At 73.7% G+C, this 57,671-nt stretch carries 27 protein-coding genes (1 of these 27 running past the window's edge); 17 read left to right on the top strand and 10 right to left on the bottom strand.

Features of this window, described 5'->3' with window-relative positions:
- Positions 1-435, bottom strand: partial view of a dimethylargininase gene (ddaH, locus tag ACFXOZ_RS22985; protein WP_375890456.1) — the 5' portion only. Its footprint begins 426 nt before the window's first position; 435 of the gene's 861 nt are visible here — the first part of the coding sequence; the start codon lies at positions 433-435; the stop codon falls past the left edge of the window.
- A 463-nt stretch (positions 436-898) separates the two neighbouring features.
- Here ddaH and ACFXOZ_RS22980 point away from each other — a divergent pair, with 463 nt between their 5' ends.
- Positions 899-4,156 carry an amino acid adenylation domain-containing protein gene (locus ACFXOZ_RS22980; protein ID WP_380528427.1) on the top strand — a complete coding sequence of 1,086 codons (3,258 nt, stop codon included), beginning with the start codon at positions 899-901 and terminating at the stop codon, positions 4,154-4,156.
- Positions 4,157-4,246: 90 nt separating this feature from the next.
- Positions 4,247-9,379 (top strand): amino acid adenylation domain-containing protein, encoded by a 5,133-nt coding sequence (locus ACFXOZ_RS22975; RefSeq protein ID WP_380528428.1) that lies wholly within the window; start codon positions 4,247-4,249, stop codon positions 9,377-9,379.
- A 122-nt stretch (positions 9,380-9,501) separates the two neighbouring features.
- Here ACFXOZ_RS22975 and ACFXOZ_RS22970 read toward each other — a convergent pair whose 3' ends face one another.
- The 5 genes from ACFXOZ_RS22970 to ACFXOZ_RS22950 form a co-directional block, all read right to left on the bottom strand.
- Complete coding sequence (locus ACFXOZ_RS22970) at positions 9,502-10,614, bottom strand: DUF6421 family protein (RefSeq protein WP_375890462.1); 1,113 nt, start codon at positions 10,612-10,614, stop codon at positions 9,502-9,504.
- A gap of 27 nt (positions 10,615-10,641) precedes the next feature.
- Positions 10,642-11,904 (bottom strand): class I SAM-dependent methyltransferase, encoded by a 1,263-nt coding sequence (locus tag ACFXOZ_RS22965; protein ID WP_375890464.1) that lies wholly within the window; start codon positions 11,902-11,904, stop codon positions 10,642-10,644.
- A gap of 33 nt (positions 11,905-11,937) precedes the next feature.
- On the bottom strand, positions 11,938-13,095 hold the full coding sequence (locus ACFXOZ_RS22960; protein ID WP_380592348.1) for an acyl-CoA dehydrogenase family protein: 1,158 nt from the start codon (positions 13,093-13,095) through the stop codon (positions 11,938-11,940).
- Positions 13,095-13,373 carry a phosphopantetheine-binding protein gene (locus ACFXOZ_RS22955; protein ID WP_375890467.1) on the bottom strand — a complete coding sequence of 93 codons (279 nt, stop codon included), beginning with the start codon at positions 13,371-13,373 and terminating at the stop codon, positions 13,095-13,097. Before ACFXOZ_RS22955 ends, ACFXOZ_RS22960 begins: the two co-directional genes overlap by 1 nt.
- Positions 13,374-13,480: 107 nt before the next feature.
- Positions 13,481-13,699 carry an MbtH family protein gene (locus tag ACFXOZ_RS22950; protein WP_375890468.1) on the bottom strand — a complete coding sequence of 73 codons (219 nt, stop codon included), beginning with the start codon at positions 13,697-13,699 and terminating at the stop codon, positions 13,481-13,483.
- A 461-nt stretch (positions 13,700-14,160) separates the two neighbouring features.
- Between ACFXOZ_RS22950 and ACFXOZ_RS22945 the strand changes: the two genes are divergently transcribed.
- Genes ACFXOZ_RS22945 through ACFXOZ_RS22905 form a run of 9 tightly spaced genes read left to right on the top strand, consistent with a single transcriptional unit; the run spans position 14,161 to position 29,140 of the window.
- Positions 14,161-19,983 carry an amino acid adenylation domain-containing protein gene (locus ACFXOZ_RS22945; RefSeq protein ID WP_380592346.1) on the top strand — a complete coding sequence of 1,941 codons (5,823 nt, stop codon included), beginning with the start codon at positions 14,161-14,163 and terminating at the stop codon, positions 19,981-19,983.
- The gene (locus tag ACFXOZ_RS22940; protein ID WP_380528436.1) at positions 19,980-20,771 is read left to right on the top strand and encodes a hypothetical protein; all 792 of its coding nucleotides are present in this window, start codon (positions 19,980-19,982) and stop codon (positions 20,769-20,771) included. The genes ACFXOZ_RS22945 and ACFXOZ_RS22940 overlap by 4 nt, the downstream gene beginning before the upstream one ends.
- A gap of 43 nt (positions 20,772-20,814) precedes the next feature.
- A complete protein-coding gene (locus ACFXOZ_RS22935; protein WP_380528438.1) occupies positions 20,815-22,629 on the top strand; it encodes a non-ribosomal peptide synthetase in 1,815 nt (604 codons plus the stop codon).
- Positions 22,626-23,855 carry a cytochrome P450 gene (locus ACFXOZ_RS22930; RefSeq protein WP_380528440.1) on the top strand — a complete coding sequence of 410 codons (1,230 nt, stop codon included), beginning with the start codon at positions 22,626-22,628 and terminating at the stop codon, positions 23,853-23,855. The genes ACFXOZ_RS22935 and ACFXOZ_RS22930 overlap by 4 nt, the downstream gene beginning before the upstream one ends.
- 32 nt (positions 23,856-23,887) lie before the next feature.
- Positions 23,888-24,631 (top strand): thioesterase II family protein, encoded by a 744-nt coding sequence (locus ACFXOZ_RS22925; RefSeq protein WP_380592344.1) that lies wholly within the window; start codon positions 23,888-23,890, stop codon positions 24,629-24,631.
- Entirely contained in the window at positions 24,628-25,953 is a 1,326-nt protein-coding gene (locus ACFXOZ_RS22920) for an MFS transporter (protein ID WP_375890480.1), read from the top strand. Before ACFXOZ_RS22925 ends, ACFXOZ_RS22920 begins: the two co-directional genes overlap by 4 nt.
- Positions 25,946-26,995 carry a kinase gene (locus ACFXOZ_RS22915; RefSeq protein ID WP_380528444.1) on the top strand — a complete coding sequence of 350 codons (1,050 nt, stop codon included), beginning with the start codon at positions 25,946-25,948 and terminating at the stop codon, positions 26,993-26,995. Before ACFXOZ_RS22920 ends, ACFXOZ_RS22915 begins: the two co-directional genes overlap by 8 nt.
- Positions 26,985-28,580, top strand: a complete 1,596-nt coding sequence (locus ACFXOZ_RS22910; protein WP_380528445.1) for an amino acid adenylation domain-containing protein — start codon at positions 26,985-26,987, stop codon at positions 28,578-28,580. The genes ACFXOZ_RS22915 and ACFXOZ_RS22910 overlap by 11 nt, the downstream gene beginning before the upstream one ends.
- A gap of 59 nt (positions 28,581-28,639) precedes the next feature.
- Positions 28,640-29,140 (top strand): FBP domain-containing protein, encoded by a 501-nt coding sequence (locus ACFXOZ_RS22905; RefSeq protein WP_375890486.1) that lies wholly within the window; start codon positions 28,640-28,642, stop codon positions 29,138-29,140.
- 91 nt (positions 29,141-29,231) lie between these two features.
- On the opposite strand, the gene ACFXOZ_RS22900 is transcribed toward ACFXOZ_RS22905, so the two are convergent.
- On the bottom strand, positions 29,232-31,100 hold the full coding sequence (locus ACFXOZ_RS22900; protein WP_380592342.1) for an amino acid adenylation domain-containing protein: 1,869 nt from the start codon (positions 31,098-31,100) through the stop codon (positions 29,232-29,234).
- 304 nt (positions 31,101-31,404) lie between these two features.
- On the opposite strand from ACFXOZ_RS22900, the gene ACFXOZ_RS22895 reads away from it, so the two are divergent.
- The 4 genes from ACFXOZ_RS22895 (at position 31,405) to ACFXOZ_RS22880 (ending at position 50,858) form a co-directional block, all read left to right on the top strand.
- Positions 31,405-34,770 carry an amino acid adenylation domain-containing protein gene (locus ACFXOZ_RS22895; protein ID WP_380592340.1) on the top strand — a complete coding sequence of 1,122 codons (3,366 nt, stop codon included), beginning with the start codon at positions 31,405-31,407 and terminating at the stop codon, positions 34,768-34,770.
- Between the two features lie 59 nt (positions 34,771-34,829).
- Complete coding sequence (locus tag ACFXOZ_RS22890; protein WP_375890492.1) at positions 34,830-35,648, top strand: phytanoyl-CoA dioxygenase family protein; 819 nt, start codon at positions 34,830-34,832, stop codon at positions 35,646-35,648.
- Between the two features lie 175 nt (positions 35,649-35,823).
- A complete protein-coding gene (locus ACFXOZ_RS22885; protein ID WP_380592338.1) occupies positions 35,824-46,890 on the top strand; it encodes an amino acid adenylation domain-containing protein in 11,067 nt (3,688 codons plus the stop codon).
- The gene (locus tag ACFXOZ_RS22880) at positions 46,890-50,858 is read left to right on the top strand and encodes an amino acid adenylation domain-containing protein (RefSeq protein WP_380592336.1); all 3,969 of its coding nucleotides are present in this window, start codon (positions 46,890-46,892) and stop codon (positions 50,856-50,858) included. The genes ACFXOZ_RS22885 and ACFXOZ_RS22880 overlap by 1 nt, the downstream gene beginning before the upstream one ends.
- Positions 50,859-50,952: 94 nt before the next feature.
- Here ACFXOZ_RS22880 and ACFXOZ_RS22875 read toward each other — a convergent pair whose 3' ends face one another.
- Genes ACFXOZ_RS22875 through ACFXOZ_RS22865 form a run of 3 tightly spaced genes read right to left on the bottom strand, consistent with a single transcriptional unit; the run spans position 50,953 to position 55,164 of the window.
- Entirely contained in the window at positions 50,953-51,993 is a 1,041-nt protein-coding gene (locus tag ACFXOZ_RS22875) for a GntG family PLP-dependent aldolase (protein WP_380592352.1), read from the bottom strand.
- 49 nt (positions 51,994-52,042) lie between these two features.
- On the bottom strand, positions 52,043-53,326 hold the full coding sequence (locus ACFXOZ_RS22870; protein ID WP_375890498.1) for a cytochrome P450: 1,284 nt from the start codon (positions 53,324-53,326) through the stop codon (positions 52,043-52,045).
- Positions 53,323-55,164, bottom strand: coding sequence for an amino acid adenylation domain-containing protein (locus ACFXOZ_RS22865; RefSeq protein ID WP_380530049.1), 1,842 nt, complete (start codon positions 55,162-55,164; stop codon positions 53,323-53,325). Before ACFXOZ_RS22865 ends, ACFXOZ_RS22870 begins: the two co-directional genes overlap by 4 nt.
- Before the next feature lie 416 nt (positions 55,165-55,580).
- Here ACFXOZ_RS22865 and ACFXOZ_RS22860 point away from each other — a divergent pair, with 416 nt between their 5' ends.
- Both ACFXOZ_RS22860 and ACFXOZ_RS22855 read left to right on the top strand, forming a co-directional pair.
- On the top strand, positions 55,581-56,858 hold the full coding sequence (locus ACFXOZ_RS22860) for a lysine N(6)-hydroxylase/L-ornithine N(5)-oxygenase family protein (protein ID WP_380530048.1): 1,278 nt from the start codon (positions 55,581-55,583) through the stop codon (positions 56,856-56,858).
- A gap of 104 nt (positions 56,859-56,962) precedes the next feature.
- Entirely contained in the window at positions 56,963-57,616 is a 654-nt protein-coding gene (locus ACFXOZ_RS22855) for an FMN-binding negative transcriptional regulator (RefSeq protein WP_380530046.1), read from the top strand.
- Positions 57,617-57,671 lie beyond the last annotated feature (55 nt).

Below are 57,671 nucleotides of genomic sequence, written 5' to 3'. Positions count from 1 at the left end.
GATCCGCCGCCCGACCGGCAGGTAGTCGCCCTCGCCCTCGTTGACGAACTCGGGCCACAGCACCTCGCGGTAGCCCTGCTGGACGAACCAGGCCAGGTAGGCCGGCCCCTCGGCGGTCCGTTCGACGTGCCGGAACCGGGCCCCGAGGACCTTGCCGTCCACCACCGTCGCGCCGTTGGCGGCGAAGACCATGTCCGGCAGGCCGGGCACCGGCTCGATCACCTCGACGGTATGGCCCAGCGACAGGTACACCTCGCGCAGCCGCTCCCACTGGAGCAGCGCCGACTCGCGGTCCACCGGCTTCTCGGGGTGCATCCACGGGTTGATGGAGTACGTCACGTCGAAGTGCTGCGGACGACACATCAGGAGTCGGCGCGGGGTGGCCCTCCGGGCTGTCGGCCGTATCGGCTCGGGCTGAGTACCGCCACTGGACACAGGGATCTCCTCTGCGATGGTGGTTTCAGGAGAGGGAAAAGGTGCCGGGTCGCCGTGCGGACCGCGGCGCCGGTGGGGTTCACGAGGGCCAGGTCACGAAACGCCGCCACCGCAACGATCCTGACATGTCATCGGCAAGCCCACAATCACCCGACCCTAGCAGTCGACCTGCCCATTGTCCCGGGTGTTCATGCCAGGAACGGCCGACCGGACTCCGCCGCTCCGCCCCTCCGGCGGACGGCCCGCACCCCGCGACCCCGGCGACATACCGGGCACAACCGCTCCGTTACCCCTCCAACCGCCGCAGGGGGGATCAATGATCCGGGGCCTTGACTTTCCCGGGCGTCAGTCAATAGCTTGCGCCGGAGTGCCCAGATGCCCCGAACCGCGCAATCACGACCCGGCATCGCCGAACTCCACCGGAATTCCGGCGATCCGCGGGAAGGAAAGGTCGGACCGCCGGATGACGAACCAGGACACCGGGACCGGAATTCCGGCCGAGGAACAGCACCCCGCCCTCCGGGAGATCCCGCTCGCCCACCCCCAGGAACGCCTCTGGTTCCTGCACCAGCTCCACCCGGACGTGCCGGTGTACAACGAGCCGGCCGCCTACGGAATCACCGGTGAACTCGACGTCCCGGCACTCACCGAGGCGATCCGCGCGCTGGTCGGACGGCACGAGCCGCTCCGCACCGGATTCGCCGTCCGGGGGGACCGGCCGGTCCAACTGATAGCCGACGAACTGCCCTTCGCACTCCCGGTGGAAAACCTCGGAACGGATGCCGGAGCGGTCCTGCGCCGGCTTTCCGAAGCCGCCTCGCAACCCTTCGACCTGAGCCGCCCCGGGCTTTTCGACATCCGGCTGGCGAAGCTGTCCGAGAACCACCACATCCTGTACCTCAACCTCCACCACCTCATCACGGACGGCCAGTCCGGCCGACTTCTGATCGACGAGATCGGCCGCTCCTACCGGAACGTGAAAACCGGTCTCCCGCCGGTTTCCGAGCCGCTCGCGGTGAGTTATCCACGGTATTCGGTGCAACAGCGCGAGCGCCTCGCCGGCCCCGCGGCCGAAGCCGACCTGGCGTCCTGGGAGTCGGCGCTGACCGGCGTTCCCGGCCTGCTCCGGCTGCCCGCCGACCGCCCGCGCGGGGCCACCCAGGACTTCGCCGGAGGGGACGTCCGCTTCAAACTCTCCGGTTCGTCCACGCAACGCCTCACCGAAGTCGCCAAACAGCACAACGCCTCGCACTACATGGTCCTGCTCGCGGCGTTCACCCTCCTGCTGCACCGGTACTCGGGACAGCGGTCCCTCGTGGTCGGCACCCCGGTCGCGAACCGGCCGGGCGATGGCCTGGAACAGACCCTCGGCTTCTTCGTCAACACCCTCCCGATCCGCAGCGACCACACCCCCGGGCAGACCTTCGCCGACTACCTGGGCGCGCTGCGCGAGACCTGCCTGGACGCCTTCGCCCACCAGGAGACCCCGTTCGACCACATCGTCCAACGGCTCGGGCTGCAGGGCGGACTGAGCCACGCCCCGCTGGTGCAGACGGTCTTCGCGTACAACCACACCCAGCACCGCCCGCACCTGGACGGCCTGGAGGTCCGCCCGCTCGACGTGCGCACCGCGACCGCCCGGTACGAGCTCGGCCTCTACCTGGACCGCTCGCCGCAGGGCGGCCTGGACGGCCGGTTCGAGTTCGCCACCGCGCTCTTCGACCGCACCACGGTCGCCCGGCTCGCCGAGAACTACCGGACGCTGCTGGACGGGCTGTTGGCCGACCCCGACCGGCCGCTGGAGGCGTACGAGCTCTGCTCGCCCGCCGAACGGGCCCTGATCGCCCGCGGGAACCGCACCGGGGCGCAGTTCCCGGAAGAGCGCTGCGTGCACGAGTTGTTCGAGGCGCAGGCCGCCCGCACCCCGGACGCCGTCGCGGTGAGCGCGGCGGACGGCGAGCTGACCTACCGTGAACTGGACCGCCACGCCTCGGCCCTGGCCGAGCACCTGCGCGGGCGCGGGGTCGGCGCGGACCAGTGCGTCGGCGTGTTCGTCGAGCGCTCGGTGGCCCTGGTGGTGGCCCTGCTCGGCATCCTCAAGGCCGGCGGCGCCTACCTGCCGCTCGACCTGGCGGCGCCCCGCGCCCGGCTGGAGCAGATCCTGCGGGACGCCCGCGCCCGGGTGGTGCTGACCGGCGGCGTGCCGCTGGAGCCGTTCGACGGCATCGAGCCGATCGGCCCGCTGCCGGACCGGGACCCGGCGGACGGCCCCGACCACCCCGAGCACCCCGACCAAGCCGCCCAGGCGGCCCATCCGGAGCACCTGGTCTCGGTGTACTACACCTCCGGCTCCACCGGGGCCCCCAAGGGCGTGGCCAACCGACACCGCGGCTGGGTCAACCGGCTGACCTGGATGCAGCGCCGGCACGCCCTGCGACCGGGCGAGACGGTGCTGCACAAGACCACCCTCACCTTCGACGACTCCGCCCTGGAGATCTTCTGGCCGCTGTCCGTCGGCGGCCGGGTGGCGGTGCTGCCGCCCGACCTGCACCGCGACCCGCAGGCCATCGTCGAGGCCCTGGCCCGGCACCGCTCGGTGTACCTCCAGGTCGTCCCCAGCATGCTCAACTCCGTGCTGGACGTGGTGGAGCAGCGCGGCGCCGCCGGACTGGAGGCGCTGCGCGGCACCACCTCCAGCGGCGAGGCGCTGTCCCCCGGCACCGTGCGGCGGTTCCGCGCGCTGATGCCCGGCGAGCTGCACAACACCTGGGGCGCCACCGAGGTCTCCATCGACTCCACCCACCACACCTGCACGGCCGAGGACCTCGCCGGCGCCGGGCCGGTCAGCCTGGGCCGGCCGTTCGACAACAACACCGTCCACGTGCTGGACGCCTCGCTCCGGCCGGTCCCGATCGGCGTCGTCGGCGACCTGTACATCGGCGGCGTCGGACTGGCCCGCGGCTACGCCGGCGACCCGGCCCGCACCGCCGCCGCCTTCCTCCCGCACCCCTCGGTGGCCGGTGAGCGGCTCTACCGCACCGGCGACAAGGGCCTGTTGCGGTCGGACGGGCGGCTGGAGTTCGTCGGCCGCACCGACCACCAGGTCAAGATCCGCGGCATGCGGGTGGAACTGGGCGAGATCGAGGCGGTGCTGGAGGACCACCCCGGGGTGAAGGAGGCGGTCGTCCTGGTCCACGAGGGCGAGAACGGGCTGCGCCGCCTGGTCGCCTACGTGACCGCGCTGCGGCCCGACCGGCGGCCCTCGCCCGAGGAGGTGCGCGCCCACGTCGGACAGCGGCTGCCGGAGTACATGGTGCCCTCCTTCGTCACCGTCCAGGACCGCTTCGAGGTGACCGCCAACGGCAAGATCGACCGCGGCGCGCTGGCGCCCCCGGAGCGCCTGCTGGACGACGCCGGGGCACCGGGCGAGCCCTGCGAGGGGCCGGTCGAGGCCTTCGTCGCCGACATCTGGCGCGACCTGCTCGGCCTGGCCCGGATCGGGGCGCTGGACGGCTTCTTCGCCCTGGGCGGCAACTCCCTGGTCGCCACCCGGTTCGTCTCCCGGGTGCGCCAGCGGGCCGGCATCGACCTGCCGCTGATGTCGGTCTTCACCAAGCCGACGCTGCGCGAACTGAGCGCGGAGGTCGAGCAGCTGCTGGTGCGACGGCTGGAGGAGATGACCGAGGCCGAGGCCGGGGAGCTGCTGCGGCAGCTGTCCTGACCGTGGGCCACCCGACCGCCGGCCCACCGGGCGAGCAGGCCGGCGGTCCGACCACTTCTCGACCGTTTCTCGACCATGGGGGAGAGCGACATGCCTGACGAGCCATCCGGCACGGGACTGACCGGACTCAAGCGCGACCTGCTGCGCCGGATCCTCTCCGGCGACGGCGGGCCCGATCCCGCCGGAGGACTGCGCCGCCGGCCCCGGGAGGGCCGGATCCCGGCCTCCGCGGCGCAGCGGAGGCTCTGGTTCATCGACCACCTGAACGAGTCCAGCACCTCCTACAACGTGCCGTTCGCGCTGCGGATCTCCGGCCCGCTGCGGGAGGACGCCCTGTGGTGGGCCTTCGACGCGCTCCTCGCCCGGCACGAGGCGCTGCGGACCACCTTCGGCTTCACCGGTGAGGAACTGTTCCAGGAGATCGCGCCGTCCGTGCGGGTGGCCCGGAACCACCACGACCTGCGCGGGCTGCCGGAGGCGGAACGCGGGCGGGCGGCCGAGGAACTGATCGCCGAGGCGGCCCGGCGGCCGTTCCGGCTGGACGGCGAACCGCTGCTGCGCGTGGTGCTGATCCGGGTGCGGGACGAGCTCTGCCACGCCGTGGTCAACCTCCACCACATCGTCACCGACGGCTGGTCCGAGGGCATCCTCTTCCAGGAGCTGGGCGTCCTCTACTCGGCCCGGGTGCGGGGCGAGGAGCCCGAACTGCCGCCGCCCGGGCTCCAGTACGCGGACTACACCGGCTGGGAGGCCGAACCCGAGGCCCGGGACCTGTACGAGCAGCAGCTCGGCTACTGGCGCGAGCGGCTCAAGGACGTCCCCGCCGGGCCCGCCCTGCCGACGGACCGGCCGCGCCCGGTCGAGCCGAGCATGCGCGGGGCCTCGGTGCCGGTCGCGGTGCCGGCGGACCTCCAGGCGGCCCTGCGGCGCTGGGAGGGCGGCGACCGGGCCTCGCTGTTCACCGGCGCGGTCGCGGTGCTCGCCCAACTGCTGCACCGCTACGGCGGCGAGGACACCGTGGTGATCGGCGTGCCGGTGGCCAACCGGGCCCGCCGCGAGCTGGAGCCGGTGGTCGGGTTCTTCTCCAACACCGTCGCCCTGCGGGTCGACCTCGCCGACGGGCCCACCCAGGCCGAGCTGCTGGACCGGGTCCGGACCGTCTCGGTGGAGGCGCTGTCCCACCAGAACGTCCCGTTCAACCAGGTCGTGGAGGCGCTCGGGATCCAGCGCGCCCCGGGCGGCAATCCGGTCTTCCAGGTCATGTGCTCGGTCAACCAGGCCACCGCGCCGCCGGCCCTGGCGGACTGCGGGGTCGAGCTGGTGGACCTCGACAACGACACCGCCAAGTTCGACCTGGAGCTGGTCGTCACCTACGACCGGGACCGGGTCGACTGCCGCTTCGAGTACGCCACCGACCTGTTCGACCGCGCGACCGTGGAACAGCTGGCCGGGCACTTCCGGCTGCTGCTGGCCGCCTTCCTGGAGCGGCCGCGGTCCCGCGCCGGGGACCTCGCCCCGGGCGGTGACGAGCCCGGCGCGGTGCCGGAGGACGGGGTGGTGCTCACCGACCGGTACGGCCGGCCCTGCCCGGTCGGCGTGTTCGGCGCCGTGACGGTGGCGGGCGTGCCGGACGGCCGCACCGCCCGGCGGCTGCGCGACGGCACCCTGGAGTACCGGGACGAGCCCTCCGCCGCCGCCCCGGCGTCGGCGCCGGCCCCCGCGACGGAGGCCCCGCGGACCGGCACCGAGCGGCGGCTGGCCGCGATCTGGGGCCAGGTGCTCGACGGCGGCACGCCCGGCCGGGAGCAGGACTTCTTCCGTACCGGCGGCGACTCCCTGCTGGCCACCAAGGTGGTCGCCCGGGTGCGCCGGGCCTGGGGCGTCAAGCTGTCGGTCCGCCAGATGCTGCGCTCCCCCACCCTGGGCGCGCTGGCCGCCGAGATCGACCGGCTGGTCGCCGAACGGGGCGCGGAGCCGGCCCCCCAGCCGTCCGGGCCGGCCCCGGTGGCGCGTCCGGCGACGCTGCCGCTGTCGCTCGCCCAGCGCGGCATCTGGTTCAACAACCAGGTCGAGGGCCAGAGTTCCTACTACCACATGCCGTTGGCGCTGCGGCTGACCGGTCCGCTGGACCGGGCGGCGCTGCACGCGGCGCTCGGTGACGTGATCGCCCGGCACGAGAGCCTGCGCACGGTGTTCCCGGTCCGCGACGGCGAGCCGTGCCAGCTGGTGCGGGATCCGTTCGAGCCCGCGCTTCCGGTGCTCCCGGTCGCGGCCGGGGACCTCGACGCGGCGCTGCGCGCGGCCGCGGCCCGGCCCTTCGACCTGAGCGGCGAACCGCCGGTGCGGGCCTGCCTGTTCGAGGTCGGCGCCGAGGACCACCTGCTGCTGATCGTGATCCACCACATCGCCTGCGACGGCCTCTCCTGGCAGCCGCTGTGCGAGGACCTGTCGACGGCCTACGCCGCCCGCAGGGCCGGGGCCGCGCCGCGCTGGGAGCCGCTGCCGCTGCAGTACCCGGACCACGCCCTGTGGCAGCACGACGCGCTGGGCTCCGCGACGGACCGCGACAGCGGGCTGGCGCGGCAGCTCGCGCACTGGACCGGGCGCCTGGCCGGGCTGCCCGAGGAGCTGCCGCTGCCGGCCGACCGGGTGCGCCAGGCCACCGCCGACTACCGGGGCGACACCGTCCCGCTCGCCGTCCCGGCCACGCTGCACCGGGCGGTCGGCGAGCTGGCCGGCTCCGCCGGGGCCAGCGTCCACATGGTGGTGCAGGCGGCGCTGGCCGCCCTGTTGACCCGGATGGGCGCGGGCGGGGACATCCCGCTGGGCACGGCGGTGGCGGGCCGCTCGGAGGTGTCGCTGGAGCGGCTGGTCGGCTGCTTCATCAACACCGTCGTGCTGCGCACCGACACCTCGGGCGACCCGAGCTTCGCGGCGCTGCTGGAGCGGGTGCGGGAGACCGACCTGGCCGCCTACGCGAACCAGGACGTCCCCTTCGACCTGCTGGTGTCCGCCCTGAACCCGGCCCGCCAGCCGGGCCGCAACCCGCTGTTCCAGGTCCTGCTGTCGGTCGCGGGCCGGCCCGAGGCCAGCCCGGAGCTGGCCGGGCTCCGGGTGGAGCCGGTGCTGTTCGAGCTGCCGGTCTCCCCCTTCGACCTGGACTTCTCGCTGACCGAACAGCAGGACGCGGACGGCGGCCCGGCCGGTCTGCTGGGGCACGTCACCTACAACACGGCGCTGTTCGACCGGCGGACCGTCGCCGCGCTGGCCGAGCGGTTCACCACCCTGCTCGCGTCCGCCGTCGCCGAACCGGCCCGGCCGCTGTCCGAGCTGGAGCTGCTCCCGGCGGCCGAGCGCCGACGGATCCTGGAGGACTGGAACAGCACCGGCGCCGGCATCCCCGCGGTGACGCTGGCGGCGCTCTTCGAGGCCGCCGCCGCCCGGGCCCCGCAGGCGCCGGCCCTGGAGTTCGGCGACACCCGGCTGACGTACCGGGAGCTCGGCGCGCGGGCCAACCGGCTGGCCCGGCTGCTGATCGGGCGCGGGATCGGCCCGGAGCAGTTCGTCGCCGTGGCGCTGCCGCGCGGGGTCGAGCTGGTGGTGGCGGTGCTCGCGGTGGCCAAGGCCGGGGCGGCGTTCATCCCGGTCGACCCGGGCTACCCGGCCGAGCGGATCGCGTTCATGCTCGCGGACGCCGGTCCGGCCCTGGTGGTCACCACCGCGGACTCCGGGCTGCCGGACACCGGGCTGCCGGACACCGGAACGGCCCGGCTGGTGCTGGACGAGCCCGCCACCGCGCAGCTGCTGGCCCGGCAGCCGGACGGCGATCCCACCGACGCCGACCGGACGGCCCCGCTCGACCCGCTCAGCCCCGCGTACGCGATCTACACCTCGGGCTCGACGGGTGTCCCCAAGGGCGCCGTGATGCCGCACACCGGTCTGCTCGCGCTGAGCGACCAGATGGCCGCGCGGCTGCGGATCGACCACGGCTCCCGGGTGCTCCAGGTGTCCACGCCGAGCTTCGACGCCTGGGTGCTGGAGCTGCTGATGGCCTTCCCGGTCGGGGCGGCCCTGGTGGTGGCTCCGCCGGGCCCGCTGGCCGGCGAGGAGCTGGCGGACTTCCTGCGCGAGCGGCGGGTCACCCACGCCTTCCTCGCCCCGACCCGGCTGGCCACGGTGCCCCCGGTCGAGCTGCCCGCGCTGGTCGGCCTGGCCAGCGGCAGTGAGGTGCTGCCCGGCGACCTGGTCGGCCGCTGGTCGCCCGGGCGCCGGATGATCAACATCTACGGGGCCACCGAGTCCACCGTCATCTCCACCACCACCGGCCCGCTCTCCGGCGACGGCGTGCCCACCCTGGGCGGGCCGAACCTGGACGCCCGGGTGTACGTGCTGGACGAGGCGCTGCGGCCGGTGCCGCCGGGCGTCCCCGGGCAGGCCTACCTGGCCGGCACCGGGCTGGCCCGCGGCTACCTGCACCGCCCCGTCCTGACCGCCGACCGCTTCGTGCCCTGCCCGTTCGGGGCTCCGGGCGAGCGGATGTACCGGACCGGGGACGTGGTGCGCTGGACACCGGACGGCGAGCTGATGTTCGTCGGCCGGGCCGACGACCAGGTGAAGCTGCGCGGCCTGCGGATCGAGCTGGGCGAGGTCGAGTCGGCGGTCTGCTCGCACCCCGCGGTGGCGCACGCCGTCGCCGTGGTGAGCGGCTCCGCGACGGGCGACCGGCTGGTCGCGTACGCCGTGCCGATGGCCGGGACGGCGGTGGACGGCGCCGCGCTGCGCGAGCACGCCGCCCGCACCCTGCCCGACTTCATGGTGCCCTCGGCCGTGGTGGTGCTGGACGCCTTCCCGCTGCTGCCCAACGGCAAGGTGGACCGCGGTGCGCTGCCGGCCGCGCCGGAGCCGGAGGAGGAGTACACGGCGCCGCGCACGCCCGTCGAGGAGACGCTCGCCGGGATCTGGCAGTCCGTCCTCGGGGTCGAACGGATCGGCGTGCACACCGACTTCTTCCGGCTCGGCGGGCACTCCCTGATGGCCACCCAGATCCTGAGCCGGATCCGGTCCTCGCTGGGGGCCACGGTCCCGCTGGTGCGGTTCTTCGAGCACGCGACGATCGCCGAACTGGCTGCCGAGGTGGACCGGACCGGGCAGTCGGGCGGGGCGGAGCCGGTGGTGGTCCGACGCCGTCGGACCGTGCTGACCGACACCGCCCGGCCGGAGTGACCGGACGGACCCCGGGAACGACCGGACCGGCCCGCGGCGGGAGCTGCGGGCCGGTCCGTCGGTGTCCCGTCCGGGCGGGCGACGTGCGGGACGTGCGGGCGGTGCGCGGGCCGTACGGGGGCTCAGAGGCCCAGGCGCTGCTTGACCTCGGCGAAGAACGGGATGTGCCGGTAGTCCTTGGCCTGCGGGTCGTAGTCGGTGTAGCGGTTGGTGAACTCCAGCAGCCCGGCGCGCACCCGCTCCAGCGGCTCGGTGCGGATCCGCCGCTCGATCGCCTGGATCTCGCCCAGGAAGGCGGCCAGCACCGCCGGCAGCTCCGGGGCCAGCTCGATCAGGCCGTCGCGCAGCCGGATGCCCCGGTGCTCCGTCAGGTAGCTGAACAGCAGCTGGGAGGCGACGGCGTCGTAGTTGGGGCGCGGGATGCCCTCCACCGCGTAGCGCAGCAGCCGCTCGGCGAGGATGTACTCGTAGGCGGCCCGGGCCTGTTGCTCGGGCAGCTGCGCGTCGTCGAGGCAGACCAGCATGGCCGAGACGTCCACCCGGAGCTCCTCCAGCCCGGCCAGCGGCTTGAGCTTCTTGGCGTCCAGGAACTCCGGGATCGGCAGGTCGCCCTGCCGGTGGTGGTACTCGTGCAGCCGGACCCACCAGGAGGAGGCGGCCTCGACGACGTGGTCGGGGGCGCCCTGGATCCGCGGGAAGCTGCCCGGTGCCATCACGGCGTCGATCATCTTCCGGGTGATCCGGTTGTGGCGCTCGACGAACTTGTCGATGAAGTAGAAGATCAGGTCGTCCGGGTCCTGCCGGCCGTCGAGGTGGTTCTCCGGGAACAGGGCGACGACCACCCGGGACTCGAACCCCTCCGACTTGGCGAGCAGGTTGACCGGCCGGGTGTTGCTGGCGTACCGGACGGCCAGGTGCGGGTCGGTCGGCAGGGTCCGGTACGCCAGGTAGTCGAGCGAGAGCTTCGGGAAGTACGAGGCGTCGAAGAACGAGAAGACGTGGTTGTCGCGCTCCTCGTTGATGTGCGCCTTGGTCGCGCGGAGCCGGGAGCCGTCCGGGCTGTCCCGCAGGTCGGCCAGGAAGGCCCGGACGATCGGCTGGCGGCTCAGCTCGGCGCTGTCCGCCAGCTCCTTCGCCAGCCGCTCCAGGAACACCGGGTCCCTCGGGTCCGCGACCGGCTGCAACCGGCGGCGCAGGGCGTTCACTTCGGCGATCACCGGCGCTACGGGGTCCACGACTGGTTCTCCTCTCCGCGCGGCCGGTCAGCCGGCCGGTGTGACGGTCAGGTGCGGGAACTCCGAGGTGGTGAGCATGACCCGGGCGCGCTGGACGGCGTTGAAGCCGGTGCCGTACCCCAGCCCGGTGAGGATCTCCCGGCCGGTGCGGCGGCCGTCCGCGGCCTCCTGGATCGCCTTGACCTCGGGCCAGGCGGGCCAGGAGGCCACCTCGGAGGCGTTCGGGTCGGGGTGGTACGCGCCGTCCCGGTCCAGGACGTGGCGGTGGCGCACGGCCGTCGGGCGGTCCAGCACGCCGTCCAGGAACATCCGGTTGCGGTCGGCGTCCGAGACCCTGGTGCCCGTGCCGGCGCGGTCGGGGCGCAGGTAGAACCAGAGCATCGGCGAGTTGTCCAGGTGCAGCAGGTTGACCAGCTGCCAGCGCGCCAGGTCGTCCAACCGCTCGTACGGGGCCAGCAGTTCGGGGTCGGTGAGCTCCGTGGTCCAGAGGAACCGCCGGCGCATCTTGTCGAAGCCGTTGACCTTCGGGGCCTCCAGCAGCAGGCCGCACTCCCTGGCCAGCCCGGCCAGCGAGTCGACGTCGTAGGAGGTCTCGCAGGGGTTCATCCAGCGGTCCGCCCAGGCGGGTTCGGGGCTGCGCCGGGTGTCCTCCAGGTGCTTCGTCATGGTGCTCTCGACCTGGAGCGAGCCGGCCAGGCTCCGGGCGAGGGCGTACCGCTCGCGGTGGCCGTGCTCGGACTCGGGGGCCAGGATCCGCAGCGCCGCCTGGAAGGACTCGGCCTCCCGGCGGTGGAAGCGGTTGTAGACCATGAGTTCGAGCACGCCGTCGTCCCGCACCGCCGCGGACAGCCGCTCCAGGCAGCGCCGCGGCTCCGGGTTGTGGTGGATCACCCCGGTGCAGACGACCAGGTCGAACTCCCGGTCGTACCCGGCCTGGGTGATGCCCTGCTGCACCAGCCGCAGGTTGGTCACCCCGAGCTGCTCGGCGTTCTGTCGGCAGATGGCGAGCGACTCCGCGGAGACGTCGGTGCCGAGCACCTCGGCCGCGGGGAACTGGAGCGCCGTGATCAGCGCCTGGTTGGTCCCGCAGCCGGCCACCCAGATCCGGCGGATCGGCCCGAGGCCGGCCCGGCCGGTCTCCTGGCGGATCAGGGCGGCGTGGAAGTCGGGGTCGCTCATCCGGTCGAAGTAGACCGGCTTCCACGGGTAGGGGAACGTCCCGTAGAACTCGGAGACGGTGTTCTCGTGCCCGATCAGCCCGTGCGGCGTCGACACTTGTGCTACTCCCATTCGCTCAGGGTTGCGGTGCGGATCGGCGGCCGATCAGATCAGGGTCACCGAGCGGTCGAGCAGGGACAGCGCTCCGATGCCCACCCGCAGGCCGTCGTTGGCATGGGTCAGGCTGGCCGACCGCAGGTCGCGGAAGTGCCGCTCCAGGGGGATCGGGGCGTCCTGGAGGTAGCCCAGCCGCAGTCCGCCCAGCTGCACCATGTTGTCGACCGCCCGGAAGGCCAGGTCGGAGGTGGCCACCTTGAGGGCGTTGAGCTGGAGTTGGGTCCGCGGGTGGGCCAGCGAGCGGCCCTCGGCGCGGGCCAGGTCGACCTCCTCGCGGACCCGGGTGAGGTAGGCGCTGGCGAGTTCGAGGTCCACCCGGATCCGGGCGAGCCGCTCGTGGAAGAGGTCGGAGGCGCCCTCGGCCCGGCCGGACTTCCAGAGGAAGCGCACCAGTTCGCTCAGCGCGCCGCGGGCGGCGCCCAGCCAGCAGGCGGCCCAGGCGAGGTGCGAGACCGGGATCATGCTCTCCCGCGCCACGTCGGCGAAGCGGCCGGAGCCGCCGATGACGTTCCGGGCCGGGGCGCTGCCCTTGATGACCATCCCGACGCTCTCGGTGGCCCGCATGCCGAGCGCGTTCCACTCCCCGGTGGTCGCCAGTTCCAGGTCCGCGCGGTCGGCGTAGACCAGCGAGACCTCGTGCTCCGAGGCCTCCGCGCCGGCCCGCATGCTGATCAGGTAGCCGTCGGCGTGCGCGCCGCCGGTCACCACCGGGGCGATCCGGTCGATGCCGACCCGGTCGCCGTCGGGGACCAGCGGGCTGTGGGCGGTGAACAGGCTGGCGCCCCGGCCCTGTTCGCTGGTGACGGAGGCGATGAAGAGCTCCTCCGTACCGATCCGGGTGAGCAGGTCGGCCTTGAGCTCCGCGCTGCCGTACCGGACCACCGCGTCGACGTGCGACACGTGCATCGCCCAGATCTGGGCGGTGGACAGGCAGGCGCCGGCCAGTTCCTGCGCGACCTCGGTCCACAGCCGGGTGGAGGCGCCGGAGCCGCCGTACTCCTGCGGGACGGTCAGGCTGAGCAGCCGGTGCTCACGCAGGGTCTCCAGCGACGCGGCCGGAAAGGCCGCGCGCCGGTCGGACTCGGCGGCCTGTTCGCGCAGGACCGGCAGGATCCCGGCCACGAGCTCGGCCGCGGCCGCCGTCATCAGCCGTCCTTCCGAACCGCGTGGCCCGCCTGCGCGAGGGTTTCGGAAACCTCGGCCCACAGCGTGGCGGGCGTCGCGAAGATCTGGAAGTTGAGCAACTCGAAGGCGAACTCGACGTCGTACTCACGCTCCAGCTGCATCATCAGCTGGACGATTCCGATGGAGGTGAGACCGGCTCCCGAGAGATCCAGATCAGGAACCAGTTCGGCGCCACCGGAAATCCCGGGGACGACCTTCAGGAGTACTTTCTCGAAACGGTCGTCCCATGGCCTGCTCACGGTGTTGCCCCTCCCGCTGTACGGAAAACCATCGCTGCTTCTGGTGAATGCGACTGAATTCGGCCGCGCGATTCAGGACGCGTCGGCCGGCGACCCCGACGTGGATTTCAGGAGGTCTCGCCGGCCATTGCCCGGCGCAGACTCAGCGGACGCATGTCGGTCCACACCTCGGCGATACGGTCGAGGCATTCCTGCTTGGTCCCGGTGAACCCGGGCGCGGTCCAGCCGGCCGGCGGGGTGCTCTCCGCAGGCCAAACCGAGTACTGCTCCTCGTGGTTGACGACGACCTGGTAGGACCGGAGGTCCTCGTCGCTCTGCTCGCTCACGTGTCCCTCTTTCCGATCAAGGCCTGCCCCCGCACACCCGTCGACACGTATTTCCGCCCGGGTTCCTCATCGGCCGATCGAACGGCCGGGCAATCCGGCAACGGCGGGGCCGAACGCCTCGCGGCGGCCATAAGTCCGGTTCCGGGCAGGGGCTTCGATGCCAATGATCCTCTCCGCGTCCCACCCCGCTGTCAATGGTCGGAAGAGAAGTAGGGACGCCCGGACCGGGGCCCGTCCGGGCCGATATCCATATCCATCCCAACCGGGACAGAACCGCACTATTCCGGCCCGCCGCCCCAACTCCCGCGGCACACCCGGAAAACGGCTGTTGACAGGAGCATCGCCAACGCTAAGATCGACTTGGATCGACTTAGTGACTGCCGTCTGCGCACCGGAAGACCATATCGACGCCGCCCCCCACCTCGCGGCCGATAAATGGGATGAAGAAAGGTCACGGCGCTTTGAGCAGCAATGAAAGCCCCAGCCCGGAGACGTTCGAGCCGGACGTCTTTCCGGCGGCCAAGGCGCAGGAGCAGCTGTACTTCGTGCAGCAGGTCATCGGCGACTCCCCCGCCTACCACGTCCCGGTCGTCTTCGCCCTGACCGGCCGGCTCGACCCGGCGGCCCTGGAGCGCGCGGTGCGCCGGGTGGCCCTGCGGCACGAGGCGCTGCGGACGCACTTCACCCTCGGCGACGACGGGCTCCAGCAGGTGGTCACCGATCGCCCCGCCGACTGGCGGATCGTCGACTGCGCGTCCGAGGACGAACTGGGCTCCCGGCTGCGGTCGGAGACCGACCGGCCGTTCGACCTGGAGTCGCCCCCGCTGTTCCGCGCCGCCCTGCTGCGGCGCGACGAGCGGACCGCCCTCCTGGTGTTGACGATGCATCACATCGTCTGCGACGGATGGTCCCTGGGCATCGTGGTCGACGAACTGTTCCGCCACTACGACGCGTTCGCGGCCGGTCGGGACCTCGTCCTGCCGGAACCCGAGTTCCAGTACGGCGACTACGCCGACTGGCAGCGCGCCTGGCTGGGCAGCCCCGCCGCCGAGAAGCACCTCGACTTCTGGTCCCGGACCCTCGGCGGGGAGCTGCCGGTCCTGGAACTGCCCGGGGACCGGCCGGCCGGCACCCCGGCCCCCGGCCACGGCGGCGGCGGCGGCCTGCTGAGCTTCCCGCTGGAACCCGAACTGCTGGACGGCCTGCACGCGTTGGCCACCGCGGCCCGCAGCACGCTGTTCACCGTCATGCTCGCCGCGTACCAGGTGCTGCTCGGCCGGTACACCGGGGTCGAGGACGTCATCGTCGGCAGCCCGGTGGCCAACCGCAGCCGGATCGAGTTCGAGCGGACGGTCGGCTTCTTCGTCAACATGGTGGCGATCCGCACCGACCTCGGCCCGGCCGAGTCAGGGGCGGGAGAACCGGGGACGGGAGAACCGGGGGCGGGAGAACCGGGGCCCACCGGACCGAGCTTCCGCGAACTGCTGACCCGGGTGCGCACCGCCGCGTTACAGGCCCAGGACCACCACGAGCTCCCCTTCGAGTCCGTCGTCCAACTGGTCAACCCGCGCCGCGACCCCGGCCACGACCCGGTCTTCCAGGCCCTGTTCATGCTGGACGACACCACGACCGAGCCGCCCGCGGCGGAGGGACTGGAGATCGTCCCGGTGCCGGTCCACTCCGACACCGCCAAGTTCCAGCTCTCCCTCCAGGTGAACGAGCACGACGACCGGCCGGGCTTCGAACTCGAGTACCGCACCGACCGGTTCACGCCCGAGTGGGCGCAGCGCTTCGCCGGGCACTACGCCCGGCTGCTGCGGCTGGTGGTCGAGCAGCCCGACCGCCCGCTCGACGCGCTGTTCGAGCTCCCGGCGGCGGAGCGCGCCCCGGACCGCGCCCCGGACGGCGTCGCGGGCCGTGCCGCGGAGGACGGTCGGGACGACGGCTGGGACGACGAGGACGACACCCCGTACGTGGCACCGCGCGACGAGGACGAGCGGATCCTGGCCGAGGTCTGGCAGGAGGCCCTCGGCCGCGGCGACATCGGCATCGACCACAACTACTTCGAGGTCGGCGGCGACTCGATCCTCAGCATCCAGATCCTCTCCCGGGCCCGCCGGCACGGCCTGCGGTTCGAACTGCGGGACCTCCTGGTCGCCCAGACGATCCGCGAGCTGACCCCGCTGGTGACCCGCACCGCCCCCGAGGCCGAAGCGGCCCTGGAGCCCTTCGACCTGCTGACGGCCGCCGACCGGGCCCGGCTGCCGGACGGCCTGGCGGACGCCTATCCGCTCACCTCGCTCCAGGCCGGCATGCTCTACCACAGCGAGCTGGACGCCGTGCACCGCGCCTACCACGACGTCGCCGGCTACCACCTGCGCGGCCCGTACTCGCCGCCGGCCTGGCGCTCCGCCGTCGCCGCCCTGCTGGAGCGGCACGAGCTGCTGCGCACCTCCTTCGCCCTGCGCGACCTCGGCGAGCCGGTCCAGCTGGTGCACCACCAGGTCGCCGAACCGCCGGTCACCTTCGAGGACCTCAGCGCGGTGCCCGCCGACGAGCAGCCGGAGGCGCTGCGCCGCCACTACGCGTGGGAGCGCGAGCACCCCTTCGACTGGGAGCGCCCGCCGCTCATCCGCTTCCACGTGCAGCGCCGCTCGGCCGACACCTTCCAGCTCTGGGTGGTCGAGCACCACGCGATCCTGGACGGCTGGAGCGGCCGGCAGCTGCTGACCGAACTCCTGGAGCTCTACCTCCAGGCCCTCGGGCGCAGCACCCGGGAGCTCGCCCCGCCGCCGCTCGCCCGGTTCCGCTCGCTGGTCGCCCTGGAGCGCGAAGCCGTCGCCGATCCCGGCCAACGCGCCTTCTGGCGCGAGCGGTTGGACGGCATGACGGCGCTGCGGCTGCCGCGCACCGCCCCCGCCGCGGGGGTGCCGGACCTGGTGATGACCGAGTACGAGCTGCCCGGGCAGCTCTCCGCCGACCTGCTGCGGACGGCCGCCGAACTCGGCGTCCCGGTCCGGATCGCGCTGCTGGCCGCGCACCTGCGGGTGCTGGCGCTGCTCGGCGGCACCGACGACGTGGTCTCGGGCGCGGTCTACAACGGCCGCATCGCCGAGGAGGACGGGGAGCGGGTCGTCGGCCTGTTCCTGAACACCCTGCCGGTGCGCGCCCGGATCGACGACGGCACCACCTGGGCCTCGCTGGTCGCCGACGTCGCCGCGACCGATCTCGCGCTCCAGCCGCACCGCCGGCTCCCGCTCGCCACCATCCAGCAGGACGCCGGCGGCGGGCCGCTGTTCGAGAGCTTCTTCAACTACACCCACTTCCACGCGCCCGACGAGGGCACCGCCGGGGAGCTGGAGATCCTCGACGAGTTCGGCGTGGTGCCGACCAGCTTCCCGTTCGGCGTGGAGTTCATGCGCGACGCCCGGACCGGGCGGATCGGCCTGGGACTGCGGTACGACGCGGCGCAGTTCGCCGCCGAGGAGATCGACCGCTGGGCCGGCTACCACCTGACCGCGCTGCGCTCGCTGGCCGCGGAACCCGCCGCGGGCATCGGCCGGACCGAACTGCCGGCCCCCGCCGAGCTGGCGCAGCTCGACCGCTGGAACGACACCGCGACCACGTACCACCGGCCGCACCTGCTGCACGTCCTGGTCGAGGAGCAGGCCCGGCTGACCCCGGACCGGATCGCGGTGGCCTTCGAGGGCGGCACGCTCTCCTACCGGGAGCTGGACCGCCGGGCGGACGCCCTCGCCCGCCGGCTGGTGGAGCGCGGGGTGGAGCCCGGCGACCGGGTCGGGGTGTGCCTGGAGCGCTCGACCGAGCTGGTGGTCTCGCTGCTGGCGGTCCTCAAGGCGGGCGGCGCCTACGTGCCGATCGACCCGGAGCACCCGGTCGCCCGGATCGCCACGATGGTGACGGAGGCGGCGCCGGCCCTGGTGCTGACCACGACCGCGCTCGCCGAGCGGGTGGAGCCGTCCGGTGCGGCCGTCGAGGCGGTGGACACCGGGAACGCCGGCACCGGGGCCCCCGGCACCGGGCTCCCCGACGCCGGGCTCCCCGTCGGCGGCCCCCGGGTGGCGGTGGACCCGGACGCCCCGGCCTACCTGATCTTCACCTCCGGCTCCACCGGCGTCCCCAAGGGCGTCGTGGTCTCGCACCGGGCGATCTGCAACCGACTGCTGTGGATGCAGGAGGAGTTCGGCCTCACCGAGGCGGACCGGGTGCTGCAGAAGACCCCGTACACCTTCGACGTCTCCGTCTGGGAGTTCTTCTGGCCGCTGGTCCAGGGCGCCCGGCTGGTCGTCGCCGCTCCCGGCGCCCACCGGGAGCCGGAGGAGCTGGCGCAGCTGATCCGCGAACACTCGGTGACCACGGTCCACTTCGTGCCCTCGATGCTCCGGGTCTTCCTGGACCACGCGGACCCGGCGGACTGCGCGAGCCTGCGCCTGGTGGTGTGCAGCGGCGAGGCCCTGCCGGCCGACCTGCGGGACGCCCACCACGAGCGCCTCGACGCGGAGCTGGTCAACCTCTACGGCCCGACCGAGGCCGCCGTCGACGTCACCTGCTGGCGCTGCCGCCCCGGTGACGGCGCGACGGTGCCGATCGGGCACCCGATCGCGAACATCCGGATCCACCTGCTGGACGCCCGGATGAACCGGGTGCCGGTCGGCGTGACCGGCGAGCTGCACATCGGCGGCGTCGGCCTGGCCGACGGCTACCACGGCCGCCCGGACCTCACCGCCGAGCGCTTCGTCGAGCACACCTGGCCGGACGGCACCGCCGAACGCCTCTACCGCACCGGGGACCTCGCCCGGCGCCGCCCGGACGGCGCGATCGACTACCTGGGCCGGGCCGACCAGCAGGTGAAGGTCCGCGGCATGCGGATCGAACTGGGCGAGATCGAGGCCGCGCTGACCCGCCACCCGGACGTCCGCGAGGCGGCCGTGGTCCTGCGCGGGCACCGGCTGGCGGCGTACGTGGCGGCCCCGGAGTCCGTCACCGGCGACGCCCTGGCCGCGTACCTCGGCGACACCCTGCCCGAGTACATGCTGCCGAGCGTCTGGACGCGGCTGGAACGGCTGCCGCTGGCCTCCAACGGCAAGGTGGACCGCAAGCTCCTCCCGGAGCCCGGGCCGGCCGCCCTGGCCGGGGAGCGGACCCCCGCGCCGCCGGTCACCGACGTCCAGCGCCGGCTCGTCCGGGTCTGGGAGGAGACCCTCGGGGTCAGCCCGATCGGCATCCACGACAGCTTCTTCGCGCTCGGCGGGCACTCCCTGGTGGCGCTCAACCTGGCCATGCGGATCCGGCGCGAGTTCGGCCGCAAGCTCCCCGTCGCGGAGCTCCTGGCGCACAACACCGTGGCCCGGCTGGCCCCGCTGGTGACGGCCCGGGAGTCCGGCGACGAGGACCCGGCCCGGCTGCTGCCGATCCGCCGGGCCGGGGAGGGCGAACCGCTCACCCTGGTCCACCCGGTCGGCGGCGGCGTGTTCTGCTACCTCCCGCTCGCCTCCCAGCTGCGACCGGGCCGACCGGTGTACGGGATCGTCTCGGAGGGCCTGGTCTCCGGCAGCGTGGCCAACCTGTCGGTGGAGCGGATCGCCGAGAGCTACGTCGACCTGCTGGTGGCCAAGCAGCCGAAGGGCCCGTACCACCTGGCCGGCTGGTCCTTCGGCGCGGTGCTGGTCTTCGAGATGGCCTGCCGGCTCCACCGCCGGGGTGCCGAGGTCGGCTCGCTGAGCATGATCGACGCGGCCTACCCGGGCCAGTTCGACGAGAGCCTGCGCGACGAGGACCTCGCGCTGCTGGTCTTCGTCGACGTGCTGCGGGCCGCCGGGATGGCCGTCCCGGAGCACGACGACGCGGAGTGGGCGGCGGCCCTCGCCGAGTTCCCGACGATCCACGAGAAGCTCCGCTGGCTGGTCGGCCGGCTGCCCACCGCGGAGGACGGCAAGGCCACCGAACTGGAGCAGTGGGAGGCCTACTTCAAGGTCTTCACCACCAACCTCACCGCGCACAACGACTACCGGCCGGGCCGGTACCCGGGCGACGTGGTCTACATCGAGGGCCTGGACGGCGGCGCCATCGGCAGTGCCGGCGCCTGGCGGGCCGCGGTGGACGGCCGGTTCAGCGCGCACACCATCGAGGCCAGCCACTACGACATCCTCCGGCAGCCGCACGTCCGGCAGATGGCCCGGCTGGTGGACCGGGCCCTGGACGGCGCCGCGGTCGGGGCACCGGACGGGGCACCCGGCACCGCCCCGGACGGGACGCCCCGGTGAACGGCGCCGTGGAGCACGCGCGCACCGCCGCCGAACTGGTGATCCCCGCGCGCTACAACGGACCGGACGGCTCGGCCCACGGCGGCTACGCCTGCGCCCGGATCGTCGCCCTGGCCGACGGCCGGCACGGCCCCGACCCGGCGGTGACCCTGCTGGCCCCGCTGCCGCTGGACGCCCCGCTGGAGTTCCGGGCCGGCGAGCGCCGGTCCGGGCTGTGGCACGGCGCCGAGCTGGTGGCCACCGTCACCCGGGCCCGGGACGGACTGCCGCTGCCGCCGCCGGTCGGGCTCCCGGCGGCGCGCGCCGCCGCCGCCGGCTACCTGGGCCGCACCGGCCACCCGTTCCCCACCTGCTGGGCGTGCGGGCCGGAGCGGGCCGAGGACGGCCTGCGGCTGTCCCCCGGTCCGGTGGCCCCGGGCACGGTGGCCTGCACCTGGACCCCGCGCGGCGCCCCCGGCGCGGCCGTACCCGCCGAACAGGTCTGGGGCGCACTCGACTGCCCCGGCGGCTGGGTGACCGACCCGCGCGCCCGCCCGATGGTGCTGAGCCGGATGACCGCCGCGCTCACCGGGCCGGTGCGGGCCGGCCGGGAGTACGAGGTGGTGGCCGCCCGGCACGCGACCCACGGGCGGACGGTGGTCAACCTCACCGCCCTGTACGACGCGGACGGGCGGCCGCTCGCGCGGGCCACCGCGCTGTGGACGGAGGTCCGACCTCCCGACGACCCCGCCGCCCGACCACCCCACCGCCCGACGACACGCCAGTCGCCCACGAAACCGGGCCCGTGACCGGCACGGTCCGGACCGCCCCGAAGGGACAGTTGATCAGCCCATGGCCACGGTAGACACCGCAGTGGTCCCCACCGGGGGCCTGACGTCCGTGTGCGACCGCTTCGCGTCCGTCGCGCGCGACCGGGCCGGCGCCACCGCCGTCCGGTCCGGCGCCACCCGCCTGTCCTACCGGGAGCTGGACGCCCGGGCGGAGGCCCTCGCGGCCCGGCTCCGGGCCGTCGGCGTGCGGCGCGGCGACCGGGTCGGGGTGCGCGTCGACCGCTCGGCGGAGCAGGTGACCGCCCTGCTCGGCGTGCTCAAGGCCGGGGCCGCGTACGTCGCGGTCGACCCCCAGGACCCGCCGGCCCGCGCCACCGCCCTGCTGGCCGACGCCGGCGCCCGGGCGGTGCTGGCCGGTCCGGACCTCACCCTCACCGTGCTCACCGGGGCCGACGCGAGCGGGGCCGCCCTGAGCGGGCCCGACACGCCCCCCGGCCCCGAGGACACCGCCTACGTCGCGTACACCTCCGGCTCCACCGGCCGCCCCAAGGGCGTCAGCGTCCCGCACCGGGCCGTGCACCGCCTGGTGGTCGGCGGCGACCCGCTGGCCTTCCGCCCCGAGGACGTCTTCCTGGCCCACGCCCCGATCGCCTTCGACGCCTCCACCCTGGAGGTCTGGGGCGCCCTGCTGAACGGCGCCTGCCTGGTCGTCGCACCGCCCGGGCCGCTCGGGCCGGGCGAGTTGACCGAGCTGGTCCGCGAGGCCGGGGTCACCGTGCTGTGGCTGACCGCCGGCCTGTTCCACCAGGTGGTCGACGCCGGGCTCCCCCCGCTGCCGGCGCTGCGCTACCTGGTGGCCGGCGGCGACGTCCTCTCCCCCGCCCACGTCGACCGCGCGGCCGCCGCGCTGCCGAACGGCGTCGTGGTCAACGGCTACGGGCCGACCGAGAACACCACCTTCACCTGCTGCCACCCGGTGCGCGAACCCCTGGACGGGCGCCCGGTGCCGATCGGCCGTCCGATCGGCGGCACCCGGGTGCACGTGCTGGACGAGCGGCTGCGGCCGGTGCCCGTGGGCGGGACCGGCACGCTCTTCGCCGCCGGCCCGGGGCTGGCCCACGGCTACCTCGGCCGCCCCGACCTGACCGCCGAACGCTTCCTCCCCGACCCCTTCGCCGCCGAGCCCGGCGCCCGGATGTACGACACCGGCGACCGGGTCCGGCAGGCCCCGGACGGCACCCTCGCCTTCCTCGGCCGGACCGACACCCAGGTGAAGCTCCGCGGCTTCCGGGTCGAACTCGGCGAGGTCGAGGCCGCCGTGAGCGCCCACCCCGACGTCCGCTCCGCCGTGGTGGTGCTCCAGCAGCGGGCCGACGGCGACCGCCGGCTCGCCGCCTTCTACCAGGGCGAGGTCGAACTGCTCTCCGCCGAACTGCGCGCCGGCCTCGCCGCCGAACTGCCGCGCCACCTCGTCCCGAGCACCTTCACCTGGCTGGAGGCCCTGCCGCTGACCCCCAACGGCAAGGTCGACCGCACCGCCCTGGCGCAGCGCCGCGGCCGCGAGCGCGAGGACGTCGGCAGCGAGCACCGGCCCCCGCACGGCGCCGCCGAGGAGTGGCTGACCCGGTTGTGGGAGGAGGTCATGGAGATCGACGGGATCGGCGCCGACGACGACTTCTTCGAACTGGGCGGCCACTCGCTGATGGCCACCCGGATCACCGGTGAGATCTCCGCCGAGACGGACCTGCTGATCACCGCCCGGACCTTCTACGAGAACCCGACCGTGGCCGAGCTGGCCCTGCGGGTCGTCGAGGCCGCGGCCGAGGAGGGCGCCGATCCCGAGGTGCTGCGCGAGCACGACGGAGCCGGCCGATGAGGATCACCGCGCAGCCCCGCCCGGAGCGGATCGACCCGGACTCGGTGGACCTCGGCGACCCGGCCTTCTACGCCGAGGGCGATCCGCACCCGGTCTGGACGGTCATGCGCCGGGAGGCACCGGTGCACCGCCGGACCCTCCCGGACGGCCGGTCCTTCCTCTCGGTGACCCGGCACGCCGACGTCAGCGCCGTCCTGCGCGACCACACCCGCTTCACCTCCCGCCGGGGCACCATGCTGTCGATCCTCGGCGAACGCGACCCGGCGGGCGACAAGATGATGGCCGCCTGCGACCCGCCGGTGCACGGCGCCCTGCGCGAGCCGATGGCCCGGGTGCTCTCCTTCGCCCGGCTGCGCCCCCACCAGGAGGCGATCCGCCGCCTGGTGCGCACCCTGCTCCAACCGCTCGCCGACGGCGGCCCGCTGGACCTCGCGGCGGCCGCCACCGGCTTCCCGATGGCCTTCACCGGCGCCCTGATGGGCCTGCCGGAGCAGGACTGGGAGTACCTGGCCCGGCTCACCACCATGGCCGTCGCCCCGGAGGACGCCGCCTTCCACCAGGTCGGCGGGGGCGCCAAGCTGGTCCGCGCGCACCACGAGCTGTTCGCGTACTTCGCCGAGCAGGCCCGCTCCCGCGGACCCCGGGACGACCTGGTCGGCTTCCTGCGGAGCATGCCGGTCGGGGACCGCACCATGCGCCGCGAGGAGCTCGTCTACAACTGCTACAGCCTGCTGCTGGGCGCCAACGTCACCACGCCGCACGCGATGGCCGCGACCGTCCTGGCCTTCACCGAGCACCCGGAGCAGTACCGCCGGCTCGGGGACGGCACCGCCACCGTCGAGGACGCCGTGGAGGAGGGCCTGCGCTGGTCCTCCCCCGCCAACCACTTCATGCGCTACAGCGTGGTCGACACCGAGCTGAGCGGCGTCCCGGTCCGGGCCGGGGAGGCGGTGGTGGCCTGGCTCGGCTCCGCCAACCGGGACGAGCGGGTCTTCGCCGACCCCTTCGCCTTCGACGTGTCCCGCTCCCCCAACCGCCACCTGGCCTTCGGCTTCGGCCCCCACTACTGCATCGGCGCCCCGCTGGCCAGGATCGCGCTACGGCTCTTCTTCGCCGAAGTGGTGCGGCTCGTCGGGGAGTTCGAGCTCGCCGGCCCGGTCGAGCACCTGCGGTCGAACTTCGTCGCCGGGATCAAGAGCCTGCCGGTGACCGCCAAGCTGCGCTGAGCGCACGAGAGACTCCAGAGGTGAGGTGCTGTATGACGACGGTCAGCAAGCCCGGGAGGTGGCTGCTGCGCCGGCCGTCGCCGGACGCGGCGGCCCGGCTGTTCTGCTTCCCGTACTCCGGGTGCGGCGCGTCCATGTACAACGGGTGGCCGCGGCGGACCGGAGGCGTCGAGCTCTGCGCGGTGCAGCTGCCCGCGCGGGAGAACCGGATGCGGGAGCCGCACCACGGCTCGTACGAGTCGCTGGCCGAGCAGGCCGCCGAGGCGCTCGCGCCCTACCTGGACCGTCCGTTCGGCGTGTTCGGGCACTGCGGCGGGGCGCTGGCCGCGTTCGCCACCGCGCTGCACCTGCAACGGACCGGCCGGCCGGCGCCCACCGCGGTGTTCGTCTCCTCCCAGGTCGCGCCGCACCAGGGGCCGTACGGGCGCTTCCTCGGCCTGGTCCGGGACGAACTGCGCGAGGAACTGGCGCGGTTGACGGTGTCGATGGGCGGCCGGGTCCAGCCGTCGGCCCTCGACCTCGCGCTGGACGTCCTGGAGCAGGACGTGGCGGGCAACCGGAACTACCGGCTGGACGCCCCGGTCGTCCTGGAGGCGGCGGTGCACGCGATCGGCTGGAGCGGGGACGTGGAGATCCGGCCCGACCAGATGGACGGCTGGCGGGAGTACGCGGCCCCCGGCCGCTACCACCCGGTGGTGCTGGCCGGCGAGCACCACGCCTTCCTCAAGGCCCCGGCGGAACTGATGGCACGATTCACCGAGGGACTGGCACTGTGACGTCCGGCAAGCAGATCGGCGTGCTGCGCCGCAACACCGACTTCCGCAACCTGTGGCTCGGCCAGTCCGCGTCGATGCTCGGCTCCAACATGACGGCCGTGGCCGTCCCGCTGATCGCCTCGGTCACGCTCTCGGCCTCGATCTCCGAGCTGGGCGTGCTCAGCGCCGCGAGCTACCTGCCCTACCTGCTGGTGAGCCTGTTCGTCGGAGTCTGGGTGGACCGCAAGCCCAAGCGCCCCATCATCATCGGGGCCGACCTCCTGCGCGGGGCCACGATGATGCTGGTCCCGTGCGCCTGGTGGCTGGACGCCCTGACGGTGCCGCTGCTGGTCGGCGTCGTCCTGCTGGTCGGCCTGTGCAGCGTGGTGGCGGACATCGGCAACGCCTCCCTGCTGCCGGCCCTGGTCGAGCGCGACGACCTGATCGAGGGCAACAGCAAGCTGGAGCTGAGCAGTTCGGTCTCCAACATCGGCGGCCACTCGCTCGGCGGGGTGATCGTCCAGGCCCTGACCGGCCCGGTCGCGATGGCCCTCAACGCCGCCACCTTCGTGGTCTCCGCCCTGTTCACCTCGCGGATCCGGCGGCGCGAGCCTGCCCCGGAGAGCACCGGCGGGCCCGGCTCGGTCTGGAAGGACGCGGCCGAGGGCGCCCGCTTCGTCCTGGGCAACCCGCTGCTGCGGGTCCTGGTGCTCGCCACCCTGGTCGCCAACTTCTTCGCGCTGGCCTGCGAACCGCTCTTCCTCGCCTTCGTGACCCGCAACCTGGACCTCGCCCCGACCTTCGTCGGCGTCATCCTGGCCTCCTCGGGCGCGGGCGCCCTGATCGGGGCGGTACTGGCGGGGCCGATGAGCCGACGGATGCCGCTGGGCCGGCTGCTGGTGTTCACCTCGACCGCGATCGGCCTGGCCTCGCTGCTGACCCCGCTGGCCACCGTGGTGCCGGAGGCGGCGGCGATCGTGCTGCTGCTGGTGATGCACGTGGTGAACTCCGCGATGGTGATCGTCTGCAACATCAACCTGCGCGCCTACCGCACCTCCATCACCCCGGACGAACTCCAGGGCCGGATGACCGCCGTGGTGCGGATGGTCGTCATGGGCGGCGCCCCGCTGGGAGCCGTCTTCGGCGGCTTCCTCGGCGACCGGATCGGCGTCTCCCCGGCCCTGGTGTTCGCCTCGGTGGGCCTCCTGGTGGCCGCCGTGATCATCGCCCTGTCACCGGTCCGGCGGGTGACCGAGATCCCCGGGGCGGCCGCCGACCCGGCGCCGACCGCGGACCACGGGTCGGCCCAGGCCGACCCCGTCGAGGGGGTCCCGGTTGACTAGCCCCACCGAGCTGCCCGCCGCCACCGCGCTGCGGGAGGGCCCCGGCCGCGGCACGGGCACCGGCCGCAGCGCGGGCACCGGCCGGGCCTTCGGCACCTTCGGCGAACTGCTGCAGGGCGCACTGCCCGACGACGGCCCGGAGTTCCTGGTCACCCTCCCGATCGCCGGATGGAGCACCGCGACCTTCCGCTACGACCCGCAGGAGCCCGCGGTCTCCGTCCGGCCCGCCCACAAGGCCAAGTCCCGGCGGCTGGCCGGGCTGCTGCTGGAGCTGACCGGGCGGCCCGGCGGCGGCGAACTGGACCTGACCGGTGAACTGCCCGAGGGCAAGGGGCTGGCCAGCTCCTCCGCCGACCTGGTGGCCACCGCCCGGGCCGTCGCGGCGGCGCTGCGCACACCCCTGCCGCCGACCGCGGTCGAGGCCCTGCTGCGGCGGATCGAACCGACCGACGGCGTGATGTACGACGGCATCGTCTCCTTCCTGCACCGGGACGTCCGGCTGCGCGAGCGGCTCGGCTACCTGCCGTCGATGACCGTCCTCGCCCACGACGAGGGCGGCCGGGTCGACACCGTCGGCTTCAACCGGATCCCCAAGGACTACACCGACGAGGAACGCCGGGAGTACGGCCGGCTGCTGACCGCGCTGGGCACGGCGGTGCGCACCGGGGACCTCGCCGAGGTCGGCCGGATCGCCACCCGCAGCACCGAACTGAGCCTGCGGCGGCGGCCGCACCGCGGCTCCGGGGAGCTGCGCGCGCTCTGCGCGGAGCTCGACGGCCTCGGGCTGGTCCGCGCGCACAGCGGCACCAACCTGGGCGTCCTGCTGCCCGCCGGCGACCCGGAGCTGGCCGCGAAGGTCGAGCACGCCCGGGCCGCCTGCCGGTCCGTCGGCGGCACCGTGTCGGTGCACCGCACGCTCGGGCCCGAGGAGTTCGCCGCCGCACCGGAGCCCACCGCCGTACCGGAGTTCACCGCCGTACCGGAGTTCACCGCCGTACCGGCCGCACCCGGCGCCGGGGAAGGACAGCCGCATGCGCGCTGACGCCACACCGGACGGCTCGGCCCCGGACGGGACCGACGGGTCCACCCTCACCGGGCTGCTGGCCCGCCGGATGGCGCGCTGCCCGGACGCGACGGCCGTGCTGTGCGGCGCCGAACGGCTGAGCCACCGGGAACTGGACGAGCGCGCCAACCGGCTGGCCCGCGAGCTGATCGCGCGCGGGATCGGCCCGGAGCACCTGGTGGCGGTGGCCCTGGAACGGTCGGTCACGCTGCTGGTGGCCCTCCTCGGGGTGCTCAAGGCCGGCGCCGCCTACGTCCCGGTGGACCCGGGGTACCCGGCGGAACGCCTCGACCAGGTGCTCCGGGACGCCGAACCGGCGCTGCTGCTCACGGTCGCCCCGACCACCGGGGCGCTGCCCCGCACCCCAGCCCCGGTGCTGCTACTGGATTCCGCCGCGACCGGTCTCGCCCTGGCCGGCCGCAGCGCCGCCCCGGTGCGGGACGCCGAACGCCTGCGGCGGCTGCGGCCCCAGCACCCGGCGTACGTCATCTACACCTCCGGCTCCACCGGCCGGCCCAAGGGCGTCGTGCTGTGCCACGCCTCGGTGGTCAACTACCTGACCTGGGCGGCGCGTTCCTACCCCAGCACGGGCGGGGTGGCGCTGGTCCAGTCCTCGGTCGCCTTCGACCTGACCGTGACCGGCCTGTTCGCCCCCCTGCTGGCGGGCGGCGCGGTGCACCTGGCGGGCGGCCGCGGCGGCGGCCGGGCCGCACTGCGCGAGCACCCGTGCACCTTCCTCAAGGCGACCCCGGGGCACCTGCCGCTCCTCGACCTGCTCCCGGCGGAGTTCTCCCCCCGCCGTGAACTGGTCCTCGGCGGTGAGCAGTTGCTCGGTGCCGCGCTCGCCGGCTGGCGGGCCCGGCACCCGGAGGCCACCGTGGTCAACGAGTACGGGCCGACCGAGGCCACCGTCGGCTGCACGGAGTACCGGATCGAACCGGGCGCGGAGCTGCCGCCCGGTCCCGTCCCGATCGGCACCGCCATCGACGGCGTCGGGCTCCACGTCCTGGACGCACGGCTGCGGCCGGTCGACGGGCCGGAGGCCGAGGGCGAACTGTACGTGTCCGGCGCCGCGCTGGCCCGCGGCTACCTCGGACGGCCGGATCTGACCGCCGAGCGCTTCCTGCCCTGCCCGGACGGCCCGCCCGGGGCCCGGATGTACCGGACCGGCGACCTGGTGCGGCGCACCGCGGACGGCGGGCTGTGCTACCTCGGCCGGGCCGACCGCCAGGTGAAGGTCAAGGGGTTCCGGATCGAACCCGCCGAGGTGGAGGCCGCGCTGCTCGGCCACCCGGCGGTGGCCCAGGCGGCCGTCTTCGTCCAGCCCGCCGAACCGGGCGCCCCGGGGGACCGGCTGGCCGCCTGCGTGGTGCTGCGCACCGGCCGCGCGGAGCGGGCCGAGGAGCTCCGCGCCCATCTGGTCGCCCGGTTGCCCGAGTTCATGGTGCCGACCCTCCTGACCGTCCTCCCGGAGATCCCGCTGACCCCCGGCGGAAAAGTCGACCGGGACGCCCTGGTGGCGCGGAATTCCCTTGCCACCGAGGCCCCTTCCGTCCTTTCCTGAATGAACGACCCGTCATATTCCCGACCGTGTCGCACAAACCCACTGCTAGGATCTGCCAAATGCGCGCACTCGACGACAACGAAGTCCGTGAATCCTTCGTCAACTGCACCAAGGGAGAGGCGCGCAGGCTCAGCCTTCCCCGCAACCTCTCCGAACTCCCCTGGGACGACCTGGACTTCCTGGGATGGCGGGATCCGGGCGCGCCCGACCGCGGCTACCTGGTGGTGGAGCGGGGCGACGGCCTGGTGGGGATCACCCTGCGGTCGCCGAACGTCCGGCGCAGCCTGACGAAGACCAACGTCTGCTCGCTGTGCATCACCATCCACGGCGGCAGCGGGGTCGCCCTGCTCTCCGCCCGGCTGGCCGGCCCGGCCGGGCGCGAGGGGAACACCGTCGGCACGTACATCTGCGCCGACCTGGCCTGTTCGCTGTACGTGCGCGGCAAGCGCAGGTCGGCCTCGGTCAGCCGCCCCGAGGAGTCGCTCTCGCTGGAGGAGCAGATCGCCCGCACGATGACCAACCTCGACGCCTTCGTGGCGCAGGTGCTCAAGAAGGTGTGACCCGCGGGCCGCGAGCCGCGGACGCGGGAGGCCGACGACCCGGGTGGTCGTCGGCCTCCGGCGTCACGACGCCCCGGCCTCGACGCCCCGGTCACGACACCCCGGCCTCGAAGGCCTCCCGCAGGTGGGCCGTGAACCGCTCGACCGTGGGACGTTCGTAGAGCGCCTCGGCACTGAGGCGCAGTCCGGTGAGGGCCTCGATCCGGTCCACGATCCCGGCCGCCAGCAGGGAGTGGCCGCCCAGCTCGAAGAAGTCGTCCCGCACGCCCACCGGTTGGATCCCGAGCGCCTCGGCCCAGACCTCGGCGATGATGCCCTCGATCTCGTCCCGCGGCGCCGCGTACGGCGTGCCGAGGTCCGGGCGGCCCTCGTCGGGGCGGGGCAGGGCCCGCCGGTCGACCTTGCCGTTCGGGGTCAGCGGCAGTTCGTCCAGGGCCACGAAGCGGCCGGGGACCATGTGCTCCGGCAGGCTGCGGCGGCACCAGTCCCGCAGCGCGGCGACCTCGGGCGCCCGGCCGCTGCGCCAGACCCCGTACGCCACCAGGACGGTGCCGCCCGGGAGGTCCTCGCGGGCCAGCACGGCGACGGCGAAGGCCTCCGGGTGGGCGCCGAGCACCGCCTCGACCTCGCCGAGGTCGATCCGCATGCCGCGCAGCTTGACCTCGTGGTCGATCCGCCCGAGGAAGTCCAGGCAGCCGTCCGGGCGGCGGCGCACCAGGTCGCCGGTGCGGTAGGCCCGGGCGGACGCCTCCGGGGAGCCGTCCTGCGGCGAGCCGGGCTGAGGCGAGCCGGGCTGCGGGGAACCCGCCCGCGGCGCGCCGGGGTGCGGCACGAACCGCTCGGCGGTCAGCCCGGGCCGCCGCCAGTAGCCGCGGGCGACCCCGGCCCCGCCGATCCACAGCTCGCCCGGGGTGCCGTCGGGGACGGCGGCACCCGCCTCGTCCACCACCAGCACGTCGGTGCCGCGGATCGGGCGGCCGATCGACACCCGGCCGCCGCCGGGGTCGACCTCCCAGGCCGTGGCCCAGACGGTCGTCTCGGTGGGCCCGTAGACGTTGGTGACGGCGGACGCCACGCCGGCCAGCGCCCCGGCCAGTTCGGCGGTCAGCGCCTCGCCGCCGACGACGACCCGCAGGCCCGGCACCCGCTCCCGGAGCTCGGGGACGAGCAGGCGCAGCAGCGAGGGCGTGGACTGCAGCAGGGTCGCCGCCGAGCCCCGCACCGCCTCGGCCAGCCGCCGCGGGTCGTGCACCAGTTCACGCCCGGCCAGCACCACGGTGCCACCGCTGACCAGCGGCCCGAAGATCTCCAGCACGGCGATGTCGAAGGAGACGGTGGTGATCGCGAAGAACCGGTCCTCGGGGCCCAGCGCGAACCGCTCGACCATGTCGGCCAGGAAGTTCACCACGCCGGCGTGCCGGACCATCACGCCCTTGGGCAGGCCGGTGGAGCCCGAGGTGTAGATCAGGTAGGCGAGGTCGTCGGGTCCGGCGAGGCCGTCGAGGCGGGCCTGCTCGTCCGGAGCGTCCGGCCCGTCCGGGTCATCGGTGTGCTGCGGCCCGTCCAGGTCCTCCAGCAGGAGTTCCGGGAGGCCCTCGGCCCAGGCCCGGCCGCTGTGGTGACGGTCGGTCACCAGAACGGCGGCTTCGGCGTCCTCGACCATGAAGCGCAGCCGCCCGTCCGGGTACGAGGGGTCGAGCGGCAGGTAGGCGGCGCCCGCCTTGAGCACCGCCAGCAGCGCCGCAACCAGGCCGGTGCCGCGTTCGACGGCCACCGCGACGTGGCTGCCGGGGGTGACGCCGCGGGCCCGCAGGGCCCGGGCCAGCCGGTCGGCCCGCGCGTTCAGCTGCCGGTAGGTCGTCCGGTCCGGCCCGCTGACCACCGCGAGCGCGTCCGGGGTGCGGCCGACCTGGGCCTCCACCATCCGGTGGAGCGTCGGCGCGTCGTCTGCGGAGAGCATGGATCCCCCATCGTCGGGTACGGTGCGGACTGCGTCGACAGAGCGATCCTGCAACGGGGCGGGCCCCGGGAACAAGATCCACGGGCGATCATCCCGCCCTGATGTCCAGTTCATGACAATATCTCACCTCTCGTCGGCCCCTGCGCCGGTACGGCGCGATTCCGGCGATTTTCCCGACGGGGCAATACCGTTCGGGGAAAACTCGGGCTACCGAACCTCCCCGGTTCCTGGCAGACTCGACGATTGATCGACAACGGGGCCGTCGCGGACACAATCTCCCGGCCCCCTACGAACTTCCACAACCATGAGGCCGGGCACGTCGATTGACACAGTGCCGTCGACACGGGGGTGCGGCGTGAATTCCGAGAACGAACTCCTTCGACGCCTACGCGAAAACCGTAGGACCACGACGGGAAAACCGACGGTCGAACACCTTCCGGCCACCGGACCGATTCCCGCGTCGAGTGCCCAGCAACGCCTGTGGTTCCTCGACCGGTTGCACGGCGGCAACGCGGCCTACAACGTCCCGATCGCCGTCCGGATCGACGGCCCGCTCCGGCCCGAGGCCCTCACCACCGCCGTCCGCGACCTGGTCCGCCGACACGAGGCGCTGCGGACCCGCTTCACCTTCGACGGCCGGGAGCTCGTCCAGGAGACCGTCTCCGCAGCGGAGTTCGACGTCCCGTACCGCACCGTCGAGGGCGCCGACCCGGCCGCCCGGGCGGCCGAGCTCGACCGCCTGCTGACCGCCGAGGCCCGTCGGCCCTTCACCCTCGACGGCGAACTCCTGGTCCGGGCCGCGCTCCTGCGCACGGAACCCGAGCGGCACGTCCTCCTGCTGAACGTCCACCACAGCGTGATCGACGGCTGGTCCGAGCGGGTCCTCCTCGCCGAACTGTGGACGCGCTACGACGGCCTGACCACCGGCTCCGCCGCCGAACTCCCGCCGCTGACCGCCACCTTCGCCGACCACGCGCGCCGGGAACGCGCGGCCGTCGACGAGGGCGGGTTCCGGGACGGCCTGCGGTACTGGCAGGAGCAGCTGCGCGGCCCGCTCCCCGGGCTCGACCTGCCCACCGACCGCCCCCGGCCCGCGCGGCCGAGCTTCGCGGGCGACGCCGTCCTGCTCGAACTGCCGCCACCGCTCACCGCCCGCGTCGGCGAGCTCTGCCGGGCCGAGGGAGTCACCCCCTTCATGCTGGCGGCGGCCGTCCTGAACGTCGTGCTGTCGCACCGCACCGGCGGCACGGACCTGGTGGTCGGCACGCCGGTCGCCAACCGGCGGCAGCCCGAGTTCCACGGCGTCGTGGGCTTCTTCGCCAACACGGTGGCCCTGCGCACCAGCCTGGCCGGCTCCCCCGACGTCCGGGAGCTGCTGCGCCGCACCCGCAGCACGGTGGCAGCGGCGCAGGACCACGAGGCCGTCCCCTTCGCCCAGGTGGTCGAGGCCGTCGCCGCTGGGCGGGAGCGGACCGGCGCCGCGCCCTTCCAGGTCCTCTGCACCTACACGGACCTCCACGACTCCCCCGCCCCCGGAGCGCCCGGAACGGCCCTGAGCACCGGGTTCGTCGAGATCGCCGGGTGCAGCACCCGCTTCGACCTGGAGGTCCAGGTCGAGCGGCGCCCGACCGGCCTGGTCTGCCGCTTCGTCTACGCCACCGAGCTCTTCGACCGCGACCGGGTCCGGCGACTGGCGGAGCACTACCTGGAGGTGCTGACCGCCGCCGTGGCCGACCCGGACCGGCCCGTCGCCGACCTCCCCACGGTCTCCGCGGCGGAGCGCGCCCTGCTGCTGGCCACCGGCACCGGCGAGCAGCTCGCGCCGCCCCCGCGTACCGTCCCCGAGCTCTTCCAGGACCAGGCCGCCCGCACCCCGGCCGCCGCGGCGCTGCTGTACGAGGGCGAGGCACTCGGCTACGCGGAGCTGAACCGCCGTGCCAACCGGCTCGCCCACGCGCTGATCGCCCGGGGCGCCGGGCCGGAACGGGTGGTCGCGCTGCTGCTGCCGCGCTCCCCGGACATGTTCGTCGGCCTGCTGGCGGTGCTCAAGACCGGGGCGGTCTACCTGCCGGTCGACCCGGACTACCCGCCCGAGCGGATCGTCCACCTGCTCGGCGACGCGCGCCCCGTCCTCGCCCTCACCCACGCCGACACCGCGCCGGCCCTGCCGAACGGCGTCCCCCAGCTGCGGACGGACACCGCCGACACCGCCGCGGAACTCGCGCAGCGACCGGACCGCGACCCCGAGGACCGCGACCGCACCGCCCCGCTGCACCCGCAGCAGTCCGCCTACCTGATCTACACCTCGGGCTCGACCGGCACCCCCAAGGGCGTCCTGATGCCCGCCGCCGGCCTGCTCAACCTGCTGGCCTGGCACCGCGCCGCCTTCCCCGGCGGCCCCGGCACCAGGACCGCCCAGTTCTGCGCGATCGGCTTCGACGCGTCCGTCCAGGAGATCCTCACCACCCTGGTGACGGGCAAGACCCTGGTCGTCCCCACCGACGCGATCCGCCGCAGCCCGGAGGACCTGGCCGCGTGGATCGAGCGGTACGAGGTCGACGAGCTGTTCGCACCCACCTCGGTGATCGAGGCCCTGTACGAGGCGGCCGAGGAGCACGGACGGGCCCTCACCCCGCTGCGCACCGTCTACCAGGGCGGCGAGGCGCTGACCACCAGCGCCCGGACCCGCGCCTTCCACCACCCCGACACCGGCCGGCGGCTGCACAACGTCTACGGGCCGGCCGAGACCCACGCCGTCACCGCGTACAGCACGGCGCCGGACAGCACCGGCTGGCCGGCCACCGCCCCGATCGGCGGCCCGATCGCCAACACCCGGGTGTACCTGCTGGATCCGGGCCTGCGCCTGGTCCCGTACGGCGTGGTCGGAGAAGTCCACCTGGCCGGAGCCGGCGTCGCCCGGGGCTACGCGGGCCGGCCCGACCGGACGGCGGAGCGCTTCCTGCCCGACCCGTTCGGGCCGCCCGGTTCGCGGATGTACCGCACCGGCGACCTGGCCCAGTGGCTGCCCGACGGAACCCTGGCCTTCCTCGGCCGGGCGGACCACCAGGTCAAGATCCGGGGCTTCCGGGTGGAGCCCGGGGAGATCGAGGAGGCCCTGACCCGGCACCCGGCCGTGGCCCGGGCGGCGGTGCTGGCGCGGGAGGACCGGCCCGGCGGGAAGACCCTGGTCGGCTACCTCGTCCCGGCCCCGGCCGCCCCCGATCGCGCTGTCGGCCCCGCCGCCGACCCCGCCGCCGACCCCGCCCCGACTCCGGCGGAGCTGCGACAGCACCTGTCCCGCACACTGCCCTCCTTCATGCTGCCCGCGTCCTACGTGTGGCTCGACCGGCTGCCGCTGACCCCGAACGGCAAGCTCGACCGGGCCGCCCTCCCCGCACCCGGGGCCGAACCTCTCTCCGCCCCACGGGAGTTCACCAGCGAGACCGAACGGCGGCTGAGCGCGGTCTTCGCCAAGGTCCTGCGCAGGCCGGACATCGACGTCGACCGGAGCTTCTTCGACCTCGGCGGGCACTCGCTGCTGGCCACCCGGCTGATCAACCGGATCCGCTCGGAGCTGGGCGTCGAACTGCCGCTCCGCGCGCTCTTCGAGACCCCCACGGTGGCCGAGCTGGCCGCGCTGCTGGACAGCGCCGCCGCGACCGGCCGGTGACACTGTGTTGAACCCGCACACCGACGTGCGCCCACCCACCGACGCAGGAGTGTCGTGCCATGACCGAACCCGATGTCGACTTCGACGGAATCCTTGAGCGGTACCGCCGGGACGGCTTCGTCGTCCTCCCCGCCCTGATCCCCGACCAGCTCCTCCAGGAGATCCGCCGGGCGCTCCCCGCCCTCCTCGCCGAGGACGGCCCGCAGCGCTTCTTCGAGCAGGACGGCAGCACCGTCCGCGCCGTCTACGGCCTGCACCGCAAGGACGCCCCCTGGCGCACCGTCAGTGAGGAGACGCTCCTCCCCCGCGCGGCACGGACGCTGCTGGGCGAGGACATGTACGTCTACCAGTGGAAGATCAACCCGAAGGCCGCCAACACCGGTGACCGCTGGGAGTGGCACCGCGACTTCACCTTCTGGCAGCGGGAGGACGGCATGCCCGCACCCGACGCGCTCACCGCGGCCGTCTTCCTGGACGAGGTCACCGAGGAGAACGGCCCGCTCCAGCTGATCCCCGGCAGCCACGCCGTCGCGACCAGGTACGAGACCGCCGAGGAACAGCGGGCGGACAGCGCGAGCCGTGCGGACGACAACTGGTCGGCCATCGTCTCCGCCAACCTGTCGCACTCGATCCCGCCCGCCGTGGCCGAGGAACTCGCCGAGGAGCACGGCGTCCACCGGGCGACCGGGCCCGCCGGGACGGTGGTGCTGTTCAGCAGCAACATCGTGCACGGCTCCTCGCCCAACCGGTCCGGCCAGCCCCGGACGCTCGCACTGATCAGCTACAACACGGTGGGCAACGCTCCGGCGGAGTGGGCGAACCCGCGCCCCGAGTTCTTCCTCAACCACGACGCGACGGCGCTGGACGTCCGTTCCTGACCGCACGGCACGGCCGGGGCCCTCGGGGCCCGCCACCGCGCGGGCCCCGAGGCCCTGACGGCGCGGGCCCGGAGTCCATGACCGCGTGGGCCGCGCGCCGCCACCGGCCGACGCCGCCCGCCCGCTCCTCCGATCACGAGACCATCCACAGAACCCTCCATGAAGTGGACACGACATGCTCCTCGACGATGAGAACTCCCCCCTGCCCCGCCGGGACATCGCGAGCGAGGTGGTGGACGCGGACGTGGACGCGGACGTGGACGTGGACGTCTCCACGGTTCGGCGGGAGGAGCGGACCGGCTCGGCACCGCTCTCGTACGCCCAGGAACGCCTCTGGTTCCTCGACCGGATGGACCCAGGCAACACCGCCTACACCGTCCCCGTCGCCCTGCACCTGCGCGGCGAGCTCGACCGGGCGGCCCTGGCCCGGGCCCTGGACCGGCTCGTGGACCGGCACGAGATCCTGCGCACCCGGTTCACCGAAGGCCCGGACGGCGCACCCGTCCAGGTCGTCGACCCGCGCGGCGAGCTCCCGCTCACCCCCGTCGACGCGGCCGGCTGGGACGACGCCCGGCTCTCCGAAGCGCTGCACCGGGAGGCCTACCGGCCCTTCGACCTCGCCCGCGGCCCGCTCGCCCGGGCCTCCCTCCTCCGGCGCGGGCCGCAGGAGCACGTGCTGCTGCTGACCATGCACCACATCGTCACCGACGGCTGGTCGTCCTGGGTCCTCTCCCAGGAACTGGAGGAGCTGTACGGCGCCTTCCGGCTCGGCGAAGGCGATCCACTGCCCGAACTCCCGGTGCAGTACGCGGACTTCGCGATCTGGCAGCGCCGCCGACGGCAAGGGGAGCCGGCGGCGGAACACCTCGCCTACTGGCGTGACCGGCTGGCCGGGCTGGAGCCACTGGACCTGCCCACCGACCGCCCCCGCCCCGCCGTCCGCGGCACCCGCGGCGCCTCCCACAGCATCACCCTGCCGGAGGACCTCGCCACCGCGCTCCACGCACTCACCCGGGCTCCGGGGACCACCACCTACATCGCTCTGCTGGCCACCCACCAGATCCTGCTGGCCGCCTACACCGGCCGCCGGGACATCGCCGTGGGCACCCCCTTCGCCGGCCGCAACCGCTCCGAGATCGAGGACCTGGTCGGGTTCTTCGTCAACACCGTGGTGGTCCGGACCGACCTCAGCGGCAACCCGACCGTCCGCGAGGTCCTGGACCGGACCCGTGAGAGCACCCTCGGCGCCCACGCCCACCAGGACCTCCCCTTCGAGCGCCTGGTCGCCGAACTCGCCCCCCACCGCGACCTCAGCCGCACCCCGCTCTTCCAGACCATGCTCGGCGTCCAGAGCGCCGCCACCGGCACCTGGCAGCTCCCCGGCCTCGACGTCCGCACCCTTCCGCTGGACGACACCGCCGCCAAGTTCGACCTCACGATCAACGCCACCGAGTCCGACACCGGCCTGACCGTCGACTTCACCTACAGCACCGAGCTGTTCGACCCGGCGACGATCGAGCGGCTGGCCGTCCACTTCCAGAACGTCCTGCGGGTCCTCACCACCGACCCCGACGCCCGGGTGGACGACCTCGACCTCCTGGGCCCCGAGGAACGCCACCGCATCCTGCACGAGTGGAACGACACCGCCGCGCCCCACCCCCACGACCGCACCGTGCACCAGCTGGTCCAGGAACAGGCCCGGGTGCGGCCGGACGCGATCGCCCTCGTCCACGGCGACCAGGAGATCGGCTACCGCGAACTCGACGAGCGCGCCAACCGACTCGCCCACCGGCTGCGGGAGTCCGGGGTCCGCACGGACTCCGCGGTGGGCGTCTGCGCCGAGCGCGGCCCCGAACTCGTCATCGGCCTGCTCGCCGTCCTCAAGGCCGGCGCCGCCTACCTCCCGCTCGACCCCACCCACCCCACCGAACGCCTCACCCGGATCCTCGCCACCGCCCGCACCGCCGTCGTCCTCCACGACGCCCACCTCGCGGACCGCCTGGGCCCGTACGACGGCACCCTCATCGCACTCGGCGACCCCGCCACCGCCACCCGCCCGGCCACCGACCCGGCCGTCGACGTCCGGCCCGACAACCTCGCCTACGTGATCCACACCTCCGGATCCACCGGCACCCCCAAGGGCGTCCAGATCACCCACCGCTCCGCGCTCAACACCTGCGCGGGCATGGCCGAGTCGCTCGCCGTGTCGGCCGAGGACCGGGTGCTCCTGAAGACGCCCTTCGCCTTCGACGTCTCGGCCTGGGAGTTCGTCACCACCCTGATCAGCGGGGCGACCCTGGTGATCGCCCCGCCCGGCGCGGAGCGGGATCCGGCGCTGCTCGCCCGCACGGTGCACGAGACCGGGACGACCGTGCTCAACTTCGTCCCGAGCCTGCTCCAGCGCTACCTCGAAGTCCCCGACGTCCAGCGCCTGTCCGCCTCCCTGCGCGTCGTGCTGTGCGGCGGCGAGGTGCTGCCGGCCACCGTCGCCCGGAAGGTCCGGGACTCCCTCGGCGGCGCGGAGTTCCGCAATCTCTACGGTCCGAGCGAGGCGACGATCAACGCCACCTCCTACGACTGCCGTTCGGGGTCGTGGGAGGAACCGGTGCCGATCGGACGACCGCTCGACAACACCCGGGCGTACGTCCTGGACCGGGCCGGGCGTCCCGTCCCGATCGGCGTCACCGGCGAGCTCTACATCGGCGGCGACGGCCTGGCCCGCGGCTACCACCACCAACCCGCCCTCACCGCCGACCGGTTCGTCCCCGACCCGTACGCGACCACCCCCGGCACCCGGCTCTACCGCACCGGCGACCTCGCCCGCTACCGCCCCGACGGCACCCTCGACTTCCTCGGCCGCACCGACGACCAGGTCAAGATCCGCGGCCACCGCATCGAACCCGGCGAGATCGACGCCCGGCTGCTGGAGCACCCGGCCGTCACCGCCGGCACCACCGTCGTCCGCGAGGACACCCCCGGCGACAAGCGACTCGTCGCCTACCTGACCAGTAACTCCCCAACTCCATTGAGCACTTCGGAGCTCCGCGAGCACCTGCGCCGCCACCTGCCCGACTACATGCTCCCCGCCGCCTTCCTCACCCTCGACGAACTGCCGTTGACCCCCAACGGCAAGATCGACCGCCGGGCCCTCCCAGCACCCGACCACACCCGCCCCGACCTCGACACCGCCTTCACCGCACCCACCACCCCCACCGAACAAGCCCTCGCCCGGATCTGGACCGACATCCTCGGCCTCACCACCGTCGGCATCCACGACAACTTCTTCGACCTCGGCGGACACTCCCTCCTCGCCACCCGCGTCACCTCCCGCCTGCGCACCGAACTCGGCCACGAACTCCCCGTCCGCGCCCTCTTCGAGACCCCCACCATCGCCCAACTCGCCACCACCCTCGGCACGTCGGCAGCGGTCGACACCACGGCCGTCCGCCGCGCGGAACGACCGGCCGCCGTCCCGCTGTCGTATGCCCAGGAACGCCTCTGGTTCCTCGACCGGATGGACCCCGACGGCAACGCCTACACCGTCCCCGTCGCGCTGCACCTGTTCGGTGCGCTCGACCCGGCAGCCCTGGAACAGGCGCTGCACCAGCTCGCAGCCCGGCACGAGATCCTGCGCACCCGGTTCGCCGAGGGAGCGGACTCGGCACCCGCCCAGGTGATCGAGCCCACCGGCTCCCTGCCGCTCGTCCAGGTGGACGCCGGCGACTGGGACGACGTCGACCTCGTGGCAGCACTGCACCAGGAAGCGAGCCGGCCCTTCGACCTCGCGCACGGGCCGCTCGCCCGCGCGCACCTGTTCCGCCTCGACCCGCAGCAGCACGTGCTCCTGCTCTCGATGCACCACATCGTCACCGACGGCTGGTCCTACCGCATCGTCGCCAGGGAACTCGACGAGCTCTACGCGGCCCTCCGCGAGCGACGGCCCAGCCGGCTGACCGAACCCGCCCTCCAGTACGCCGACTACGCGATCTGGGAGCGCTCCTGGCTCCAGGGCGAGCTGGTCGAGGGGCAGGCGGCCTACTGGCGGGAGCAACTCGCCGAACTGGAACCGCTGGACCTGCCCACCGACCGCCCCCGCCCCGCCGTCCGCAGCAGCCGAGGCGCCACCCACACCCTCACCCTGCCCGACACCCTCACCACCGCCCTGCACAAACTCGGCCAGGACCACGGCGTCACCACCTTCATGACCCTGATGGCCATCTACCAGATCCTCCTCCGCACCTACACCGGCCACCACGACATCGCCGTCGGCACCCCCGTCGCCAACCGCAACCGCTCCGAAACCGAAGACCTCATCGGCTTCTTCGTCAACACCCTCGTCCTCCGCGCCGACCTCACCGGCAACCCCACCCTCCGCGAAGTCCTCAACCGGACCCGCGACACCGCCCTCAACGCCTACGCCCACCAGGACCTCCCCTTCGAACGCCTGGTCTCCGAACTCGCCCCCCAACGCGACCTCAGCCGCACCCCCCTCTTCCAGACCATGCTCACCGTCCACGGCTCGACCACGGACATCTCCCACTGCTGGCAGTTGGCAGGACTGGACGTCCAGACGCTTCCCCTGGACGACACGGTCGCTAAGTTCGACCTGACCGTCAGCGCGACCGAGGCCGGCCCCGAGCTGACGATCGATTTCACCTACAGCACCGACCTGTTCGACGCGTCGACCATCGAGCGACTGGCCACCCACTTCCAGCACCTGCTCACCGCCGTCACCACCGACCCCGACGCGCGGTTGGACGACCTCGACCTCCTCAGCCCGGACGAGCGCCGCCGCATCCTGCACGAGTGGAACGACACCACCGCGCCCTACCCCCACGACCGCACCGTCCACCAACTGGTGGAACAGCACGCCCGGTTGCGGCCGGAGGCCATCGCTCTCGTCCAGGGCGAACGACTGTTCAGCTACCGCGAGCTCAACGAGCGTGCCAACCAACTCGCCCACCGACTCCGGGAATCCGGCGTCCACCCCGACACCACCGTCGGCATCTGCGCCGAACGCAGCCCCGAACTCGTCATCGGCCTGCTCGCCGTCCTCAAAGCCGGCGCCGCCTACCTCCCGCTCGACCCCACCCACCCCACCGAACGCCTCACCCACCTCCTCACCTCCACCGGCACCGCCGTCGTCCTCCACCACCCCCACCAGGCCGTCCTGGCAGCCACCCTCGGCGGCACCCTCCTCGCCCTGGACGACCCGACGACCGCCGGGCACCCGACCACCGATCCCGATCCCGTCGCCCACCCCGGCAGTCTCGCCTTCGTCCTCCACACCTCGGGATCCACCGGCACCCCCAAGGGCGTCCAGATCACCCACCAGGCTGTCCTACGCCTCACCCACAACACCCGCATCACCGACACCACCCCCGACGACGTCTTCCTCCACCTCAACTCCATCGCCTTCGACGCCTCCAGCTACGAGATCTGGACCCCCCTCACCACCGGCGCCACCCTCGCCATCGCCGCCCCGGGCCGCACCACCACCGAAACCGCCACCCACGACATCCACACCCACCGACCCACCGTCCTCCTCCTCACCACCGCCCTCTTCCACACCCTGGTGGAGGAGTCCTCGCAGGCGCTGGCCGGGGTCCGGCACGTCCTGACGGGCGGCGAGGCCCTGTCGGCCACCCACGTTCGAACGTTCCTGGAGCTCCACCCCGGCTCGGCCGTCGTCAACGTCTACGGGCCCACCGAGAGCACCACCATGGCCACGTGCTTCACCTGTCGGCCGGGGTCGTGGGAGGGTCCGGTACCGATCGGGCGGCCGATCGACAACACCCGCATCCACGTCCTCGACCCGGCCGGGCGTCCCGTCCCGATCGGCGTCACCGGCGAGCTGTACCTCGGCGGCGACGGCCTGGCCCGTGGCTACCACCACCAACCGGCGCTCACCGCCGACCGGTTCGTCCCCGACCCCTTCACCCCGGGCGCCCGCCTCTACCGCACCGGCGACCTCGCCCGCTACCGCCCCGACGGCACCCTCGACTTCCTCGGCCGCACCGACGACCAGGTCAAGATCCGCGGCCACCGCATCGAACCCGGCGAGATCGACGCCCGGCTGCTGGAGCACCCCGCCGTCACGGCCAGCACCACCGTCGTCCGCGAGGACACCCCCGGCGACAAACGACTCGTCGCCTACCTCACCACCAACTCCACCAATCCACCGAGCACTTCGGAGCTCCGCGAGCACCTGCGCCGCCACCTGCCCGACTACATGCTCCCCGCCGCCTTCCTCACCCTCGACCGCCTCCCGCTCACCCCCAACGGCAAGATCGACCGCCGGGCCCTCCCAGCACCCGACCACACCCGCCCCGACCTCGACACCGCCTTCACCGCACCCACCACCCCCAACGAACAAGCCCTCGCCCGGATCTGGACCGACATCCTCGGCCTCACCACCGTCGGCATCCACGACAACTTCTTCGACCTCGGCGGACACTCCCTCCTCGCCACCCGCGTCACCTCCCGCCTGCGCACCGAACTCGGCCACGAACTCCCCGTCCGTGCCCTCTTCGAGACCCCCACCATCGCCCAACTCGCCACCACCCTAGGCGAACCGCAGGCCGCCGGCGCACCGCCCGTCGAAGCGGCCGAACGCCCCGCTGCCATCCCGCTCTCGTACGCCCAGGAACGCCTCTGGTTCCTCGACCAGATGGAGCCGGACAGCAACGCCTACACCGTCCCCGTCGCCCTGCACCTGCTCGGCGACCTGGACCGGTCGGCGCTCGGCACCGCCCTGCGGCAGCTCGTCGCCCGGCACGAAGTCCTGCGCACTCGCTTCCCGTTGGGCGCCGACGCCACCCCCGTCCAGGTCATCGACCGGACCGGCAAGCTGCCGCTGGTCGGCATCGAGGCGGGCGACTGGGACGACGCCCGCCTCGCCCAGGCCCTGGCGGACGAGGCGGCCCTGCCGTTCGACCTCGAACACGGTCCGCTCGCCCGCGCGCGCCTGTTCCGTCTCGCCCCGCAGGAACACGTGCTCCTGCTAGCGATGCACCACATCGTCACCGACGGCTGGTCCTACCGCATCGTCATCCGGGAGCTGGAGGAGCTGTACGGCGCCCTCCTGGCCGACCGCCCCGACCGCCCCGACCGCCCTGACGGAGCCGACCGGGCGAAGGGGCTGCCCGAACTCCCGGTTCAGTACGCCGACTTCGCCCTCTGGCAGCGCCGGTGGCTCCAGGGCGAGGTACTGGAGGGACAGGCGGCCTACTGGCGGGAGCAACTCGCCGGGCTGGAGCCGCTGGAGCTGCCCACCGACCGCCCCCGCCCCGCCGTCCGCAGCAGCCGAGGCGCCACCCACACCCTCACCCTGCCGGACGGCCTCGCCACCGCCCTGCACAAACTCGGCCAGGACCACGGCGTCACCACCTTCATGACCCTGATGGCCACCTACCAGATCCTCCTCCGCACCTACACCGGCCACCACGACATCGCCGTCGGCACCCCCGTCGCCAACCGCAACCGCTCCGAAACCGAAGACCTCATCGGCTTCTTCGTCAACACCCTCGTCCTCCGCGCCGACCTCACCGGCAACCCCACCCTCCGCGAAGTCCTCAACCGGACCCGCGACACCGCCCTCAACGCCTACGCCCACCAGGACCTCCCCTTCGAACGCCTGGTCGCCGAACTCGCCCCCCAACGCGACCTCAGCCGCACCCCCCTCTTCCAGACCATGCTCACCGTCCAGGACGCCACCCTCGACAGCTGGCAGCTCCCCGGCCTGGACGTCCGCACCCTCCCGCTCGGCGACGACGTCGCCAAGTTCGACCTCACGGTCACGGCCACCGAGTCCGACACCGGCCTGACCGTCGACTTCACCTACAGCACCGACCTGTTCGACGCGGCGACCATCGAGCGACTGGCCACCCACTTCCAGCACCTGCTCACCGCCGTCACCACCGACCCCGACGCCCGCCTCGACGACCTCGACCTCCTCAGCCCGGACGAGCGCCGCCGCATCCTCCAGGACTGGAACGACACCACCGCGCCCTACCCCCACGACCGCACCGTCCACCAACTCGTCGAACAGCACGCCGCCGAACGCCCCGACGCCATCGCCCTCGTCCAGGGCGAACGACGGTTCAGCTACCGCGAACTCAACGAGCGTGCCAACCAACTCGCCCACCGACTCGGGGAGTCCGGCGTCCACCCCGACACCACCGTCGGCATCTGCGCCGAACGCAGCCCCGAACTCGTCATCGGCCTGCTCGCCGTCCTCAAAGCCGGCGCCGCCTACCTCCCCCTCGACCCCACCCACCCCACCGAACGCCTCACCCACCTCCTGACCTCCACCCGCACCGCCGTCGTCCTCCACCACCCCCACCAGGCCGGACTGTCGGCCTCCTTCGGCGGCACCCTGATCCCGCTGGACGATCCGGCCACGGCCGACCGGCCGGCCACCGATCCCGGCCACCCCGTCAGTCCGCAGAACCTCGCCTACGTGATCTACACTTCCGGCTCCACCGGCACCCCCAAGGGCGTCCAGATCACCCACCAGGCCGTCCTACGCCTCACCCACAACACCCGCATCACCGACACCACCCCCGACGACGTCTTCCTCCACCTCAACTCCATCGCCTTCGACGCCTCCAGCTACGAGATCTGGACCCCCCTCACCACCGGCGCCACCCTCACCGTCGCCGCCCCGGGCCGCACCACCACCGAAACCGCCACCCACGACATCCACACCCACCGGCCCACCGTCCTCCTCCTCACCACCGCCCTGTTCAACGCCCTGATGGACAACGCTCCGCAGGCCTTCGCCACGGCCCGCCACGTCCTGGTCGGCGGCGAGGCGCTCTCCCCCACCCACGTCAACGCCTTCCAGGGGCTGCACCCGGACAAGAGCCTGGTCAACGTCTACGGGCCGAGCGAGAGCGCGACCATCACCTCCACCGCCCTGCTGTCGACCCGCCAGGGGAGCACCGTCACGATCGGGCGGCCGATCGACAACACCCGCATCCACGTCCTCGACCCGGCCGGACGCCCCGTCCCGATCGGCGTCACCGGCGAGCTCTACATCGGCGGCGACGGCCTGGCCCGCGGCTACCACCACCAACCCGCCCTCACCGCCGACCGCTTCCTCCCCGACCCGTACGCGACGTCCCCAGGCGCCCGGCTCTACCGCACCGGCGACCTCGCCCGCTACCGCCCCGACGGCACCGTCGACTTCCTCGGCCGCACCGACGACCAGGTCAAGATCCGCGGCCACCGGATCGAGCTCGGCGAGATCGACGCCCGCCTCCAGCAGCATCCGGCCGTGACCGCCGGCACCACCGTCGTCCGCGAGGACACCCCCGGGGACAAGCGGCTCGTCGCCTACCTCACCACCAGCTCACCCACCCCGCCCACCACCACCGAACTCCGCGAGCACCTGCGCCGCCACCTGCCCGACTACATGCTCCCCGCCGCTTTCCTCACCCTCGACCGCCTCCCGCTCACCCCCAACGGCAAGATCGACCGCCGCGCCCTGCCCGCCCCCGACCACACCCGCCCCGACCTCGACACCGCTTTCACCGCACCCGCCACCCCCGCCGAACAAGCCCTCGCCCGGATCTGGGAAGAAGTCCTCGGCCTCGCCACCGTCGGCATCCACGACAACTTCTTCGAGCTCGGCGGGGACTCGATCCTGGGCATGCAGGTGATCGCCAAGGCCAAGCGCTTCGGTCTGCGGCTGACCCCCCGGATGATCTTCCAGTACGAGACGGTGGCCGAGATCGCCGCCCACCAGCACCAGGCCGGCGCGGTCGACGCCGAGCAGGGCCGGGTGGCCGGGGACGTCCCGCTGACGCCCGTCCAGCACTGGCTGTTCGACCAGCGGCCCGTCCGACCGGACCACTTCAACCAGTCGGTCCTGCTCGACGTGGCCGGCCTCGCCCCGGAACTGCTGCGGCCCGCGCTGGCAGCGGTGGTCGACCACCACGACGCGCTGCGCCTGCGCTTCCCGCGGGACGGCGCCGGGCCCGCCCGGCACGGCCTACCGGCCGACCCCGAGCAGCTGCTGAGCGACGTGGACCTCTCGGCCGTCCCGGACGCCGAACTGACCGACCGGCTCCAGCGGTCGGCCGACGCACTGCAGCGCGGACTGGACATCGCCGACGGCCCGCTGGCCCGCGGCGCGCTGTTCGACCTCGGCGGGGCCCGCGGCCGGCTGCTGCTGGTCGTCGTCCACCACCTGGTCGTGGACGGCGTCTCCTGGCGGATCCTGCTGGAGGACCTCGGCACCGCGTACGCCGCGCTGGCCGCGGGCCGGGAGGTGCTGCTGCCCGCCAAGACGACCTCCTTCCGCGCCTGGTCACGGAGGCTGACCGAGTACGCCCTCTCCCCGGCCGCCACGGACGAGCTGGCGTACTGGACCGCCGCCCCGCCGCCCGTCCCGCTGCCCCGCGACCGCACCGCACGAGCCGACGACGCCGACGACGCCGACGACGCCGACGGCCGAACCGACGACGACGGCAACACCGTCGCCGCCGAGGAGTCCGTCACCCTCCGGCTGACCGAGGAGTCCACCGAGGCCCTGCTGCGCCAGGTGCCCCGCGCCCTCGGCACCCAGATCAACGACGTGCTGCTCACCGCCCTCACCGAGGCCGTGGCCGGCTGGACCGGCCGCGACACCGTGCACGTCGACCTCGAAGGCCACGGCCGGGAGGACCTCTTCCCCGAGGTCGACCTCTCCCGCACGGTCGGCTGGTTCACCAGCGTCTTCCCCGTCGCCCTGCACCGGGAGCCCGGCGCCGGGCCCGCCCGGCAGGCGGGTGCCGTCCGCGACCAGCTCGCCCGGGTGCCCCGACGCGGCGTCGGGTACGGGATCCTGCGCCACCTGGGTACCCCCGGGGCGCGGGAGGCGCTGGGCCGCCCGGCACCGGAGATCAGCTTCAACTACCTCGGCCAGTTCGACCGCGAGCTGCCCGGTCTGGGCGGCTACGCCGACCCCGACCTGCTGCGGGCCGGCGAACTCGACCCGTCGATGCGGCGCGGCCACCTGCTCCGGGTGACCGGCAGCGTGCTCGACGGGCGGCTGCGGATCGACATCGGCTACGCGCCCGCCGTCCACCACCGGGAGACCGCCCAGGGCCTGGTGGACGCGATGGAGCGCACGCTCACCGCGCTGGTCGCCGCCGCCTCCGAGGGCGCCGGCCCCGCCGCCCCCACCGTCCACGACTTCCCCCTGGCCGACCTCGAAGCATCGGATCTGGCCGCCATCCTCAAGAGGTTCTCCTGATGACCCAGCACAACGTCGAGGACATCCACCGGCTCTCCCCGCTCCAGGCCGGGATGCTCTTCCACTCCGTCGACGACTCCGGCGGCGAACAGCCGTACCTGGTGCAGACGGTGGACGAGCTGTCGGGACCGCTGGACCGCTCGGCGTTCCGGCAGGCCTGGCAGCAGCTCCTGGACCGCCACACGGCGCTGCGCAGCGTCTTCCTCTGGGAGGACCTGCCCGAGCCGCTGCAGGTCGTGCAGCGGCGGGTCGAACTGCCGCTCGCCGAACTCGACTGGCGGGCCCACCCGGACACCGAGCAGCGCGCCCGCCTGGACGGGCTGCTGCGGGAGAACCGCGCGGCGGGCCTCGACCTCACCGCGGCCCCGCTGTTCCGGCTGACCCTGGTCGCGGTCGCCCCCGGCCGGCACTGGCTGCTGTGGACCTTCCACCACCTGCTGCTCGACGGCTGGAGCCTCCCGCTGCTCCGGCGGGAGTTCGCCGAGCTGTACCGGGCGGCGCTGAGCGGCGTACCGGCCCGGCTCCCCGCGCCCGTGCCGTACTCCCGCTACATCGCCTGGCTGGACGCCCAACCGAAGGCGGCGGCCCGGGAGTTCTGGCAGTCGTACCTGGCGGGCTTCGCGGAGCCGACCCGGCTCGGGGTGGACGGGCCGACCGGGCGGACCGGCTTCGCCGCCCACGAGCTGATGCTGGACCAGGCGCGGTGCGCGCGGGTGCGCGAGTTCGCCCAGCGCAGCCGGGTGACGGTGAACGTCCTGGTGCAGGCCGCCTGGGCGCTGCTGCTCAGCCGGTACGGCAACGGCGAGGACGTGCTGTTCGGCACCACCGTGGCCGGGCGGCCGCCGACCCTGGCCGGCGCGGAGTCGATGGTGGGGATGTTCATCAACACCCTGCCGGTCCGGCTCCGGGTGCCCGGCGGGGAACGGGTGTCGGCGTGGCTGCGCCAGGTGCAGCGGCAGCAGGCCGAGTACCGGCAGTACGAGTTCGGGGCGCTGTCGGAGATCCAGGGCCGGAGCGGGCTGCCGAAGGGCTCGCCGCTGTTCCGGTCGATCCTGGTGTTCGAGAACTACCCGGCCGCCGCGGAGCCGGGGCGGCCGGACGAGCTGGCCGTCGAGACCCTCCTCAGCGTGGAGAACACGGGCTATCCGCTCACCCTGGTCGCCTACGCGGGCCGGGAGCTGGGGGTCCGGTTCTCGTACGACCGCGGCGTGTTCGACCGGGCCGCGGTCGAACGGATGGCGAGGCACTTCGAGAACCTGCTCGACGCCCTGGTCGCCGCCCCGGACGCCCGGCTGGACGACCTCGACCTGCTCGGCCCCGAGGAGCGCCACCGGCTCCTGCGGGACGGCAACGACACCGCCGCACCCCGCCCACAGGGCCGCACCGTCCACCAGCTGGTCGAGGAGCAGGCCCGCGCGCGGCCGGACGCCGTCGCGCTGGTGCACGGCGACCGGCGGCTGCGCTACCGCGAGCTCAACGAGCGGGCCAACCGGCTCGCCCACCGCCTCCGGGGCCTCGGCGCCCGGCCGGACACCACCGTCGGGGTCTGCGCCGAACGCGGGCCCGAGCTGGTCGTCGCCCTGCTCGCCGTCCTCAAGTCCGGCGCCGCCTACCTCCCGCTGGACCCGGTCCACCCCACCGAACGCCTCACCCACCTGCTCCTCTCCACCGGCACCGCCGTCGTACTCCACGACGCCCACCTCGCGGACCGCCTGGGCCCGTACGACGGCACCCTCCTCGCGCTGGACGACCCCGCCACGACCGACCACCCCGGCACCGACCCCGACCCCGTCGCCCGGCCCGACCACCTCGCCTACGTGATCCACACCTCCGGATCCACCGGCACCCCCAAGGGCGTCCAGATCACCCACCGCAACGTCCTCGGACTGTTCGCCGCGACCGCCCCGGAGTTCGGCTTCGGGCCGCAGGACACCTGGACGTCCTTCCACTCCTTCGCCTTCGACTTCTCCGTCTGGGAGCTGTGGTGCCCGCTGACCACCGGCGGCCGGGTGGTCGTGGTCGACCGGGCGACCGCCACCAGTCCGGCCGAGTTCCTCGACCTGCTGGCCCGGCAGGAGGTGACGGTGCTCAACCAGACCCCGTCCGCCTTCGCGATGCTCCAGCAGGCGCTCGACCCGGCGAGCGCCGCCCGGCTGCGACTGCGCCTGGTGGTGTTCGGCGGAGAGGCGCTCCGGCCCGCGCGACTGGGCCGCTGGCACGCGCTCATGGGCGAGGGCCGCACCCGGCTCGCCAACATGTACGGCATCACCGAGGTCACCGTGCACGCCACCCTGCGGGACGTCCGGCCCGCCGACATCCTGGCGGCGGACCCGGGCTCGCCCGTCGGCCGTCCGCTCGGCAACACCCGGGCGTACGTCCTCGATCCGGCCGGACGGCCCGTCCCCATCGGTGTCCCGGGCGAGCTGTACATCGGCGGCGAGGGCCTGGCCCGCGGCTACCTCGGCCGGCCGGCGCTGACCGCCGAGCGGTTCGTCCCCGACCCCTTCACCCCGGGTGCCCGGCTCTACCGCACCGGCGACCTCGCCCGCCGCCGTGCCGACGGCGACCTGGAGTACCTCGGCCGTAGCGACGACCAGGTCAAGATCCGCGGCCACCGGATCGAGCCCGGCGAGATCGACGCCCGCCTCCAGGAGCACCCGGCCGTCACCGCCAGCACCACCGTCGTCCGCGAGGACGACCCCGGCGACCGGCAGCTCGTCAGCTACCTGACCACCGAGGCCGGGACGGCCCCCACCACCACCGAGCTCCGCGAGCACCTGGGCGCCTTCCTGCCCGCCCACATGCTCCCCGCCGCCTTCGTCACCCTCGACCGGCTGCCGCTCACCCCCAACGGCAAGACCGACCGCCGGGCCCTCCCGGCCCCCGGCCGGGCCCGGCCGGAGCTGGCCGCCGACTACGCCGCGCCCCGCACGGCCGTCGAGGAGTCCGTCGCCGCGGTCTGGGCGGAGGTCCTCGGCCTCGCCGCCGTCGGCGTCCACGACGACTTCTTCGACCTCGGCGGGGACTCGGTGAAGAGCCTGCGGATCGCCGGGAGGCTGCGCCGGCTCGACCTCGCGGTCGGCCCGGGCGACATCCTGCGCAACCCCACCGTGGCGCGGACGGCGGCGGCCGCCCGGGCCGCGGCGGCGGGCGGCCGCACCGAGCGCTGGGCCGACGGTCCCGAGGTGTCCGTCACCTGGCTGAGCCGGGGCCCGGCCCCGGCACCCGTCCTGTTCTGCTTCCCGGAGATCTCCAACACCGTCCACGGCTACGCCCGGCTGGCGGCCGCGCTCGGCCCCGAGGTCTCGGTCGTCGCACTGGCCGCCGGGCGGCCGCGGGCGGGCGAGGGCCTGCCCGAACTGGCCCGGGCGTTCCGGCGGGCGGTCCGCGACGTCCGGCCCGCCGGCCCGTACCTGCTCGCCGGGTGGTCGATGGGCGGCGTGGTGGCGGCCGAGGTCGCCCGGCTGATCGAGGAGTCCGGCGAACGGACCGCGCTGCTGACGCTGTTCGACAGCTGCCTGCCGACGCCGGAGTACCGGGAGCACCTGGCGGGGCGCGCCGAGATCGCCCGGGAGCTGGACGAGAAGCTCCGGGCCGCCGGGCCCGGCTTCCCGGACACCCCGTGGACGGCCGAGGTCGAGGCCCTGCTGCCCGAACTGGACCTGCCGGTGGAGCTGCTGACGCTCGACCGCGAGGACCTGCTCAGCCACCTGGCGACACTCCGGCACAACCTCGCCGCCCTGGTCGCCCACCGGCCGCGCCCGGTGCGCTGCCCGGCGCTGCTCTTCCAGGCGGCGGAGTCGCACTGGCCGGTCCCGCCGGCCGAGGGCTGGGCGGCCTTCGTCGGCTCCCTCACCGTCCGGCCGGCCCGGGGCGGCCACCTCACCCTGCTCCAGGAGCCGTACGTGGCCGGGCTGGCGGCCGAGTTGGGCGCGGCCCTGCGCGACCACCGCCCCACGACCGGTTGACCGGCTCTGACCGGCTCTGACCGGACCGCGACGCACGATGGCACCGCCCCCGTTCCGGGGCGGTGCCATCGTCGTCCAGCGGGGCCGTGCGCGGTCAGTCGGTCGTCGGGCCGTCCTTGAGGACCCGGGCCACCACGGCGACGGCGGCGGTGACGTCCTCGGCGCTCACCCCGTTGTGGACGACCGCGCGGATCCGGCCGTGGCCGAACTCGGTGACCGCCAGGCCGTGCCGGGCCACCGAGGTGACGAAGCTGCGCCAGTCGAAGCGCTCGTCGGTGACCTTGAAGATCACGATGTTGGTCTCGACGGTGTCCACGTCCAGCTCCACGCCGGGCAGCAGCGCCAGGCCCTCGGCCAGCCGGCGGGCGTTGGCGTGGTCCTCGGCCAGCCGGCCCCGGGTGTCCAGTGCCACCAGCGCGGCCGCCGCCAGCAGCCCGACCTGGCGCATCCCGCCGCCGAGCATCTTGCGCAGCCGGCGGACCCGCTCCACGAACTCCGCGCTGCCGGCCACCATCGAACCGACCGGCGCGCCCAGGCCCTTGGAGAGGCAGAACTGCACCGAGTCGACGTGCGCGGTGATGTCCGCGACCTCCACCCCGGCGGCGATCGCCGCGTTGACCACCCGGGCGCCGTCCAGGTGCACGGCGACGCCGCGCTCGTCGGCGAAGCGGCGCACCTCGGCCAGGTAGTCGAGCGGCAGCACCACGCCGCCGCAGCGGTTGTGGGTGTTCTCCAGGCAGATCAGCGAGGGCAGCGCGAACTGCGGGTCGCCCGGGTCCTTCGGGAAGGCGGCGGCCAGGTCCGCCAGCGCGATGGTGCCGTCGGCCTGGTTGGGCACCGGCTCGTAGACGACCCCGCCGCAGACCGCGGCGCCGCCCGCCTCGTACAGCCAGATGTCGCTCTCGGCGCCGACCACGGCCTTGGTGCCGCGCGGGGCGTGGGCCATGATCGAGGCGAGGTTGGCCATGGTGCCGCTCGGGAAGAAGCAGGCGGCCTCCTTGCCGGTCAGCTCGGCGGTGCGGCGTTCGAGCTCGTTGACCGTCGGGTCCTCGCCGTAGACGTCGTCGCCGAGCTCCGCCTCGGTGATCGCGGTGAGCATCTCGGGCGTCGGCAGTGTGAAGGTGTCACTGCGCATCTCGATCACGGCGGGAAGGTCCTCTCGTTCCGGCACGGTGCGGGGTGGATCAGCTCGCCGGGACGGGCTCGGCGAGCTGCCGGGCGGCGCCGGGGCGCAGCCTGGCGGTCACCGGGAGGTGCTTGATCCCGGCGATGAAGTTGGAGGCCAGGTGGGCGACCGGGCCGGCCGGTTCGAAGCGCTCGACCAGTTCGGTGACCTCGGTGAAGAACTCGCCGAGGGCGATCCGGGCGAGCGGGGCGCCGACGCAGTAGTGCGCGCCGAACCCGAAGGCGACGTGCCGGTTGGGGGTGCGCGCCACGTCGAAGACGTACGGGTCGTCGAAGACCGTCTCGTCGCGGTTGGCCGAGCCCAGCCAGGCGACCACGGCCTCGCCGGCCCGCACCGGTTCGCCGCCGAGGACGGTGTCCTCGGTGGCGTAGCGCATGGCGTGGGTGGCCGGGGAGGCCCAGCGCAGGCCCTCCTCGACGGCGGAGGCGACGGTGGCCCCGCCGTCGAGCAGCCGCCGGTACTGGTCCGGGTGCTCCAGCAGGGCGTTGACGGTGGTCGCGATGACGTGCGGCGCGGTGACGTTGGCGCCGAGCAGCACGTTGTAGCAGTTGTAGATGACCTCGTCGAGCCGGATCGTGCGGTCGCCGACGGTGAGCTGCTGGAGCAGCCCGACCAGGTCCTCGCGCGGGGTGCGGTCGGCGGCCACCTCGGCGAAGTAGTCGAAGAGTTCGTGGTGCGCGGAGACCAGCTGGTGGCCGCCGGAGTCGTCCCGGGAGGCGGGGTCGGCGGGGGCGATCGCGACGGTGGTGAGCCTGGTCAGTTCGGGCCAGTCGGCCTCGGGCAGGCCCATCAGGGCGCCGGTGAACATCATCGGGAAGGCGGTCATCGCGGCCGCCAGGTCCCAGGGTTCGCCGCTCGCCAGCGGTGCCAGCAGCTGCCGGGCCATCCGGCGGATGGCCGGGCGGCGGGCGGCGAGTTCGCGGGCGGAGAGCGCCTGGGCGACGGGGCGGCGCAGGTAGCCGTGGATCGGCGGGTCGCTGGCGACCATCATCCGGTCGGCCGCCGGGTCCTGTTCGCCGAGGACGGAGAGCATGTTGCCGCGCCGCGAGGTGTAGAGCGCGTGGTCGCGCAGCACGGTGCTGGTCTCGGCGTGGGCGGTGACGGAGACGTAGCCGCGGCCGCTCGGGACGGTGAGCCGGGTGACGGGGGCCTTGTGGCGGTAGTGGCGCCAGACCGCGTGGGGGTCGCCGGTGGCGTAGAAGTGCGGGTCGCTCAGGTCGACGAGTTCCGGGTCCGGTGCCCCGTCCCGCTGCCCGTCGTCGCCGGGGCCGGTGATCCTCACCGGTCGGCCCCGGTCGGGGCGTCGGAGGCGAGTTCCGGCCGCTGGGTCCTGATGTGGTCCGCCAGTCCGGCCACGGTGGGGTTGAGGTAGAAGGCCCGGGCCCGGATCACCGCCTCGAACTCGGCGGTGATCTCCCGGGTGATCCGGCTGGCGGTCAGCGAGTGCCCGCCGAGGTCGAAGAAGTCGTCGTCGACGCCGACCGGTTCGACGTCGAGGACCTCCTGCCAGAGCACGGTGAGCCGGTGCTCGACCGGGTCGGCGGGCGCCCGGTAGGGCACGTCGCCGTCCGGGCGGGTCCGGCCGCGCCGGGCGGCCAGGGCGTCCCGGTCGACCTTGCCGTTGGGCTTGAGCGGCAGCCGGTCCACCCAGACCAGGGCGGTGGGGATCATGCCGGCCGGGAGCTCCTCGGCCAGGGTGCGGCGCAGTTCCACCGAGGAGACGGCGTAGGGGCCGCTGTAGAAGCCGACCAGCCGGCGGTCGCCGGGGCCGTGGTCCTGGAGGACGACGGCGGCGTCCTGGACGTCGGGGTGGCGGCGCAGCCGGGCCTCGATGTCGTCGGACTCGATCCGGATGCCGTTGACCTTGAGCTGGCCGTCGGCCCGGCCGGCGAACTCGTAGGCGCCGTCGGGGCCGCGCCGGGCGAGGTCGCCGGTGTCGTACATCCGGGTGCCGGGGGCGCTCGCGTACGGGTCGGGGAGGAAGCGGTCGGCGGTGAGGCCGGGCAGTCCGAGGTAGCCGTGGGCGAGGCCGGCGCCGTTGACGAAGAGCCGGCCGACGGTGCCGTCGGGCACCGGGTCCAGCCGCTCGTCGAGGACGACCATGCCGGTGCCGTCGATCGGTCCGCCGATCGGGACGCCGCGGTCGCCGAGCGGTGCGCGGACGGGGTGGGTGCTGGTGAAGGTGGTGTTCTCGGTGGGGCCGTAGGCGGCCGAGACGAGGGTGTCGGGCAGGGCGGCGGCGGCCCGGTCGACGTGTTCGGCGGAGAGCACCTCGCCGCCGGTGAACAGCCGGCGCAGGGCGGGCAGGTCGGTCAGGCCCGCCTCGACCGCCTGGTGGAACAGGGCGGTGGTGAGGAACAGCACGGTGGTGCCGGTGTCCCGGGCGGCCTTGACCACCTCCGCCGGGCCGAGCCGGCCGGCCGGGGCGAGCGCCAGGCAGCCGCCGTTCAGCAGCGGGCCCCAGATCTCCAGGGTGGAGGCGTCGAAGGCGACCGGGGCGAGCTGGAGGAAGACGTCGTCGGGCCGGGCGTCGAGGTAGCCGGCGTCCAGCACCAGGCGCAGCACGGCGCGGTGCGGCACGCAGACGCCCTTGGGGCGGCCGGTGGAGCCGGAGGTGTAGGCGACGTAGGCGAGGTCCTCGGGGGTCTGTCCGCTGTGGGTGCCGGGGTCGTCCGTCGCCGGTGCAGCCGTCACGTCGAGGTGTTCGGCGGCCACGTCGAGGTGCTCGAACGCGCCGTCGAGCTTCGCCCGTCGGTCCGCGTCGGTGACCACCAGCGACACCTCGGCGTCGCCCAGGATGGTGTGCAGCCGGGCGGACGGGTCACCCGGGTCGACGGCGACGTAGGCGGCGCCCGCCTTGAGGATGCCGAGCAGGGCGACGACCAGCCGGGGCGAGCGCTCCAGCAGGACGCCGACCCGGTCGCCGCGGCGTACGCCCCGGTCGCGCAGCCGGGCGGCGAGCGCCCCGGCGGCGGCGTCGAGGGCGCCGTAGTCGAGGTCGCCGGCCTCGCTGCGGACCGCGGTGGCGGTCGGCGCGGCCGCCGCGACGGCGGCGAAGCGGCTCGCAAGGGTCCACCCCTGCTGGGGAACTGACTCGGTCGTGCCCGGTGATTCCAACATGGTGCGGTCGCGGATCCCTTCGCGCGAAACCCTTGCCCTGTCAGTTCTTGACGAGAAGTCAGTGAATGGAGTTCGGATAGTGGGTAACGAACTCTTTTGCCGAGTCGTGGACTTGGGGTCCGGCTATGCCCCCACCTCGAACGCTTCGGATGCTATTCAGCGTGACGATGCGCCGTCAAGAGCGGACCGGATCTCTCCGCCCCCGCAACGCCAACTCACCACGGGTGATCGGGATTTTCCCCTTTTGCTTGCACAGCACGTGGGGCAGCTCCTACTGTCATGGAGTGATCAGGAGTCGCGGCAGTGTGCTGCCCTGAGCACCGTCATCGGTCGACCGGACTCGACGTCGACCCAGACAGGCCATCCCCAAAAGGGAGAGAGCAGGGAAGTCCGTGGGTGAGCGGCAACGTTCCGGCGTGGTCGCCGGAACCGACATCGTCGACGTGGCCGGAATCGGCTTCGGTCCCTCGAACCTGGCCCTCGCGGCCGCCATTTCGGAGATCGCCGACGGGGCCCCGGTCACCGCGCGCTTCTTCGAGGCGCAGCAGCGCTTCGGCTGGCACCGGGGCATGCTGATCGAGGGCGCCACCATGCAGGTCTCGTACCTCAAGGACCTCGTGACCATGCGCAATCCGACCAGTCCGTACTCGTTCCTGTGCTACCTGCAGGCCAAGGGCCGGCTGGCGGACTTCATCAACACCAAGTCCTTCTACCCGCTGCGGGTGGAGTTCCACGACTACCTGGAGTGGGTCGCGGAGGGCTTCGCGGACCTCGTCTCCTACGGCTCGCGGGTGGTGGCGGTCGAACCGGTCGCCGGCGAACAGGGCGTCGAGTTCCTCGACGTGGTCTTCGTCGCGGCCGACGGCACCCGCCAGGTGCAGCGCGCCCGCAACCTGGTGATCGCCGCCGGGATCGAGCCCAAGCTGCCCGCCGACCTGCCGCACTCCCCGCGGATCTGGCACACCTCCCGGTTCCTGCCGGAGGTGGAGCGGATCGCACCGCAGGACCCGCGCTCCTTCGTGGTCCTGGGCTCGGGCCAGAGCGCGGCGGAGGCGATCGAGCACCTGCACGCGCGCTTCCCGCGGGCGCAGGTGCACTCGGTGCACTCCCGGTACGGGTTCAGCGTCGCCGACGACAGCCCGTTCGCCAACCAGGTGTTCAACCCCGAGGCGGTGGACCGTTTCCACACCGCCCCGGACGACGTCCGGCAGCGCCTCATCGAATATCACGCCGGCACCAACTACTCGGTGGTGGACGCCGATCTGCTGCAGTCGCTGTTCCAGCAGGCGTACCTGGAAAAGGTGGCCGGAAATCCCCGGCTGAATTTCCACAACGTCTCCCGGGTAAGCGAAGTGACGGAAACTCCGGACGGCCTGCGGATCGACGTGGAATCGCTGTCCTCCGGCACCAGCACCATCCTGGAGGCCGAGGCGCTGGTCTGCGCCACCGGCTACACCCGCACCGACCCGGCGGTCTTCCTGGACGGCCTGCTGCCGCACTGCGGGCTGGACGACCAGGGCCGGCTGCGGCTCGACCGGGAGCACCGGGTGGTGACCGACGAGAGCGTGCACTGCGGCATCTACGTCCAGGGCTTCGGCGAGCACAGCCACGGGCTCTCCGAGACCCTGCTGTCCCTCTCCGCCGTCCGCGCCGGGGAGATCGGCGACATGCTCGTCAAGGCACTGTCCGGCTGACCCTCGCACCGACCGGCTGGCCCCCGCACCGACCGGGTGGGCCGGTCGGCCGGCCGCCCGGGGCGGATCCGGCAGCGCCGAAACACTGAGACCGAGGAGTACGAGTGTTCACGCCGAAGCTCTACCAGGTGGACGGGGACGACTGGCCGCTGCGGGTCATCGAGCGGCACCCGCTCGCCGTGCTGACCGGCAACGGGAACCCGACGCCCAACGCCACCCACGTGCCGGTGATCGTGCCGCCCGACGCCGCCCCGGGCGACCCGCTGCAGGGCATGCGCCTGTGGACCCACATGACCCGGGTGAACCCGCACTGGCAGCAGCTCGTCGCCGACGGCGGCGGCCCGGCGAAGCTCGTCTTCCACGGGCCGAACGGCTACGTCACCCCGACCCTCTACTCCGCCCCGATGGTCGCGCCGACCTGGAACTACGTGGCCGTCCACCTGGAGGGCACGATCGAACTGGCCGCGGACGACGAGACCCTGACGATCGTCCACACCACCGCCCAGACGCTGGAGGACCGGTTCGGGGACGGCATGCCGCTCGCCCCCTCGCTGGAGTACCACCGGCAGATCGTCGGCGCGGTCGGCGGCATCCACTTCACCGTGACCAAGGTCGAGGTGATGTTCAAGCTGAGCCAGGAGAAGGACCCGGAGGTCCAGCAGCGGGTGCTCGACCGCTTCGCCGGCAGCGGCTCCGGGCTGCACCGCGAGGTGGCCGACACCATGCGGGCGCTGCGGCTGGGCTCCGACGAGCGCTGACGCGCCGGGAACGGGAACGCCGGAGGCCCGGGGTGGTGAACCACCACCCCGGGCC

It is taken from the genome of Kitasatospora sp. NPDC059160, from assembly GCF_042755465.1.
Lineage (GTDB): Bacteria > Actinomycetota > Actinomycetes > Streptomycetales > Streptomycetaceae > Kitasatospora.
Note: the sequence above shows the minus strand (reverse complement) of the source record. Positions and strands in the feature narration are given on the sequence as shown.

Excerpts from the sequence above, each read along its gene's own strand:
- ACFXOZ_RS22885 (WP_380592338.1), top strand. The coding sequence starts at position 35,824 with ATGCTCCTCGACGATGAGAACTCCCCCCTGCCCCGCCGGGACATCGCG.
- ACFXOZ_RS22960 (WP_380592348.1), bottom strand. The coding sequence starts at position 13,095 with ATGACGGCGGCCGCGGCCGAGCTCGTGGCCGGGATCCTGCCGGTCCTG.
- ACFXOZ_RS22880 (WP_380592336.1), top strand. The coding sequence starts at position 46,890 with ATGACCCAGCACAACGTCGAGGACATCCACCGGCTCTCCCCGCTCCAG.
- ACFXOZ_RS22875 (WP_380592352.1), bottom strand. The coding sequence starts at position 51,993 with ATGCGCAGTGACACCTTCACACTGCCGACGCCCGAGATGCTCACCGCG.
- ACFXOZ_RS22935 (WP_380528438.1), top strand. The coding sequence starts at position 20,815 with ATGGCCACGGTAGACACCGCAGTGGTCCCCACCGGGGGCCTGACGTCC.
- ACFXOZ_RS22895 (WP_380592340.1), top strand. The coding sequence starts at position 31,405 with ATGAGGCCGGGCACGTCGATTGACACAGTGCCGTCGACACGGGGGTGC.
- ACFXOZ_RS22930 (WP_380528440.1), top strand. The coding sequence starts at position 22,626 with ATGAGGATCACCGCGCAGCCCCGCCCGGAGCGGATCGACCCGGACTCG.
- ACFXOZ_RS22865 (WP_380530049.1), bottom strand. The coding sequence starts at position 55,164 with ATGTTGGAATCACCGGGCACGACCGAGTCAGTTCCCCAGCAGGGGTGG.
- ACFXOZ_RS22925 (WP_380592344.1), top strand. The coding sequence starts at position 23,888 with ATGACGACGGTCAGCAAGCCCGGGAGGTGGCTGCTGCGCCGGCCGTCG.
- ACFXOZ_RS22980 (WP_380528427.1), top strand. The coding sequence starts at position 899 with ATGACGAACCAGGACACCGGGACCGGAATTCCGGCCGAGGAACAGCAC.
- ACFXOZ_RS22900 (WP_380592342.1), bottom strand. The coding sequence starts at position 31,100 with ATGCTCTCCGCAGACGACGCGCCGACGCTCCACCGGATGGTGGAGGCC.
- ACFXOZ_RS22905 (WP_375890486.1), top strand. The coding sequence starts at position 28,640 with ATGCGCGCACTCGACGACAACGAAGTCCGTGAATCCTTCGTCAACTGC.
- ACFXOZ_RS22965 (WP_375890464.1), bottom strand. The coding sequence starts at position 11,904 with ATGGGAGTAGCACAAGTGTCGACGCCGCACGGGCTGATCGGGCACGAG.
- ACFXOZ_RS22890 (WP_375890492.1), top strand. The coding sequence starts at position 34,830 with ATGACCGAACCCGATGTCGACTTCGACGGAATCCTTGAGCGGTACCGC.
- ACFXOZ_RS22975 (WP_380528428.1), top strand. The coding sequence starts at position 4,247 with ATGCCTGACGAGCCATCCGGCACGGGACTGACCGGACTCAAGCGCGAC.
- ACFXOZ_RS22910 (WP_380528445.1), top strand. The coding sequence starts at position 26,985 with ATGCGCGCTGACGCCACACCGGACGGCTCGGCCCCGGACGGGACCGAC.